Source organism: Nocardia rhizosphaerihabitans (genome assembly GCF_014646295.1).
Taxonomy (GTDB): Bacteria; Actinomycetota; Actinomycetes; order Mycobacteriales; family Mycobacteriaceae; genus Nocardia; species Nocardia rhizosphaerihabitans.
Genome location: NZ_BMNE01000004.1, coordinates 1 through 57671, shown reverse-complemented (window position 1 = coordinate 57671; position 57671 = coordinate 1). Strand labels below are relative to the sequence as shown.

Below are 57671 nucleotides of genomic sequence, written 5' to 3'. Positions count from 1 at the left end.
ACCAGTCGCGACGGCGGAGCCACGGCGAGTCCGATGCGTAGTCGCTGCGGTGCGCGTAGCTCGGCCAGATCGGACCGGCCTGCCAGCACCGACAACGCCAGCGCCGCGTCCGACACCGTCGTCGCGAGCACGCCGTTCTCGGCCATACCCGCCCAGGAATCGGCGCCGATCCCGGCGGGCACCACCTGGCGTCCCGGCTTGATCCCGAAGACACCGCAGGCAGCGGCGGGCACCCGGATCGAGCCGAGCCCGTCGTTGCCATGGGCGATCGGCACCAGCCCGGCGGCCACCGCGGCGGCCGCGCCACCCGAGGAACCACCGGCGGTCCGGCCGACATCGCGCGGATTGCGGGTGACGGTCCCGTCCTCGTCCGTCGTGGCCCACAGACCGAGTTCGGGCATCGCCGTCACCCCGACGACGATCGCGCCCGCGGCCCGCAGCCTGGCCACCACCGGATGATCGGCGGGCTCCGGCTGGGTCGAACTGCCCGCCGACCCGGCCCGCATCGGCACCCCGGCGACCGCGATGTTCTGCTTCACCGCCACCGGCACGCCTGCCAGCGGCAGTTCGTCCAGATCGTCGCGGGCGGCCAGCTCCAGCGCCTCGGCGCGGGCCTGCTCGGCGCGCACGACGGTGAACGCGTTGATCTTGCGATTTTCCGAGGAGATCCGGGTCAGGGCCTCGGTCACCACGTCGATGGGCGTGATGGTGCCCGCGCGTACACGGGCGGCCAGCGCCGCCGCCGGGCCGCCGATGGGGTACTCGTCGGCGGGTGGGTGGGAAGGGTTCATCGCCACCTCAGCGTCCGTCACGCCGTCGTCGTCGACGGACTCCCATGCTACCGCTGTGAGGTCATCGTGCATGTGCGGATTCGCCCCCGTCGCATGGTCTCGAAATTCGGGTGATCTGCTCTCGAGGCGCAAGTTATCATTCGGGTACGGCTCGGAGGCCGATGGTGTCGGGTGTGGCGGATGGAATTTCGCTCCGACCCGCGCGAACCTTAGGTCGGTTGATGATCGATAAGACCGGAAACGACGAACTGCCCGACGCGAGCGCCGGACAGTCGACGAACGGGCGCGGCGACATGGTCGAAGCGTTCACCCAGGCATGGGGTTCCACGGCCGGGCAGCCGCCCGATATCGCCGAATTCCTGCCCGACGCGCGGACCCTGCGCAGGCAGGCGCTACACGAACTGATCCGCATCGATCTGCGCAATCGCTGGCTGCACCACACCGGCACCGACGTCACCCGCAAGCGCCTCGCCCACTACTGCGCCGAGTTCCCCGAACTCGATCCGGCGACGCTGCCGCCCGGGCTGGTGTTCGAGGAGTTCGTGATCCGCAGGCACAGCGGTGAACGTGTCGACCCACGCGACTGCCTGCGCGAATATCCGAATCAGGCGCCGAGCCTGCGCGCGCTGCTCAACGCCGACGAGCTCGAGCAGAGCACCCATCGCACCGACGACCCCGATCCGACGGTGAACCAACCACCCGACCCGACTCGTACTACCCAGGTGACCACGCCCGAGCTCGACCTCACCGTGACAGCGACCGCGGCGGCGATCGCCGCCGCGACAGCCGCCGCGTCGGCGCCTGGCGCGTTCGAGCCACTGGACCGGATCGAAATCGGCCAGCGCATAGGCGATTTCGAGCTGCTGACCGGGCTCGGCACCGGCGCCTTCGCGCGGGTCTTCCTGGCCAGGCAGACCTCGATGCAGCGCCTGGTCGCGGTGAAGATCTCCGCCGACCGCGGCACCGAACCGCAGACCCTGGCCCAGCTCGACCACGACTACATCGTGCGGGTCTTCGATCAGCAGTTGCTCGACACCGACGACACCGCGCCCTCGGCCGCCCGCCGCCTGCGCCTGCTCTACATGCAGTTCCTGCCCGGCGGCACCCTGCTCGGACTCCTGCGCTGGGTGCGCGCGACCCCACCCACGGAACGCAGCGGCAAACTCCTGCTCGACGCGGTGGACGCGGCCATGGAGGAGAAGGGTGAGATCCGCCCGACCGATTCGAGCGTGCGCGCCGAACTCGCCGAGCTGACCTGGCCGGAGACCGTCGCCTGGCTGGGCAGGCGGCTCGCCGAGGCGCTCGAATACGCGGCGACCCACGGCGTGCTGCACCGCGACGTGAAACCGGCCAATGTCCTGCTGACCGCGGAGGGCGTGCCCAAGCTGGCCGACTTCAACATCAGCTTCAGCCGGACCGTCGCCGGGACCAGCCCCGTCGCGTACTTCGGCGGTTCGCTGTCGTACATGTCCCCCGAGCAGCTCGAGGCCTGCCATTCCGGTCTCGGCCGGACCGCCGCCGACCTCGACACCAGGGCCGACATCTACTCGCTCGGCGTCCTCCTGTGGGAGCTGCTGACCGGCGCGAAGCCGTTCGACGACAGCACCGCAGAGGCCGCGGGCCGCGGCGACGAGACCACTCTCGAGGCGATGCTGGAACGACGCACCAGCGGCGTCGACCCCGTCGCACTCGACCGGGTGCCCGAGAACTGCCCGTCCGCGCTGCGGCGGGTCCTGCTGACCTGCCTCGAACCCGACCGCGCGCGCCGCTGGCCCGACGGCGCGGTCCTGGCCAAACAGTTCGACCTGTGCCTGGACGAACGCGCCCGCGACCTGGTCGACCCGCCGCCGAAGAGCTGGCGGCTGCAGCTGCGCCGGTTCCCGCTGCTGATGATGGTGATCGCCATCGGCATCCCGAACGCCCTCGCGTCCTGGTACAACATCGTCCACAATCAGACGCTGGTCGTGAGCAGGCTCAGCGAGACCGCGCAGCAATCGTTCGTGGTGATCACCGCCGGGGTAAACCTCGTGTTCTTCCCGGTCGGCACGGTGCTACTCATCTACCTGGCCCGGTTCATCCTGTCGGTGCCACGCGGCATGCGCCACGGCAGGCGATACGATCCGGCGACGCTACGCCGAGCCAGACACGACACCCTGCGGATCGGCGACCAGGCGGTGATCGTCGCGTTCTCGCTGTGGACCATTTCCGGCATCACCTTCCCGATCGCCCTGCGCCTGGCCGCGGGCGACGTCCCCGCCCGCGCCGTCATCCACTTCTTCGCCTCGCTGCTGGTCTGCGGCGCGATCGCGGTCGCCTACCCGTTCTTCCTGGTCAGCTTCTACATGGTCCGCTGCATCTATCCGATCTTCCTGCGGCACGGCGAGATCAGCGCCGACGACAGCGCCTGGCTGCGCGCGCTGAGCCGCCGCTGCACCTGGTACCTCGCGGTCGCCGCCTCGGTGCCCCTGCTCGCGGTGGCGGGCGTGACCTTCCTGCCGCCCGGTGACATCCCCGAGGTGATCGTCGCCGTCCGGGTCCTGTGTGTCGGCGGCATCGTCGCCTTCGTCGGCTCCTACGTGCTGTTCCGCGCCCTCGAAGCCGACCTGGCCGCGCTGGATCGGGTCGTCAGCTGACCCGATGAACCCCGCGGCTGGGTGCAGCCGTACCACCGGTGTGAGCTCCACACGCACCGCCGAGGTGACCAGGCCTGCGCTCGACCGCACCGCCGCCGCGCATCCGACCGATCGCCGTGGGCTCGACCGGATCGAGGTCGGCACGCGAATCGGTGATTTCGAGCTGCTCACCGAGCTCGGCGCCGGCGCGTTCGCCCGGGTCTTCCTGGCCAGGCAGCGGTCGATGCAGCGACTGGTCGCGGTCAAGATCTCCGCCGACAGCGGCAGCGAGCCACAGACCCTGGCCCAGCTCGACCACGACTACATCGTGCGCGTGTTCGACCAACAGGTGCTCGACACCCCCGCCGACGGCTCGCCCCGGCTGCGGATGCTGTACATGCAGTTCCTGCCCGGCGGGACGCTGCTCGACGTGCTGCGCTGGGTCCGCGCGACGCCGCCCGAGGAGCGCACCAGCAGCCTGCTGCTCGACGCCGTCGACGCGGCCATGAAGGAGAAGGGCGAGATCCGCCCGACGGACTCGGCGATGCGCGCCCAGATCGCCGGTCTGAGCTGGCCGGAAACCGTCGCGTGGCTGGGCGCCAGGCTGGCGTCCGCCTTGCAGCACGCGGCGGGCCACGGCGTGCTGCACCGCGATGTGAAACCGGCCAACGTCCTGCTCACCGCCGAGGGCGTGCCCAAGCTCGCCGACTTCAACATCAGCTTCAACCGTTCGGCGGGCACCAGCCCGGTGTCGTATTTCGGCGGCTCGCTCGCGTACATGTCCCCGGAACAGCTCGAAGCCTGCCATCCGGGTCGCGACCGCAGCGCCGCCGAGCTCGACACCCGCGCCGACATCTACTCGCTCGGCGTCCTGCTGTGGGAACTGCTGACCGGCGCGAAACCCTTCGACGACACCACCGTGCCCGACGACGACCTGCACCCTGAACTCGCGCTGGACGCGGCCCTGGCCCGCCGCAACGCGGGCGTGGACGTCGGCCAGGTGCCCGCCGACTGCCCGGCCGCCTTGCAGCGGATCCTGCTGACGTGCCTGGCCGCCGACCGCGCCGACCGGTGGGCCGACGGCGCGATGCTGGCCGCGCAACTCGACCTGTGCCTGGACGAGCACGCCCGCGACCTCACCGACCCACCACCGGACAGCTGGCGAATCCGGTTGCAGCCGTATGTGTTCGCGCTGCTGGCGCTGTCGATCGCGATCCCGAACGTGCTGGCCGCCTATTACCAGCGTCAGCTGAACACGACGCTCATCCACAGCAGGCTCGACCCGGACACCCGCGCCACCCAGCGCGCCGTCGCCGACATCACCAACCTGATCTTCTTCTCCGCAGGCGGGGCGACGCTGATCTTCCTCGGCAGAAGACTGCTGACCATTCCCCACCAGTTACGCACCGGTCGGCACTGTGATCCCGAGACGCTCGACCGGGCCCGCCAGGACTGCCTGCGACTCGGCAACCGGGCCGTCGCGGTGGTGTTCGTGCTGTGGATGGCGGCCGGGGTGATCTACGCGGTCACCATCGGGTTGGCCGACCACGATCTGCCCGCGCGCACGGCACTGCATCTGCTGCTGGTGTCGGCGATCTGCGCCGCCATCGCCATGACGTACCCGTACTTCCTGATCACCCTGTACCTGGTGCGCTGCGTCTATCCGATGTTCCTGCACCACGGCCAGGATTTCCGCAGCGACGGCACATCGCTGACCGTGCTGGCAGGCCGGTGCCGCCGCTACCTGGTGGTCGCGGCGTCCATCCCGCTGCTCGTCGTCGCCAGCGCGACGTTTCTGCCGGTCGCGGACCTGCTGACGACGCTCACCCCGCTCCGCACGATCTGTGTGGGCGGGATGATCGGTTTCGTCATCTCCTACATCCTGTTCCGGATCATCGAATCCGATATCCGGGCGCTACTGCGCGTGACCGGATCGCGAACACCGGGTCAGGAGTAGACCTTCGGGTCGAGGGTGCCGATGTAGGGCAGGTCGCGGTAGCGCTCGGCGTAGTCGAGGCCGTAGCCGACGACGAATTCGTTCGGGATGTCGAAGCCGACGTGCGCGACCTCGACGGGGGTGCGCAGCGCGTCGGGCTTGCGCAGCAGGGTGACCACTTCCAGCGAGGCCGGGTTGCGGGTGGCCAGGTTGCGCAGCAGCCAGGACAGGGTCAGACCGGAGTCGATGATGTCCTCGACGATCAGCACATTGCGACCCGCGATGTCCTTGTCCAGGTCCTTCATGATGCGCACGACGCCCGAGGACGAGGTGGACGAGCCGTAGGACGACACGGCCATGAACTCGAGCTGGGTCGGGATCGGCAGCGCCCTGGCGAAGTCGGTCATGAAGAAGATCGCGCCCTTGAGGACACCGATCAGCAGGAGGTCGCCCTCGGGCGCATCGGATGGGTACCGCTTGGCGACGAGCTCGGCCAGCTCTTCGATCTTGGCCTTGATCTGGTCTTCGGTGATCAGCACCGATGCGATGTCGTCTCCGTACACGGAAGTGGGTGTCCCTTCGGTGGTTATGTGGCATCGTTTCGCGGCTGCACGCGTACCGTCAGCGTGCCATGCTCGCGCGTCACGACCAACCTGTGGTCCCTCCCACCGCCGGCCACCGCGACCCCACCCTGCCCGCGCCAATTGCTCACGAGCTCGTCGATCGCTTGTAAATGGGCGTTCAGCAAGCCGCTCACGCCCTGTTCGGCGAGCCAGGCCCTGATCGTTCTGCGCCGCAGCGCCGGGGCGGCAGTGGCCAGAATCTCGACCGACACTGCCGGTCGATCACTGTCGCCGGGGCCACTGGCACCCGCGCTCGCCGCCCGCAGCAGGTCGGCGGTGAGCGCGTCGAGCACCTCGCCATCGGCGCGAAGTTGATCCGCGGTCCGCGCCAGCGCCTGCGCCACACCGCCCCCGAGCACGTCCTCGAGCAGCGGCAGCACTTCGGTCCGCACCCGCACCCTGGTGTACGCGGGGTCGAGGTTGTGCGGGTCGTCCCACGGTTCGACACCGAGGTCGGCGCACATCTGCACCGTCTCCGCCCGCCGGACACCTAGCAACGGCCGCCCCCAGGGCGGATTCCACGCCGTCATCCCGTGAATAGACCGCCCACCCGACCCCCGTGCCAACCCGAGCAACACGGTCTCGGCCTGATCGTCGAGCGTGTGCCCGAGCAGCACCGGCCGACCCGCGCGCACCGATTCCAGCGCCGCGTACCTGGCCGCCCGCGCCGCCGCCTCGATCCCGCCTTCCCGCCCGACCTCGACCGGCAGCACCTGCGCTTCCACACAGCCCAGCGCGAGCGCCTGCTCAGCCGCCCGCTCGGCCACCTCCCCCGACCCGTCCTGCAACCGGTGATCCACCACGACAGCCGTCACGTCCCCGGCCTCGACGACAGCAGCGGCGACCAACGCCAGCGAATCAGCTCCCCCGGACAACCCGACCACAGCCGGCATCCGCCCACCCCGCGCCGCAACCCACTCCCGCACCCCTCGCCGCACGGCCAAAACAGCCGAGGTCTCAGGCAGCCGCGGTTTCATGCTGTTCCGCCTCTCCGCGTATTCAGGCCAGGCCGCCTGCCTGCCAGAGTTGCGTCGGCGGCTGGCAGTGATCGGGATGGGCACGTTTGCCCGTACCCGGTGAGTTACCCATGTGCGCGCGTCGATGTCCGTTGTTCAGTGCGGCTATAACACTCGCGCGATCCACCGGTCCGGGTCGTCTATCTCGTCGAGCCTCGGCAGGGTCTCCGCGTCGGTCCACACCGTGTTGAACTCCGCGACCCCGACCCGGTCGACAACAGCGTCGACGAACTTCTTCCCCCGCACATACTGCGCGACCTTCGCGTCCACCCCGAGCAGCGCCCGCAGCAACCGCTGGATCGGATTGGTCGGCTTCTTCCTGCGCTGGTCGAAGGCGGCGCGGATGTCGGCGACGGTCGGCACAACGGCGGGCCCGACGGCGTCCATGACGTGGTCGGCGTGGCCTTCGAGCAGGGTGCCGAGCATGAGCAGCCGGTCGAGGGCCTGGCGCTGCGGCGGGGCCTGGGCGGCGCGCAGCAGGCCGACGATCCCGCGGCTGTTGGGGTCGTCGGCGGTGTCGCCGTTGCGCCGGGACCGCACCTCGGCGATCAGCCTGCTGAGCATCTCGCTCATCGGCTCCTCGCCGACCTCGCTGAGGATGTCGACATTGGTGCGCATGTAATCGGTCAGCCACGGCGCCGAGGAGAACTGCACCCGGTGGGTCACCTCGTGCAGGCAAACCCACAGCCGGAAGTCGGACGAATCGACGCCGAGCGCCCGCTCGACGCTGAGGATATTGGGCGCGACCAGCAGCAACGTGCCGTCTTCGCCGGTGAACGGGTCGTACTGGCCGAGGATTGCGGTGGACAGGAACGCCAGCATGGTCCCGGCTTGTAACCCGGCGGGCTTCCCGACCAGTCCGCCGGGCACGGTGGTGGTGTCGGTGCCGGTGAGCACGGCCATCGAGTCGGCGGCGGCGGCGATCCAGCCGGGCCGGTCGACGATCCTGGCCTCGGGCACGGGCCGGTCGTCGAGCAGTCCGCTGACCTCACGCACCGGCCCTTCGGCCCGCACCGAGGCGGTGGCGAGCTCGGCTACGACTTGTTCGGCGGTCTGCCGCGAAGTGCGCGGCCCTGCGGGCGCCAGCACCGCGCCGGTGCGGGCGGCGAGCCGCCAGTCCACCGCGCCGCTGAATCCGGAGGTCGTGCGCCCGGTCTTGTCATCGGTCATCGCCACCCGCTCTCAGGAGCATCCGCAGTTGCGCAGGGTGCCCGCGACCGCGTCGAGCGCGGGCCTGCTGACCTCCGGCAGTCGGTCGTTGGACATCAGCGCGAAGGTCAGTACCCGTCCGTCACGGTCGAGCACATACCCGACCAACGCGCTCGCGACGCTCAGAGTTCCGGTCTTGGCGCGCACCCAGCCCGCGCCCGCCCGGTTCTGGGTGACGAAGCGCGGCGCCAGCGTCCCGGTGCCGCCCGCGACGGGAAGGTCGTCCAGCAGCGGTGCGAGAGCCGCTGCGCGCGGGTCGCTTTCGGGCCTGGCCTGGGTGCCCGCTGGCACCATCGCGGCATCGCCGCTTGGCTTGGCCGCGGTCGCGATGATGCTGTCGAGCAGGCGCGGCGGCACCCGGTCGTCGACCGAGAGGCCGCTGTTGTCGGCCAGCTGCAAGCCGGCGATGTCGAACCCGGCGGAGGTCAGCGCCGCCGAGGTCGCCGCGACCGCACCGGCGAAGGAGGCTTCGCGCCCGGTCGCCACGGCCAGCTCCCGCCCGATCGTCTCGGCGAGCACATTGTCGGAGTAGATCATCATGTCGTGCAGGCGAACTCGCAGCGGCGCCGATTCCACCCTGGCGAGCTCGGCGCCGTTCTTGGCGGCCTGCCCGACCCGCACCGCGGCGGGGTCGACGCCGAGTTCGGCGGCCAGCGCACGCCCTGCTTCCAGCGCGGGGGTCGAGGTGCGCGGTGAGTAGTCGGCCGACGAATCGAAGCGTCCACCGTCGAGCATGATCGGTTCGATCGGGGTGATCGAGCCCTCCGGGATGTCGATCGGGTCCCAGCCGGCGGCCATGGTCGGCCCGGTGTAGGCGGAGGTGTCGACGACGATCGCGTTCACCTGCCTGCCGGAGGCCTTGACCTGCGCGGCCAGATCCGCGATCCGGGCGCCGTCGGTGTAGTAGCCGCCGTCGGCCCTGGTGGTCAGCGTCGGATCCCCACCGGCGACGAGCACCAGCTCCCCCGGCGCACCGGCGACGATCCTGGTCGGCACCCGCTGATCGTCGGGCAGCGTGAGCAGCGCGGCGGCGACCAGCATGACCTTGGCCGTCGAGGACGGGATCATCGCCTTGGTGGAATCCTGGCTCCACAGCACCGTCCCGCTGGTCGGATCGGTCACCTGCCCTGCGAAAGCGCCGAGATCGGGACTACCGACCACCGGAGCCAGCGCGGCGGCGATCCCGGCCGCCGTCGGCGCCGGCGCGTCGGACCTGGCAGGCGTCACCTGCGCGGCGGCCGCCTGACCCCGCGGCGGCTCGGCGATGGTCAGCCCCCCGTGCCGGAATTCCGGTGACCACGGTTTCGCGATCACCGCGAACCCACCCGCGATCATCAGCACCGCGACAACCACCGCGGACAGCCAGATCCACAGCGACGATCGCCCACCCCGCGATCCCGTTTCCCCGGTGTTTCGATCGATCACGACCGTCGGTGCTTCGTTGGCATAGGGCGGATGACCCGTTCCGCGCTGATCCATCAGGCCACCCGGCCGGCCGGAATCTCGAACCTTGACATCACGCCTCACCGATCCTCGACTGTCTCGCCCGACACGCCTCGACTGCGCGCTGAGCCGCCTGCCGCACCGGTGTTCCAGCACACCACACTATCCTCGTTGCGCAACGGTTCCCCAGAACGATCTGGCGATTCGGCTACAGATGCACTCGAACGAGCAAGGAGATGGCGTGGAGTTCGACGTCACCATCGAGATCCCCAAGGGTTCTCGGAACAAGTACGAGGTCGATCACGAGAGCGGCCGGGTCAAGCTCGACCGGTACCTGTACACCTCCATGGGCTACCCGGCCGACTACGGCTTCATCGAGAACACCCTCGGCGAGGACGGCGATCCGCTGGACGCGCTGGTGCTGCTGCCCGAGTCGGTGTTCCCCGGCGTCATCGTCGAGGCCCGCCCGGTCGGCGTGTACCGCATGACCGACGAGGCAGGCGGCGACGACAAGGTGCTGTGTGTGCCTGCGGGCGACCCCCGCTGGGATCACATCCAGGACCTGGCCGACGTCTCGGAGTTCGAGCTGTCCGCGATCAAGCACTTCTTCGAGCGCTACAAGGACCTCGAGCCGGGCAAGTTCGTCCAGGGTTCGGAGTGGCTGGACCGCGCCGAGGCCGAGAAGATCATCGACGAGTCCTTCGCCCGCCTGAAGGAATCCGGCCACTGAGCTGACGGTGCACGAAAAACGGGAAGCCCGAACCAGGTTCGGGCTTCCCGTTTTCGTTGGGCTGCGGTGGCTCAGTACCAGATGTACAGGTCCCAGCCGTCCCAGGCCTCGGTGCACTCCCAGTAATAGCCGCCGGTGTAGGGCGACTCGCCGTCGGCGCGACAGGCGGTCAGCGTGGCGTAGGTGCCGTAGTACGTGCCGGCCGGACCGGCGGCGGCATTGCCCGCGGCGACCGTCGACACCCCGGCGACGGTCGCGACGGCCAGCAGTCCGGCGGCGATGGTGGATTTGATGCGCATGTCGTGTGCTCCTTTGTGCTCGATTTCTCTCGTCTTGAACGGTATTGGCGCACCGACGCCGAAACAGCCACCCCTAGGGGGACTTTCAGCCCCACCATGGGCGCTTCACCTTCCCCACCCCTGCGGCAGTAGTGCAGGCACCACCTCCGTGTACCGGCGGGCGCGACCACGGATTCGGGCGCGCGCGACATGGGCGGAACCGCTCCGAATTTCTACGCTCGAAACAGTCAGGCACGCATCGTTTCAGCAGGAGGAAAGCGCAGCTCATGACCATTTTTCGCAGTAGGTCCCGCCGCATCGTCGCCGCGGGTGCCTGCGCCGTCGCACTGCTCGCCGTACCCGCGTGCGGCGGGGAGACCGCGACCCCGCCGCAGCCGGGGCCCGAGGTACAGCAGGCCCTGGACGCCTTGGTGCGGGCGGGCTTTCCCGGCGCCCAGGCCGTGATCACCACCCCGGCGGGCGAGCGGACCGTCACCGCGGGCGTCGGCGACATCGCCTCCGGCGCACCGTTCCCCGACGGCGCCTTCGTCCGGATCGGCAGCAACACCAAGAGTTTCGTCGCGACGGTGATCCTGCAACTGGTCGCGGAGGGCAAGGTCGAGCTGGACGCTCCCGTCGAGCGCTACCTGCCCGGTGTCGTGCACGGCAACGGCAACGACGGCAACCGCGTCACCGTGCGTCAGCTGCTCCAGCACACGAGCGGCCTCCCCGACTACCTGCCGAGCGGCGATCCCAGCGCGAAAGAGGATTCCGAGGCCGCCCGCTGGCAGCGCTACACACCGGAGGACCTGGTCGCCATCGCGATGGCGATGCCGCCGCTGTACGAGCCGGGTGCGAAAGCGGTGTACACCAACACCAACTACATCCTGCTCGGCATGCTCATCGAGCGGGTCACCGGCCAGTCCGCCGCCGCCGCGATCAATGCCAGGATCATCGAGCCACTCGGCCTGCGCGACACCTACTTTCCCGCCCCCGGTGACACCGGCCTACGCTCCCCCCACCCGCGCGGGTATGAGAAAACCGATGGCACCCGTATCGATTTCACCTACTTCGACCCCTCCATGGCGGATACCGCCGGAGCGATGATCGCCACCGGCGCCGACCTGAACCGCTTCTTCACCGCCCTGCTGGCCGGGAAACTGCTGCCTGCCGCGCAACTCGACGAGATGCGCCGCACCATTTCGATCGATCGGATGCCCTCGGCCGGTTACGGATTGGGCCTGGTCCAGCACACCGCGCCCTGCGGCGAGCTGATCACCGGCCACGGCGGCAGCATCCCGGGCTTCGGCACCCACACCGGCGTCACCGCCGACGGCGTCGCGGTCACCCTCACGGTGAACGAGCTGCCCGACAGCGAGGAGCAGTCCCAACTCGTCGACCAGGCCTACGACACCATCGTGTGCGCGTCGTGAGGCCCCGACCTCACCTGCCGGGACGCGCGTTGAGATAGGCGAGCACGGCCAGGACCCTGCGGTGCCCCGACTCGTCGGCGGCCAGCCCGAGCTTGGCGAAGATGCTGCGAATGTGTTTGAGCACAGCGCCTTCGGTGACGACCAGGCGTTCGGCGATGGCGGCGTTGGCCTGGCCCTCCGCCATCAGCGCGAGCACTTCCCTTTCTCGCGCGGTGAGGGTCGCCAGCGGGTCGTCGGCGCGGCGGCGGACCAGCAGCTGCGCGATCACCTCCGGGTCCATCGCGGTGCCGCCCGCGGCGACCCGGTGCAGTGATTCGAGGAACCGGTCGACCTTGCCGACCCGCTCCTTGAGCAGATAGCCGACCCCGCCCGCGCCGTCGCCTAGCAGTTCGGCGGCGTAACTGTCCTCCACGTAGGCCGACAGGACGAGCACCGGCAGGCCGGGGTGCACGGTCCTGGCGCTGACCGCGGCGCGCAGGCCGTCATCGGTGAACGTCGGTGGGAGCCGCACATCGACGATCACCGCGTCCGGGCGGTCGGCCGTGACGACGGCGAGGAAGTCCTCGGCATTGTCGACGGCGGCGGCCACCTCGATCCCGGCGGTCTTCAGCAGCAGGACGAGACCCTCCCGCAGGAGGGCGTCGTCCTCGGCGATCACGACCCGCACGGCAACTCCACCCGCACCAGAGTAGGCCCACCGTCCGGGCTGCTCAGCGTCATCCGGCCGTCGAGCGCCTCGGCTCTGCGGCGGATACCGGCGAGCCCGCCGCCGTCGGTCACGGCCGCCCCGCCGACACCGTCGTCGCGGATCTCGACCGTGAGCAGGTCGGGCGCTCCGCCCAGTTCGATCGACAGAGTCTCGGCGGCAGAATGCTTGGTGGCATTGGTGATGGCCTCGGCGATGACGAAGTAGGCCGCCGCCTCCACCGCCATCGGCCTGCGGGTGCTGCCGTTCAGCTCGACCACGCACGGGATCGGGCTGCGCGCGGCCAGCGCGGAGACGGCACTGGCCAGGCCGCGATCGGACAGAACCGGCGGATAGACGCTGCGCACCACGTCACGCAGTTCGGCCAGCGCGGCCGATGCCGTGTCCTGCGCGGTGCGCACCATCCGGTCGGCGGCGCCGGGATCGCGCTCGCGCAGTTGTTCGGCCAGTCCGAGCTGCATGATCACCGCGGCGATCCTGGCCTGGGCGCCGTCGTGCAGGTCGCGTTCGATGCGGCGCAGTTCGGCGCCGTGCGCGTCGAGCGCGGCGGCCCTGGTCGTGGTGAGTTCGGCGACCCGGTCGGCCAGCATCGCGTGCTCGTCCGGGGCGAGCAGCGCACGGGCCACCCGGGCCTGGGCATTCGCCGCCGCGGGCGAGCGCACGACGAGCGCGCCGTAGACGAGGCCGAGCAGCGCGCTCAGTACGGCCGTCGGCCAGGAGTCGACGGTCAATCCGTTGCTCGCGGGCATCCCGTCCGGCGCCGTCCACCACAGCGCCGCGGTCAGCAGTTGCTGCACCGCACTCAGCGGCAGGGCCACCGTCAGCGCGGCCACCGGTAGCCCGATCACACCGTGCAGGACGAGCCAGGCGAGGTCGCGCCGGTTCGCCGGGTCGGCCGCCAGGGTCGCGAGCTGCTCCCGCAGGTCACCCGTCAGCGGACGGTAGGCCTGCGTGATCGGCGCGCCGAGCCGCTTGCCCGCCCTGCGGCGTTCCAGGGTGAGCAGCGGGCGAATCAGCTTCACCGCCTCCGGGAGCGCGGGTATCCCGATCCCGATCAGGCTCGCCGCCGCGACGATCGCCAGCGCGACCACGGCGAACAGCGAAGCCAGGCCGGTCAGCCCGCCGACCATCAGGTAGCCGACAGCGGCAGGTAGCCGACGCAGCCACCGACCCGCTCCGCCGTTGTCGATGGGACTCACGCGTCGATCATGCCCGGCCGCCCGCGTCCGGGTGGTTCTCGCGCCGGTCCACGTCCGGACCACTCGACTGCGCCGCGGTGTCGACCAGCGCACCGACACCGTCCGCCGCCTTCGCATCGCCCGCCGCCTGGATTCCGCCCTGCATGCGCAGCGGAACCTCCTTCCAGAACAGCACGAGGAGCAGCGCGAGCAGCGCCACCGCGGTGGCGACCAGGAACACCGTCGACATCGAGTCGGCGAAACCGACCTGGAACGGCTTGGCCAGCGTCGGATCCAGCTGCTGGATGATCGAGCTGTCCTGCAGCACCGCACCGGCGGCCGACGTGTCTTGTGCCAGCAGCCCCTTGGCCAGGGCCGCGTCGGCCGGGTTCGTGCTCTGCGCACCGGCGACAACGGCCTGCTGATAGGTGGGGTCGGCGGCCGATTGCTGCAGCTGCTCGGTGATGTTCGGGGTGAGCAGCGAGAACAGGATCGACAGGAAGACCGCGGCGCCGAGGGTGCCGCCGATCTGCCGGAAGAACGTGGCCGACGCGGTGGACACGCCCATGTCCTTGGGCGGCAGCGCGTTCTGCAAGGCCAGCGTGAGCGGCTGCATCAGGTTGCCGAGGCCGAAGCCGGTCAGCGCCATGAAGATCATCGCCAGCCACAGCGGGCTGTCGGCGTCGAGCAGGTGCAGCAGGAAAAGCCCGAGGGTCAGCGTGGCCGCGCCGATCACCGGATACACCCGGTAGCGCCCGGTTTTCGAGATCAACCGGCCCGACACGATCGAACCGATCATCAGCCCGAGCACCATCGGCAGCATCTGCAGACCGGCCTCGGTGGGGCCCGCGCCCCGCACGACCTGCAGGTACTGCGGCAGCAGCAGCATGCCGCCGAACATCGCGGCGCCGACGACGAACGAGATCACCACGCCCAGCGCGAACGTCCCGTTCGAGAAGATGCGCAGCGGGATCAGCGCGGCGTCACCCATGTACTTCTCGACCACGACGAAGCCGGCGAGGCCGAGCGCGCCGATGACATAACAGAGCACCGATCCGGTACTGCTCCAACCCCATTCACGCCCCTGCTCGGCGACGATCAGCAGCGGAACCAACCCGACCGCGAGGACGACAGCGCCCGCGAAGTCGATGCGATGGGTGGCGTGCGGCTTGCGCGGCAGGTGCAGCACCCTGGTCACCACGACCAGCGCGAGCAGGCCCAGCGGCACGTTCACCAGGAACACCCAGCGCCAGCCGGTGATGCCGAGAATGGTGTCCTGCCCGGCGAGCAGACCACCCAGCACCGGCCCGAGCACGCTCGAAATACCGAACACGGCAAGGAAATAACCCTGGTAGCGGGCGCGTTCCCGCGGGCCGATGATGTCGCCCATGATGGCCAGCGCCAGCGACATCAACCCGCCCGCGCCCAGACCCTGGAACGCGCGGAAGGCCGCGAGATGGTACATCGAGGTGGCCAGCGTGCACAGCAGCGAGCCGATGATGAACAGCCCGATCGCGGTGAGGAAGAACGGCTTCCGGCCGAACATGTCCGAGAGCTTGCCGTAGAGCGGCGTGCTGATCGTGGCGGTGATGAGGTAGGCCGTCGTCGCCCACGCCTGCAGCGAATAGCCGTGCAGGTCGTCGGCGATGGTGCGGATGGAGGTCGACACGATCGTCTGATCGAGCGAGGCCAGCAGCATGCCGAGCATGAGGCCGGACAGGATGGTCAGGATCTGGCGGTGGGTGAAACCGGCGGGTGATTCCACCGGGGCCGCGGTTGTCGTCACGAATCGTTCTCCATCGCGGTAGAGCTCAGTGCGGGCGAGCGGGACAGCAGGGTCGGGCGGGCCGCGTCGTAGTCGTCGACGAAGCGGGCCAGCAGCGCGGCGAAGGTCGCGCGGTCGGCGTCCGACCAGTCCTCGGTGACGATGGCGACGGACTCCCGGCGGCGGGTCCTGATCCGTTCGGCGGTCTCGCGGCCGTAGTCGGTCACCTGGAGGACGGTGGCGCGGCCGTCGTCGGGATCGGCGGCGCGCACCACCAGCCCCCGGTCCACCAGCTGCGCGACCTGCCTGCTCACCGTCGACGCGTCCGAGTGCACCGCATCGGCAAGGGCGCCAGAACGCATCGGCCCGTCACAGACCAGCCGGAACAGCACGACGAAGCCCGCCGGGTCGATGCCGGAGCGGTCCTTGAGCTGGGCCAGCGACCGGTCGCGCAGGCGATGCAGCCGGACGAGCTGGAGCGCGATCGTGTCGATCGCGGGCTCGTTCTCAGTCACCAGGGATTCACCTTTACTTGCATCAATCAATTAGTTGTGTGATGCAAGTATGTAGACAGAACGGTCGCCGGGGCAACCGTTTGAACTGCCTTTACTCGCCCTTGAACTCCGGGGCGCGCTTCTGGAACACCGCCGTGATCGCCTCGGTGAGGTCCTTCGACGGCAGGAACGCCGCGTTCCAGGTCGACACGTAGCGCAGGCCGTCGGCCACCGCGGGAGCGGTCCGGTGCTCGAGCACGTCCTTGATGCCCTGCACCACCAGCGGCGGGTTGTCGGCGATCTCGCGGGCCATCGCGTGCGCGGCGGCGACCACGGCCTCCTGATCGGCGAAGACCTCGTTGACCAGGCCCATCCGCTCGGCGCGGGCCGCGTCGATGTCCTTGGCGGTGAACGCCAGCTCGCGCAGGTTGCCCTCACCGATGATGCCGGGCAGGCGCTGCAGCGAACCGATGTCGGCGACGATCGCCACCTTCGCCTCACGCAGGCTGAACTTGGCGTCCTCGCTGGCCAGGCGGATATCGGCGGCGGCGATCAGATCCAGGCCACCACCGATGCACCAGCCCGAAACCGCGGCGATCACCGGCTTGGTGCACTCGGCGACCGCGGTCACCGAGTCCTGCATGCCGCGGACGACCTTGAGGAACTCGGTGCGCGGCGCGGCCTTGGCGTCGTCGGCCAGCACGGGAGCGAGCATGCCGCCCATCGCCGCCAGGTCGAGCCCGAACGAGAAATGCTTGCCCGCGCCGGTGAGCACCACCGCACGCACCTGCGGGTCGGCGTCGAGCTCGCGGAAGATCTCCGGCAACTCGCGCCAGAAATCGGGTCCCATCGCATTGCCCTTACCCGGCCCGGTCAGCGTGACCTGGGCAACGTGGTCGGCGATCTCGACGGTGAAGGCCTGCCAATCAGTCATGCGCCGATTATTGCCCGACGGCCAACAACACCAGCCCGCACCCCCGACCTCGCGGAGGGGCCGCCGCACAGCGGCGGTTCGCGGCCGTCCCGTCGGTCAGGTGCCGTTGCGTAGGCGACGAAGGAGCAAGCAACGGTGCCTGACCGGCGGGACAGGAGGGGCCGCGAACTCGAGCACGCCAGTGCTCCAGTTGCACAGTATATTTCCCGCAATCGACCTACTCTGGATCTCATGCGCAGGTCGTCTCTTCCGGCGGTCGCATGCCGCGTCGCCGATACCCTCATCGCCCGCGGGCATCACGGCGTCATCGTTTCCCCCGAGACGCCCGCCCCCACCGCGGCCGATGCCGCCCGGGCCATGGGCGCCCACCCCACCGCGATCACCACCTCCCAGGTCTTCCTCCTCGACAACGACCCCGTCCTGATCCTCGTCGCGGGCCATCACCAGGTCGACCTGACCCGCACCGGCAAACGCATGGAAGGCACCTTGATCCCCGCCCCCACCGCCCTGGTGGAACGCATCACCGGCCAGCCCATAGACGGCACCGCCCCCGTAGGCCACCCGACAAACCTCCCCACCTGGGTCGACACCGCCCTCGCCGCCCACCCCGAGGTCTGGGCCGCAGGCGGCCACCCGAACACGGTGTTCCGCACCAACTTCCGCGAACTCGTCCGCATCACCGCAGGCCTGCCGATCGAGATCGATTGATTCCGCGACGCTTTCGCCGCGGAATCGCTGATCGGTCGGCCGTTCGGGTGATTCAGCTTGCGGCGTCGCCGATTCCGTCGAGGACCTGATCGAGACCGGTTTCGAACTGCCATCGCAGGTCGTCCTTGCGGCCCGCTTCGTGGGCGTAGCGCTGGAAGGTCGGGTAGCGGCCGGTGTCGAGGAGCCACTTCATGTGCGTGGCGAGCCCGGCGCGAGTTTCCGCACCGCTGGTCCAGCCGTGGTCGTCCATGAGGTCGCGGAGACCTATTTCAGCGCTGGTCGCTCCCTGGACATAGGTAAAGACGGTGCGGCAGGCGGCCATCGCGGCATCGAGATCTAGACCCAGGTCGTCGTGGAGTGCGGTGAGTGCCAGTTCCGTCAGTGCCATCCGATGGGGAGTCAGCTCGTACACCATCTGCGGCGCCGACAGCCAGGTGAGCCACGGATGGCGCAGGATCAGGGCGTGAACGGCCAGCGCCAGCTCGCGCAGGGTCGTGCGCCACTCGGTCCCGGCGGGCAGGTCGATCTCGCCGTAGACGAGGTCCACCATCAGTTCCAGCACCTCGTCCTTGTTCGCCAGATGGCGGTAGGCGGCCATCGGGGCGACGCCCAGCTCGGTGGCGAGGCGGCGCATGGTGATGGCGTCGAGCCCGTCGGCATCAGCGACGGCCACAGCCGTCGCGGCAATGCGCTCGGCAGACAGGAATTTGCTTGTTGCGCCGGCGGCCTGCGCCAGCCGTTCCCAGAGGAATGTCACGCCTGACTCTCTCTCGTGTGTACTATGTACACACCATCGGTGTACGTTGTACGCATGAGTATACGTTGTACACACACGCTGTTGACGGCGGGTGCGGCCGGTCCAGTTCTCTTCGTCCTGACCTATCTCGTCAACGGTGCGGTGCAGCCGGACTACGACTCCACGCACGACACCATCAGCACACTCAGCCTTGCCCCGCACGGCTGGATCCAGATCGCGAACTTCGTCGTCTACGGCGTGCTGACCTTGTGCTTCGCCGAGGCACTCCGCCGTTCGTCCGCCATCCGGACCTCGGGATATGTGTCCCTGCTCGTCGCCGGCGCAGGGCTGGTCCTGATCGGGGTTTTCCCCACCGACCCGGCGCTCGGGTTCCCCGCCGGTGAGTCCGACGCCGTCACCGCGATCGGCACGGTGCACAGCATGGGTGCGCTGGTTGTGTTCCTGGCGTTCCCGGTGGCCGCGTTCGCCGCCGCGGGTCGCCCCTTCCGCGGCTGGGACGCCTTCTCGGTCGCCACCGGGGTGCTGTCGCTAGCGGCGGTCGGCGCGTTCTTCGTGGCTTTCGAAGGCGCCGCGGAGGGCGCGGATTCGCCGGCCGGCCTCTACGAACGGCTGCCCACCCTGTTCATCGGGTTGTGGCAGGTCGTGTTCGCGTTGCGCGTGCTCACCGAAGACACGGCCCGCGCGGTCGGCACGCAGCGGGCAGACCGGGCGATGGGCGCGGTTGCGCCGCGGGCGTAGTTTGGGGCGGTGAGTGAAGTGCGACGAACCCCGGCCGACCTGGTCGTCCCCGATGATCTGAGCGGGATCACCGCCGAGCAGTACCGGGAATCGATGCGGCACTATCCGGCCGGGGTCACCGTGGTGACCATCGGCGCCGAGACCGGCCCGGTGGGCTTCACCGCGACGTCGTTCGCCTCCCTGTCCCTGGAACCGCCCCTGGTGTCGTTCAACATCGCCCACACCTCGTCGAGCATCGACGCCCTGCGCGCCGCCGACTCGGTCGTCATCCACTTCCTCGGCGAACACCAGCACCACCTCGCCCACCGCTTCTCCCGCACCGCCGCCGACCGCTTCACCGACCGCTCCCTGTGGACCACCCTCGACACCGGCGAACCAGTCCTGCACGGCACCCCCCTCTGGCTCCGCACCACCCTCCACCAACTCATCGACATCGGCGACCACACCCTCGCGGTAGGCCTGGTCACCCGAGTCCACGACCAAACCCACGAAACCCCGTCCGCCGCCCCCCTCCTCTACTACAACGGCAAATACCACCGCCCCACCGCCCTCGACACCTGATCGGATGGGGCGGCAGGCGACGGCGAGAGCTCAGCCGATGAGGCAGGGAGCGGCGCCTGCGGGGGAATCGGCGGTGAGGGGGCGGGTTTCGGGGGTGGGGTTCCAGAGGCCTTCGGTGGTGGCGTAGGTCCAGGTGGGGCCGGATTCGGTGAGGGTGGCGATGGCGGTGATCAGGCGGTCTACGTCGGTGGCGGTGGTGCCGAGGCCGATGCTGGCGCGGAGGGCGGCGTCCAGGCCGAGGCGGGACAGGAGGGGGTGGGCGCAGAAGCGGCCGTCGCGGATGCCGATGGCGTGTTCGGCGGAGAGGCAGGCGGCTACCTGGCCGGGGGCGTAGCCGGCGACGGTGAAGGCGACGATGCCGACGCAGTCGGGGCTGTCGGACCAGATGCGGACGATGTCGACGCCGGGGATCGCGGACAATCCGTCGCGCAGTCGGTCGGCCAGGAAGCGTTCGTGGGCAACGAGTTCGGTGGGATCGATGGCGGCCAGCGCGTCACAGGCGGCGGCGATGGCGGCCGCGCCCAGCACATTCGGCGATCCCGCCTCGTGCCGCTGCGGCGCCGCGGCCCACTCGACCTGCCCCACACCGACATTGCGCACCGCGCCACCACCGGCCAGGTACGGCGTGCCCGCGTCGAGCCAGTCGCGCTTGCCGACCAGCACACCGGCGCCGAACGGCGCGTACAGCTTGTGCCCGGAAAAGGCGAGATAGTCGATCCCCGTCTCGCGCAGGGAGATCCGGCGATGCGGTGCCAACTGGGCCGCGTCGACGAGAATCCGCGCGCCGCACAGGTGGGCGATGGTGGCCAGCCGCTCCAGCGGCAGCACCTCACCGGTGACATTCGACGCCCCGGTCACCGCGAGCAACGCGGCCGGCTTGCTGCACAATTCGGCGACGACCCGCCGGATCGTCTCCTCGACGGTGTCGGCGGCCTCGACCACCCGACGCCCGTGCGCGGTCCACGGCAGGAAATTCGCGTGATGCTCGATATCGAGCACGACGGTTTCCCCGGGCACACAACCTGCCAGCAGGTTCAGCGAATCGGTGGTGTTGCGGGTGAACACGACGACCTGGTCGTCACACGCGTCGACGAACCGGGCGACCGAGCCACGCGAGGCCTCGTAGCACTCGGTGGAGATCCGCGAGGCGTAGCCAGCGCCGCGATGCACGCTGGCGTAGTACGGCAGCAGCTGCGAAATCCGGTCGGTGACCTGCCGCAACGCCGGCGCGCTCGCCGCGTAGTCGAAGTTGGCATAGGTGCTGCTCCCGCCCTGCACGAGCGGAACCTGCAGGTCGGCACCGGACACGGCGGCCAGGGCACAGGTGGGGTCGATTACTGCGGTCATGACGAAATCCCGTCGGCTCAGGGACTCGTTCCCGAAAAGGGTGCTGCGAGTCCGCGCTTGCCGCGTCCACTGCGGACGGCGGCCTGGTCGTCACCCGGAGCACCCCACCGCGGAGGAGGGTTGCCGACCAGCTAGCCGGGGCTTGTCGCTGGTACTCGTGACCTGTCGACGAGAGTGACAGACGATCCCGCGAGCTGTCAACCACTCCCGAGCCGGCGGGGCGCACCACGCGACAGGAAGCCCCACGCCCGCAACACCATCGGCGGCCCCCCGGTTGCCGCCGAGTTGCCCTTGACGCAAGCATCAGCCAATCATCTACCCACTCCATGGTGGATACCCCAAATGATTGAGTCCCCCCACTATTTGTTAGAGTGGCCGCCATGTCCACGAACACGAACTCCGTCCGCGGCCTGCCGCGCTACCCGGTGTACGCGCTCGGACGGCTCACCAAGGCACTGCACGCCGAGATCGACGTGCCGCTGCGCGATCACTGGGTGCTCACCTTCATCGAGGAGAACGCCGACCTGACGCAGAAGAAGGTCGGCGACGCGCTCGGGATCGACCGCAGCGAAGTCGTCCGCCTGGTCGACGCGCTCGAACGCGCAGGCCTGGTAGAGCGCACTCGCGACGGCAAGGACCGCCGCAAGTACCGGCTGCGGATCACCGATGCCGGGCGCAAACAGTGCAAGCGCACCGACCGCCTCATCGCCGACGCCACCGCGCGGGTGCTGGAGCGGCTCGACGCCGACGAGCAGCGCACGCTGCACCGGCTGGCGCTCACCGCCCTCGGCGAGATCCCGGAATCGCCGTCGTGATCTGCGCCGCGGCACGCCTCGCGCTGCCGTGGCGCCACACCTTCTCCGAGTACCGTTGGCACCTGGTGACCATCCCGTTTGCCCTCCGGTAACCCGACCGTGAAACAACAGACGACACCGATGGGGGTCAACCGATGAGAGGTGGACTGAGCGCCATGCTCGAGCCACGCACTGAGGACCCGGCGAGCCGGTTGCGCGACCCGCTGTTGCGCGCCGACCTGGCCGCGCCGCCGCGCACCCTGGTGGACATCCTGACCAGCACCGCCCTGGCTCACCCCGACGCACCCGCCATCGACGACGGCACCGTCGTGCTCAGCTATATGGAACTGATCGCCGCGATCGAGGCCAGGATGGCCGAGCTCACCGCGGCGGGGGTGCGACCGGGCGACCGGGTCGGCGTGCGGATGCCCTCGGGCAGCGCCGCGCTGTACGTGACGATCCTGGCCGTCCTCTACTGCGGCGCCGCCTACGTGCCCGTCGACGCCGACGACCCGGAGGAACGTGCCAGGCTGGTGTTCGGCGAGGCCAGGGTGAGCGCGCTGGCCACCGGCGCCGGCATCGAGTCGGCCACCGCCGCCGCAGGCCGCGCACCGGCCTCGGACTGGAACACCCTGCCGACCCCCGCCGACGACGCCTGGATCATCTTCACCTCCGGCTCCACCGGCACCCCGAAGGGTGTCGCGGTGACCCACCGCAATGCCGCCGCCTTCGTCGACGCCGAGGCCAGGCTGTTCCTGCAGCACGCGCCGATCGGCCCCGGCGACCGCGTGCTGGCCGGCCTGTCGGTGGCCTTCGACGCCTCCTGCGAGGAGATGTGGCTGGCCTGGCGGCACGGCGCCTGCCTGGTCCCCGCCCCGCGCGACCTGGTCCGCACCGGCGCCGACCTCGGCCCGTGGCTCATGCGCCGGGAGATCAGCATCGTCTCCACCGTCCCGACCCTGGCCGCGACCTGGCCCGCCGTGGCACTGGATTCGGTGCGGCTGCTCATCTTCGGCGGCGAAGCCGTCCCGCCGGAACTGGCCGAGCGACTAGCCGGCGGCGCCGACCGCGAGGTGTGGAACACCTACGGCCCCACCGAGGCCACGGTCGTCGCCTGCGCCGCGCTGCTCGACGGCGACATGCCGATCCGCATCGGCCTGCCGCTGGACGGCTGGGACCTCACCGTCGTCGACCCGCAGGGCAACCCGGTCCCGGAAGGCGAGACCGGCGAACTCGTCATCGGCGGCGTCGGCCTGGCCCGCTATCTCGACCCGGCCAAGGACGCCGAGAAGTACGCCCCGCTGCCTTCGCTCGGCTGGGAACGCGCCTACCGCAGCGGCGATCTGGTCCGCAACGACCGCGACGGCCTGATCTTCCTCGGCCGTGCCGACGACCAGATCAAGATCGGCGGCAGGCGCATCGAGCTCGGCGAGATCGACAACGCCCTGCAGCACCTGCCCGGCGTCAGCGGCGCGGCCGCCGCGATCCGGACGACCAAGGCGGGCAACAAGATCCTGGTCGGCTACCTCACCGGCGCCGGACCCGACTTCGACGTCAAGCAGGCCAGAAAGATACTGGCCGAACAACTTCCGGCCCCGCTGGTACCGCGCCTCGCGGTCGTCGCCGACCTGCCGACCCGCACCTCCGGCAAGGTCGACCGCAATGCCCTGCCCTGGCCGCTGCCGAGCACCGACGAGCCGGCCGAGTCCGGCCTCGGCGGCACCGCGGCCTGGGTGGCCGGGCTGTGGGACGCCATTCTCGGCGCCGAAGCCACCGACCTCGACGCCGACTTCTTCGATCTGGGCGGCGGCTCGCTGGCGGCCGCCCAGCTGGTCGGCGCGCTGCGTGAGCGGTATCCGCACGTCACCGTGGCCGACCTCTACGACCATCCGCGTCTCGGCTCGCTCGTCGACCTGCTCGACGGCAGCGCGCCGGTCGCCGCCGTCGACGTGCGGGTCGTCACGCCGACTCCGCTGCGTGCGCAGATCACCCAGGTGCTGGCCACGATTCCGCTGACCACCCTCACCGGCCTGCAGTGGGTCACCTGGCTGGCCGTGGTGTCGGCGATCGCGGGCTGGTCCGGTTCGCTGCCGTGGCTGCCACGGTTGTCCTGGTGGTGGATCGTGCTGGCGTTCGTCCTGTTCATCTCCCCGATCGGCCGGATGACGCTGTGCGTGGCGGGCGCGCGGGTCCTGCTGGCCGGGCTGCGTCCTGGCACGTATCCGCGCGGCTCGTGGGTCCACCTGCGACTGTGGGCGGCCGTGCGGCTGTCCGAGGCCAGTGGCGCCGAAAGCCTGTCCGGCGCACCGCTGATGGTGCCGTTCGCCCGTGCGCTCGGCGCGCGGATCGGCAAGGGCGTCGACCTGCACACCCTGCCGCCGGTCACCGGCATGCTCGATCTCGGTGACGGCGCCAGCGTCGAACCCGAGGTGGATCTGTCCGGCTACTGGGTCGACGGCGACGTCGTGCACATCGGCGGCATCACCATCGGCGACGGCGCGGTGATCGGTGCCCGCTCGATCCTGCTGCCCGGCACCAAGATCGGCAAGAAGGCCGAGATCGCCCCCGGCTCTGCGGTATCGGGCAAGGTCAAGGCCGAACAGGAATGGGCGGGCTCGCCCGCGACGAAGACCGGCAAGGCGCCGCGCCGCTGGCCCGATCACGCACCGGAACGGGCCAGGCACTGGCTGCTGGTGTTCGGCCTGTCGTCGATGGCGCTGGCCGCCATGCCCGTCCTCGGCCTGGCCGTCGGCGGCACCTTCATCGCCTGGTGGGTCCGCGAGGAGACCACCATCGGCGCCGCCGCGCTGCGCGGCTTCGCCATCCTGCCGGTCGCGACCCTGCTCAGCCTCGGCGTGTACGCCGCGGCCACCGTGATCGCCGTGCGCCTGCTCGGCATCGGCCTGCGCGAGGGCTACCACCCGGTGCGCAGCCGGACCGGCTGGCAGGTGTGGGCCACCGAACGCCTGCTCGACTCGGCGCGTACTTTCCTGTTCCCGCTCTACGCCAGCCTGCTGACCCCGCTGTGGCTGCGCCTGCTCGGCGCGCGGATCGGCAAGAACGTCGAGGCCTCGACGGTGCTGCTGCTGCCCAAGTTCACCGTGGTCGCCGACGGCGCCTTCCTGGCCGACGACACCATGATCGCCAGCTACGAACTCGGCGGCGGCTGGCTGCGAATCGGCGAGGCGAAGGTCGGCAAGCGCGCCTTCCTCGGCAACTCCGGCATGACCGCGGTCGGGCGCCGGGTGCCCAAGAACGGCCTGGTCGCGGTGCTCTCGGCCGCGCCGAGCAAGGCCAAGGCGGGCTCGTCCTGGCTGGGCAGCCCGCCGGTGCGCCTGCGCCGCGCGGCCGAATCCAGCGACACCTCACGCACTTTCGATCCGCCGCTGCGGCTGAAGCTGGCCCGCGCCTTCGTGGAGACCTGCCGGTTGATCCCGGTGATGGTGACCTTCGCCATCGGCCTCGGCGTGCTGTTCGTCCTTGCCCTGATCGCCCGGCATTCCGACTACCTCGTCGCGGCCATGCTCTCCGGCCTGGTCCTGATGGCGGCGGGTGCGGTGGCAGGGGCTCTCGCGGTCGGCGCGAAGTGGTTGCTGGTCGGGCGGATTCGCGCCGTCGAGCACCCGCTGTGGAGTTCGTTCGTGTGGCGCAACGAGGTCTCCGACGCCTTCGTCGAGACCGTGGCCGCGCCCTGGTTCGCCCGTGCCGCGACGGGTACACCCGTGATGAATCTGTGGCTTCGCGGACTCGGTGCCAAGATCGGCCGCGGGGTATGGTGCGAGTCCTATTGGCTACCGGAGGCGGACCTCGTGACACTCGGTGACGGCGCGACCGTGGAACGCGGCTGCGTGGTGCAGACCCATCTGTTCCACGACCGCATCATGTCCATGGACACGGTGACGCTGGACGCCGGCGCCACCCTCGGCCCGCACTGTGTCGCCCTGCCCGCCGCCCACATCGGCGCGGGCGCCACCATCGGACCGGCGTCGCTGGTGATGCGCGGCGACGTGGTTCCGCCGTCGACCCGCTGGTGGGGCAATCCCATCTCGCCGTGGACCGGCACCGCCTCGATGTCGGAGTCGAGGCAGCGCGGAGCCGCCTGATGCGGAGCAAGTTCTACGAGGAACCGATCGATACCTACCTGCCGCAGAACGGCAATCGCGGCTACCGCGTGTCCAGGTACGAGCTGGAGCTGAGCTACAAGCCCGCCAGCAACCGGTTGGCCGGGCGCGCGGTGGTCATCGCGGTCACCACGACGGTGCGGGGCTGGTTCACGCTCGATCTGTCGCAGTCGCTGACGGTGTCGAAGGTGTTCGTCAACGGGGCCAAGGCCGCGAAGTTCAGTCATCAGCAGGGCAAGCTCGCGGTCACCCCGCAGCAGAAGATCCCGGCCGGCGGCGTTTTGGAGATCACCGTCCACTACTCGGGCACCCCCAAACCGGTGCGCGGGCCGTGGGGCGAGGTCGGCTGGGAGGAGCTCACCGAGGGCGCGCTCGTCGCCAGTCAGCCCAACGGCGCGGCCTCCTGGTTCCCGTGCGACGACCACCCGAGTTCCAAAGCGTCCTACCGGATCTCGATCACCACCGACAGCCCGTTCTACGCCGTCGCCAACGGCACCCTGATGCGCAAGCAGGCCAAGGCCAGCCAGACCACCTGGGTGTACGAGGCGCCGGAGCCGATGGCCAGCTACCTGGCGACGATCCAGATCGGCAACTACCGCAAGCACCGGATCGGCGCGCCCGGCGAGCCGGTGCCGATGCAGGCCGTCGTGCCGCCGCGGCTGCGAGCGAACTTCGACCACGACTTCGCCCGCCAGCCCGAGATGATGGCGCTGTTCACCGAGAAGTTCGGCCCCTACCCGTTCGAGAACTACACCGTCGTCGTCACCGACGACGAACTCGACATCCCGATCGAGGCGCAGGGCATCTCGGTGTTCGGCGCCAATCACTGTGACGGCAAACGCGGTTCGGAACGGCTGGTCGCGCACGAGCTGGCCCACCAGTGGTTCGGCAACAGCCTGACCCTGAAGCAGTGGCGCGACATCTGGCTGCACGAGGGCTTCGCCTGCTACGCCGAATGGATCTGGTCGGAGGCCTCCGGCGGCCCGACCGCCGACCAGCTGGCCAGGGCGGCGCGAGCCAATCTGGCCCGCCAGCCGCAGGACATCATCGTCGGCGACCCCGGCCCAAAGGACATGTTCGACGACCGGGTCTACAAGCGCGGCGCCCTCACCCTGCACACCCTGCGCCTGGAACTGCGCGACCACCTGTTCTTCGAACTGATCCGGGAATGGACCGCGCGCTATCGGCACGCCTCGGTCACCACCGAGGAATTCGTGGATCTGGCAGGCCATTACAGCGTGGCGCCGCTGCGCGGGCTGTTCGCGGTCTGGCTCGGCACCAAGCCACTGCCGCAGCTACCGCCGCTGGGCGGACAGGGACATCAGAACACCAGGTAGCGCTGCGCGAGTTCCTCGACGAGTGGATCGTCGGACGGCACCATCTCGAGCGCCTCGAGGTCGCCGGCCACGGAGATGCTGCGTGCGTCGTCACGCTCGGGGTCGGGGCCGTCCTCGGCGAGCTGGCGCATCAACTTCTGTCGGACTCGATCCTTCAGTGAATCGCGCATGCCTCCACATTGCCCGCTCAACGGCGCGGATTCCAGTATCAGACGGGCGTGAGCCAGGTTCCCCACGGCGTGTTGCGCAAAACGGTATAGACGGCGAGCAGGCCGAAGAACGACCACACGATCACCGGGTTCAGCCCCGGCAGTCGCCAGCGTTGACCACGCCGGGCACGCACCAGCCAGTCGACGACGAACACCGCGAACGCGAGGACCAACGGCACGACAAGCACATTGCTCTGCAGCGAATCGAGGATCCGGCCGTCGGTGAGATTGTGGATCGCCCGCATGCCGCCGCAGCCGGGGCAGTACACCCCGAACAGCGCGTAGACCGGGCACAGTCCATAGGAACCCTCGACGTGCGGGTCGCGGAAGTGCAGCAGCGCCAGCGTGCCGACACCGAGCCCGGCGGCGATCAGCGGCGGGCCCATCCGCTGCCAGACCGGACGCGTCGGTTCCCGGTGCGGTGCGCCGGAGAATTCGGCCATGACGGGCGTGCTGTCCACGCTCCTACGGTAGCCGGGGCCGGTCGAGGCCGCCAGCACGCTCGGATCGCGGAGACTCGCTGTAATTTTCCGGCGATTTCGTGCGATTTCACAGTGTCTGCGCGTCCCGTGACCCAGTTCACAACAAATGGGACACTGTGACCCGCTAACACTAGCTAGCACCCGAGCTCGCACTGTACGGTGGCCTACGACACAAAGGAGTGCCGACATGCTTGCAAAGTCGATGATGACGGTAGGCGTACGGACCGCACAGTTCCGTGCCGGGCTGCGTACCCGCAGTTTCGCGACAGCGAAACTCAACGCCCCCGCCGCCGAGCATCGGGTCGCCCCGGTGACCACCGCCGACGGCGCCGACCTCAGGGTCCACGTCTACGGTCCCGACACCGCCCCCACCCTGGTTCTCATCCATGGCTGGGCGTGCAGCATCGAATACTGGAACCCGCAGATCAGCGCCTTCGCCGGCGAGTACCGTGTGGTCAGCTACGACCAGCGCGGACACGGCGAATCCACCCTCGGCACCGTCGCACCCAGCGAGCACACCCTGGCCGACGACCTCGCCACCGTCCTGGACGCGACGCTGCGCCCGGGTGAGAAGGCGGTCCTGGCCGGGCACAGCATGGGTGGTCTGACCATCCAGGCCTGGGCCAAGCACCACCCCGAGCAGGTCTCCGAGCGCGCCGCCGCCGTGCTGCTCGCCAATACCGCCAACGGTGGCATCCGCGAGGAAACCGATCTGCTGCCGCTGCTGAACAAGCAGCTCACCCTCGCCGAGTACCCGGTTACCTTCCTCGGCGCTCCGATCCGGATGCCGCAGCCGGTCAGCGAGTCGCTGCTGTTCGCGCCGCTGCCGATCCCCGGCGGCTGGTTCACCGAGCAGGTGTTCCGCAACCGCATCATGACCGCGGATGCCTCGGACGACGAGGTCGACTTCGCGGTCGGCATCATCCGCTCCTGCCGTCCGCTCGCGCGCGGCCGCCACGCCGCCGCGATGGCCGACATGGATCTGTCGGAGGGCACCGCCAACCTGACCGTGCCGACGACCGTGATCGCGGGCGCCCGGGACCGGCTGCTCCCGCAGCGCATGTCCCGCCCGATCGTCGACATCCTGCGCCGCACCGGCCACCTGGCCGATGTGCACGTGCTGCCGCACGGTCACCTCGGCAATATCGAGGACAGCGTCGCCTTCGACGCCATCCTGCACCAGATCCTGCGTTCCGCCACCAACTCTCGGGCCACCCGCCGCAACGTCGCCGCCCGCTGACCCGAGTCGGTTCTCCTGAGCCCGGTCAACGGCGATCGGCTCAGGAGCAACTCGAGACCAGGCCCCCGACTACCCAGGTCGGGGGCCTTTCTCGTGCCTTGGAGGACCCCCAGATCGAGTAGTCGACTACTCGGGACCTCGTCGTTTTCTTCGTGCGAAAGTCGCATCCACGTTGATACCCGATGAGGAGGATCCCCATGCCGACGCAACCCGACCACGAGCACAACGGCCTCTACGATTTCGCCGCGACAGCTTCCCCGCCCGAGGACCCGGGCTGCGTTATTCCGACGCTGCCGTCCCGGCTCCTGGAGCGCGCGGCAGAAATCGCCGCGCAGATCAATCCGGTGAATGCGCCGCTCACCCAGGGCGCGACAGCGGAAGGCGGCCTGCCGCAAGTGGCCGAGCTGGCTGTGCTGAGTTCGAAGTACTGGGGCTTTCAGCGGCGCACCCTGTCGGTCAGCTTTATGGAGACGACCGGCGCCGACCTCAAACAGCGCATCCTCAGCCATATGAACGCCTGGGGCATCGGCGTCAATTTCGCCCTGACGAACGGCACCGGCCAGGTGCGCATTTCCCGTACCGGACAAGGCTATTGGTCCTATCTCGGCACCGACGTCCTGTTGATCCCGCAGAGCCGCCCGACGATGAACCTGCAGGGATTCACGATGAACACGTCGGAGGCCGAGTACAAGCGCGTCGTGCGCCACGAGACCGGCCACACACTCGGCTTCCCGCACGAGCATCTGCGCCGCGCGCTGATCAATCGGCTCGATGTCGCCAAGACGATCGCCTATTTCCGTGACACCTTCGGGTGGAGCGAGCAGCAGACGCGGTCGAACGTGCTGACCCCGCTGGACGAACGCTCGATCATGGCTACGCCGCAGGCCGATCAGGATTCGATCATGTGCTATCAGTTGCCCGGCCAGATCACCACGGACGGGCAGCCGATTCGCGGCGGCTCGGACATCAACGCCATCGACTTCGCCTTCGCGCGGTCCATCTATCCGAGGGGCGGGCCCATCTTCGCCCAGGCCGCGGACTGGGACGAGGCCGAGGACGTGAGCGTGGAATCCGCGCTCGCGCAGGCCTATGCCACGGCTGGTTGACCTCCGCGCAGGTCCGGTCGGGGAGAAGTTGGAACTGGCGCCCGGTGACATCGTGTTGCTGCCCGCCGCGGGAGCGCGGGTGACATCGGGCTCCGCTGTCGAGGTGCTGGACGTCTACCAGAACGCGACCCCGCTACCGAACGGACGCGTACTCGCGCCCGAAGGCCCGCCGGACGTGGTGTTGCTTTCCTCGCTGACGCCCGGCAACTCGACGGTGCTGCTGATGACCGGCGACCCCTTTCATGGAGCGACGCCGCAGAACTTATCGGTGATGGTGAGAGGTGAAATTCATGAGTACTGATCCACAAGAGGGACAGGTTTCTCCGGCGGAGGCCCCTGCCGTCCGCGAAATGGCCGCACATACTTCGGAAGATCATCGGGCGGCCAGTCCGGAACCCCCTTCCGATACCGGCGCGACGGTGAGCGCGCCTTTCCAGGAGGCCGCGAGCCTGCCGGCCCCTCCACTCGAGCAGGAAGGGTAGTCCGATGCCTTGGCTAGCGTTCCACAACGATTACGGCCTGGTGGTTTCCGTCGCGGTCATGCAGGTCGACCCCGGCGCCTGCGGCGGGTACGGCGGCTGGGCAACACACGGCTGGTGGAATCTGAATCCGGGTGAGACGAAAACCGCGATATGGACGAAGTACGACGCCGCGTATTACTACGCCAAAGCGAGCAACGGTGCGTGGTGGGGTGACTCCACCGGGCCCCGGGTCTATGTCAATCCCTATGCCGCGTTCCATTCCTGTGTACTGATCGGAACATCCACCTGGGATGTCGTGAACATGAAACGGGTGGGCGTCGGCTCGAATCTGCACAACACGCACACGGTGAACTTGATTCCCTGAACCAGTTGACCGGCCCAGTCCGCGCGGCCTCGATATAGTCGACGGCACCGGAGCAGCTCGAAGACCAGGCCCCCGACTACCAGGTCAGGGGCCTTCTCATGACTCATGGCAGCAGTAGACCCCAGTACAGCGCCCACAGCGTGAACCCGATGCCGCCGCACACCACCAGCGCCCAGCGGGTTCGCGCGCCTGCGCCGGCCCCGTCGAGCATCCGTCTCCGACGGGCGATGACGAAGCCGAGCGCGATCGCCGCGCACACCGCGATCAGCTGTAACGCGACCCAGGACAGAGTGCGTCCGAACAGCAACGGGCCGAACGAGGTCGCCCGTGTCGAGGCGACGAAGAACAGCTGCACGACCGTGCCGACGATGCCGATTCCCGCTGCCGCCACCAGAATTCGCGCGGGCAGGGCGTGCGGCAGCCGCCATGTCTCGGCGAGGCCGGTCAGCGCGTACCCGGCGAGGGCGAGCAAGGTACCCGCCAACAGTGCCAGCTGCGCGGCAGTCGACTCCCACCACGCCAGCCGGACCAGCGGTGATACCGAATGCCCTTGCATCGCAGGCTTGTCCACCTGTCCCGTCGCGGACCCGGGCAGCCCGTTCACCCAGTTACCCATCAGCTGGGCGTAGCCGGGAGCCAGCTGCTCGCCCTTGTCGAATCCGTCGGTCGTCGTGAAGCCGCCGTGCTGGGCGTTCGGCAGGGTGCGCAGGGTGTAGTTCGTCTTGCCCGCGCGCTCGAAGGTCTCCTGGAAGCCGCGCAGGCTGTCGCCCGGCGGGGTCAGCCGGTCCTTGTCGCCCCAGATCGCGAGGACCGGCTGCTCGATCCGTGCCAGCACCGGCAGTGGATCGTAGTCGGCCTGCGCGAACTGACCCGCGCCCACGATCTGCCGGATTCCATTGCGCGCCAGCACATCGATCATCGATCCGCGGACGCCCGCCGCCGCGAATCTGGTCTCGTTGGCCCAGGTCTGCTGCGCCGCCGGCGCGCCGGAGTTGGCGCCGATGGTGATCAGGAAGGCGACGTCGGCCGACCGCGAGGTGGCGAGCGGGGCGACCCAGCCGCCTTCCGAGAGTCCCCAGAGACCGACCTGCGCGGGGTTCACCTCGGGCCGATTCCGCAGTGCGGCAATGCCTGCCAGCGCGTCGTCGGCGAGCAGGGAGAAGTCGCGATGGGCGGGGGTGTAGTCCTCGGTGCGCTTGTCGTAGTACAGCGCGACGATGCCCTGCCGAGCCAGCGCTTCCGCGACCTGGGCGTATTGGGGGCTGCGGGCGGTGCCCGAGCCGTGGACGAGCACGACGCCGGGCCTGCCGGTGGCGCCCGCGGGTGCGTGGATCGTGCCGGTTGTCGTCGTCCCGTCGGAGCGGGTGAAGGTGATGTCGGTGGTAGTCAGGTCGTTCGCGTGCGCGAGTGGGGCGCCGAACAGCACTGCGGCGAACACGGTGGCGGCCAGGGCAATTCGAAGAAGCATGATCTACTCGCTGTCGTTCATCCCCGGCGCCGGGAAGGCGATGAATCGGGTGAGTACCCGGCGCGCCCCCGGCCTGCCCTCGGCGTGCGTGGCCTGGAAGCGTTTGAGCAGGGCGAGATAGTCCTCGCAGAAAGCATCGAGTTCCTCGCGGGTCGCGTAGATCGCGCCGCGCGAGAACGGCATCACGTCGGCCCATTCACCCAGCTCGGCGCGTTCGGCCCGGAATCGCTGGAACATCTCGACGTCGTCGGTGATGTGCTGTGCGACAAGACCTTCCAGCAGCTCCCGCATCTCCGGCGACTGATCCTTGTCCATCCGGTACCGCAGATCCTTCGGCGGCGACCGCCACCACCGCTCCTTCCCCTTGGCCAGCTCGGGCGCCTCCTCGATGAAGCCGTGCTCGGCGAGCTGACGCAGGTGGTAGCTGGTCGCGCCGGTGTTCTGGCCCAGCTGGGCACCCAGCGCCGTCGCGGTCGCCGGGCCCTTCTCGGCGAGCGCGCGCAGGATGCGCTGCCGGAGGGGATGCGCGAGCGCGCGGAGAGCGGCGGGATCGGTGATCTCCCTGGGCGGTACCTCGTCGGCCATGCTTGCACAGTACTCTTTGCACAGATATCTATGCAAAGCGAATTTTGCACCTACTCCCCTGCTCGCCCGACCCTCCGCGGCGGCCCCAGGGAAAGCAAAAGGCCCTCCCCGGAATCCCGGAAAGGGCCTGTGACCTCGGAGCCGCCAGGTCTTATTGCCCCGGTTCGCAGTCGATCCATTCCAGGTAACCGCTCCCCGTGACGGGACGCCGGCCCTGCCAGGTTCCCCGGTAGGTGTAGGCACCGACGTAGCCGCGGCCGTGCCCGTAACGGAGCGGGCTGTCGACTTCGGCATCGAATGCCAGGATCTCCGCACCAGCCGCATCACGCACCAGCCAGCGAAGTTGTCGCGGCACACGCATCGTGCGGCCGCGCGGATCGACCAGTGGTTGCGCCTGATAGGACAGGACCGTCATGGCGACATCGTCGTAGACACGCGTTGTCCCGTCGAGGCACCGCACGTACGCGAGCCGGCACGCGACCGCCCCGGCGGCGCGAACTTCGGTCAGCAGCACCTGCGTCGAGCTGTCGAGGTTGACGATCTGGTAGGTGAAGAAGTCGACGGGGAGCTTGCGTCGCGTCGAGAGCGCCTGTGCCGCCAACGCTTGCGGCGACATGCAACGGGCGTATTCGAAGGTGCACAACGTCTGGTCGATGGCAACGGAGCCGGTCTTGTCGGTCAGGGTCCCGGTGGCGGTCGCGAACAGGCTGAGGTGGTCGTAGACCGGAGTGCGGACGAACCACGAAACCTGTTCCGTCGCTTGGACATCGAGGCTCACGTCGAAATTGTCGTAGTGACCGCGGACGTGGAAGTGCGGATACGCTCCGGTGATGCTGAGGTCGCGGCCCCAGTCGAGGCGGGAGCCGTCGTCGGCGAAAGAGCAGTCGCGTCCCGTGTCGTAGGCCCGGTAGTGGTGGTGCCCGTCGGCGGCAGTGGACGACAGCACGGTGGCCGTATCGCGGGCGTCATCGGCCGCGAGGTAGTCGTTGTCGAAAGCCAGTGCGCCAGTCGCGCCGATCAAGGTCATCGTGTTCAGGTACCGGTGGGGGCCGGGCAACTCGGGGAGGAACACCCCGTAGTGCGTCCATGCCCATCGCCGAGACCCGGCGTGCGGTCGCATCATCTCCGGGGCCCCGAAAGGCCTGGTCGACTCGGGGATGCGCGAGTCGATGCGTGGCAGGACGGCGTCCACGATCGGACGTGCGAGGCGATCGAGTATGCGCGATCGACGGTTGGCGGCGGGAGTCTGTGAGAGTGCCGTGGGGTGTTCCATGAGCGCCATTGCTCCTTTGCGGGCCGCCGGGCTCGCGCCTGCCGGTCCGGATCACGTGTGTATGTGACTGATGGTCACGGATAGTTTTGACTGATTGGTAAATTACGCGCGTGATATCGGACCGTCAAGAGTCGCCAGGAACGACACAGGCCCTTCCCGGATTCCCGGAAAGGGCCTGTGACCTTGGAGCCGCCTGGGGGAATCGAACCCCCGACCTTTTCATTACGAGTGAAGCGCTCTACCGACTGAGCTAAGGCGGCGTGCCGTTAGGCGACGCGAGTCTATCGCGGGAAGGGGCAGAACGCGAAAACGGGTGGTCAGGTGGAGCGGGCGGCGATCAGGGTGGCGACCATGGCGGCGACGGCGAAGCGGGGTTTCACGTTGAGGTCCAGTGCTTCCCGGCATTCCAGGACGGCGTCGATGCTGCGGAGCAGGCCTTCGGGACGGACGTTGGCGGCGAGCTCGGTGATCTCGTCGGTCATGTCGGGGTGGGTGAGGGTGATGGCGGCGCCGCGGCCCGCGAACCGCATCGCGAGGGCGTCGCGGTACATCCCGGCGACGTCGATGAGGGCGCGGTCGAGTGCGTCGCGGCCGGTGCGGGTGGCGCGGGACTTCTGGCGGCGTTCGAGGTCCTTGAGGACGCCTGCCGAGCCGCGGGTGGCCGAGGCCGCGCCCTTGCCGGTGCCACCGGCACCGAGGGCGGTGGCGAGTTCGTCGCGTTCGCGGTCGTCGCGTTCGGCGCTCATCAGCTTGGCTTCGTCGTCGGCGGACTTCACCAGCTCGTCGGCGGCGGCGTAGGCGGCCCCAGGCCGTTCCGTCGCGCTGACCAGGGCGAGTGCGCGCTGACGTCGCTTGCGCGCGTCCTCGTCGGTGGCCAGGCGACGCGCCCGGCCGACGTGGCCGCCGCTCACCGCGGCCGCCCAGTCGGCGGTTTTCGGGTCGAGTTGGTCGCGCTCGCGCAGCACCTGCGCGATGGCGGGGACGGTGGGTGTCACCAGGTGCACGTGCCTGCATCGGGAGCGCAGGGTGACGGAGATGTCCTCGGGGTCGACCGTCGGCGCGCACAGCAGGAACACCGTGCGGTCCGGAGGCTCCTCGACCACCTTGAGCAGGGCGTTGGCCGCGCCCTCGGTGAGCCGGTCGGCGTCCTCGACCACCACGATCTGCCAGCGGCCGGTACTCGGCCGACGGGAGGCGATCTGCACGATCGCGCGCATCTCCTTGGTGCTGATGCTCAGGCCCTCGGGGATGATCCGGCGCACGTCGCCGTGCGTACCGGCCATCGTGGTCGTGCAGGCATGGCATCGCCCGCAGCCGACGATGTCGGGGTCGGTGCATTGCAGGGCCGCGGCGAAGCACAGCGCGGCGACCGACCGACCGGAGCCGGGTGGACCCGTGAACAGCCACGAATGCGTCATCGCCCCGGTGACGACGCCGGCCCGCGCCGCCGTGGCGGCAGCGGTCAGCTCGGTCTCGACCACGTCCTGGCCGACCAGTCGATCGAAGACACCTGCCACGGGAGACACCCTAGCCGCGCACTACGACAGCCTCGCGGGTTGGGCCAATCTGGACCATCGGAGCCGTCAGCGAATGCTCAGCGAATACCGACGAGGTCGGCCGTCAGTCCTCTTCTCCGCCAACGCTTTTCGCTGCGGCCTTCTTCGCAGGAGCTTTCTTGGCCGCCGTCTTCTTCGCGGTGGTCTTCTTCGCGGCTGCCTTCGTGGCCGTCTTGGTCGCCGTCGACTTGGCCGCCGTCTTCTTCGCAGACGCCTTCTTGGCAGCCTTCTTCGCGGGCGTCTTCTTCGCCGCCTTCTTCACCGGACCACGCGCCCGGCGATCGGCCAGCAGCTCGGAGGCGCGCTCGTCGGTGATCGACTCGACCTCGTCGCCCTTGCGCAGGCTCGCGTTGGTCTCACCGTCGGTGACATACGGACCGAACCGGCCGTCCTTGATCACCATCGGCTTGTTCGTGGCCGAGTCGTTGCCCAGCTCGCGCAGCGGAGCCGCGCTGGCCGCCTGCCGACCGCGCCGCTTCGGCTCGGCATAGAGCTTGAGCGCCTCGTCGAGGGTGACGGTGAACAGCTGATCCTCGGTCGCCAGCGACCGCGAATCGGTGCCCTTCTTCAGGTACGGGCCGTAGCGGCCGTTCTGCGCGGTGATCTCCTCACCCGAGGCCGGGTCGTTGCCGACCACGCGCGGCAGCGACAGCAGCTTGAGCGCGTCGTCGAGGGTGATCGTCGCCAGATCCATCGACTTGAACAGCGAGCCGGTACGCGGCTTGACCTCGGCCGCCTTCTTGGTCGTCTTCTTCGCGGGCGGCGCGGCCGGGTCGGGCGCGGGCGGCTCGGGGAGCACCTCGGTGACGTACGGGCCGAAACGTCCTTCCTTGGCGACGATTTCGTGCCCCGACACCGGATCGACGCCGAGCGAACGACCCTCCTGCGGCGTCGAGAACAGCTTCTCGGCCACCTCCGGCGTCAGCTCGTCCGGCGGCAGATCGTCGGGCAGGTTCGCCCGCTGCGACACCGGATCACCGTCCGGGTCATCGGGATTGACGATCATCCGCTCCAGGTACGGACCGAACCGGCCGACGCGAACCACGACATCGCGGCCCTCTTCGTCGACGAACATCTTGATCGAGTTCACTTCGCGGGCGTCGATGTCGTCGAGCTGCTCGCCGACCATCTTCTTCAGGCCGCCCGAGCGTGCCACCGAGCCCTCGGCGCCGTGATCGCCACCGAAATAGAAGCTGGACAACCAGTTTCCGCGCTGCTCGCGGCCGCCGGCGATCGCGTCGAGGTCGTCCTCCATCGCGGCGGTGAAGTCGAAGTCGACCAGCCGGCCGAAGTACGCCTCGAGCAGACCGACCACCGCGAACGCCACCCACGACGGCACCAGCGCACTACCGCGCTTGTAGACGTACCCGCGATCGAGAATGGTTTTGATGATCGAGGAGTACGTCGACGGGCGGCCGATGCCGAGCTCTTCGAGCGTCTTGATCAGCGAGGCTTCGGTATAGCGCGCAGGCGGATTCGTGCTGTGCCCGTCCGGAGTCAGCTCGACGGCGGTGACGCCCTGACCCTCTTCCAGTGCGGGCAAACGGGATTCGGCGTCGTCGGACTGACCGCCCGCCTCCTCGTCGACACTCTCGACGTAGGCCTTGAGGAAGCCGGGGAAGGTGATCGTGCGACCCGAGGAGGAGAACACGCACTCCTCGCCGGTCCGGGCGGTGCCGGTGATGCGCAGGGTCAGCGTGGTGCCGCGCGCGTCGGCCATCTGCGAGGCGACGGTGCGCTGCCAGATCAGCTCGTAGAGCCGGAACTCGTCCTGGTCGACCTTGGAGGCCAGCTGACCGGGGGTCATGAACGTGTCGCCCGACGGGCGGATCGCCTCGTGTGCTTCCTGGGCGTTCTTGACCTTGCGGGTGTACTGCCGCGGCGTCGGGGAGACGTACTCCGCGCCGTAGAGCTGTGTGGCCTGCGAACGCGCGGCGGCGATGGCCGACTCCGACAGCGTGGTCGAGTCGGTTCGCATGTAGGTGATGTAGCCGTTTTCGTACAGCCGCTGGGCCACCCGCATCGTGCGCTCGGAGGTGAAGCGCAGCTTGCGGCCCGCCTCCTGCTGCAACGTCGAGGTCATGAACGGCGGATACGGCTTGCGCGAGTACGGCTTGGCCTCAGCGGAGGAGACCACCAGGTCGGCGCCGTCGAGCGCCTCGGCCAGCCTGCGCGCATAGGCCTCGTCCAGCACGACGACACCGGAGGCCGACTTGAGCTGCCCGTCGGAGCCGAAGTCACGGCCGGACGCGACCCGGTCGCCCTGGACCTGGACCAGCCGCGCGCCGAACGTGCGCGGGTTGGTCGAGTCGGAGTTCTCGTCGACGCCGGCGTCGAGCTTGGCGGCGATGTCCCAGTACTCGGCGGAACGGAACGCCATGCGCTCGCGCTCGCGCTGCACGATGACGCGGGTGGCGACGGACTGCACGCGGCCCGCCGACAGTCGCGGCATGACCTTCTTCCACAGCACCGGGCTGACTTCGTAGCCGTAGAGGCGGTCCAGGATGCGCCGGGTTTCCTGGGCGTCGACCAGATCGTTGTCGAGTTCGCGCGTGTCGGCGGCGGCCGCGAGGATGGCGGGCTCGGTGATCTCGTGGAAGACCATCCGGCGGACCGGAACCTTCGGCTTGAGCGTCTCGAGCAGATGCCAGGCGATCGCCTCGCCCTCGCGGTCGGGGTCGGTGGCGAGATAGAGCTCGTCGGCGTCGGCCAGCAGGCTCTTGAGCTCGGAGACCTTGGCCTTCTTGTCCGGGCTGACCACATAGATCGGCTCGAAGTCGTGATCGACGTCGACACCGAGGCGAGCCCAGGACTGCCCCTTGTACTTGGCGGGCACGTCGGCGGCGCCGCGTGGCAAGTCACGGATATGACCCACCGACGCTTCGACCGTGTAGTTACGGCCCAGGTACGGCGCGATCTTGCGGGCCTTCGTCGGGGACTCGACGATCACGAGACGACGCAGGGGACGCCCCTGGTCGGCTGAACTGCGGTCTCGTGTTGCCACCGGCGAACACCTTCCTTCTAGATCCGCGCGTCGGGAGGTCCGCTCGGTGCGCGGCTGGGGCAGACGGCGCGACGTTCGGACATCGCCACCAGTGACGTTTATACCCTGCGCACTTGGGTAGCTGCGTTCATGGCAGCTGGCGACGCGGGTTCGCAGCCCTCTCGAGCTGCGAAGTTCCGGGCGACTCTACCCGGAAATGGCTCGTCCCCCACCTCCGCATAGGAGATGGGGGACGGGCGTTGATTCGATTCGCAGCTCAGGAGAGCGCGCGAACGCCGGTGGCCTGCGGGCCCTTGGTGCCCTGGCCGACCTCGAACTCGACCTTCTGGTTCTCCTCGAGGGTACGGAAGCCCGTGCCCTGGATCTCCGAGTAGTGGACGAAGACGTCAGCGGAGCCGTCCTCGGGCGCGATGAAGCCGAACCCCTTCTCCGCGTTGAACCACTTCACAGTTCCCTGTGCCATTCTGTTCCTTCTCTTTCTTACCGGAACGGCGGACAACTGGGTTCGTCCACCGGGTCCGTTCCGACCGCTGTACTGTGGGTCCCCCTGCAAGGAAAGCCTGAGCACGGCGTTCGCAACATCGATCCTGCTGATGGTTGGACTTTCGATCCGTCCCTCGAACACAGAAGCTTGCGACCAGGACCCAGTGAACCATGTCTCCGAGCAATTCAACAGTCGAGTTACCGACAATTTGCAAAATTCTTGATCTTGCGAATGTGCAGGTGAGGGACAGATTGGGTGAATCCGTACTTTCAGTCTGTTTGCTTAGCGATAACCGGGTGAGCTTCCAGCAAACATGGTGTGACCCAGGTCGCTATTGGGTTACGAAATCGCAGGTAGTGCTTGTCGCACACACACGTTTCACACTTCCGGCGTGGCGCGAGAGGGCTATGGGATGAATCCGACCGAGCGGACCGGGGTCCGACCGCCGGTAGCGAGCGAGAGCTACGGGCGATCGTTGCTGAATCGTGTCCTGGCGGAGGCGGCTGCCGGCGGCGACCCGTTGACCCATGTCGCCGAGCTTCCCGCCCAGCGAGCACGCACCACCGATTGGCCGAGCTGGGTGCCATCGGAGCTGGTCACAGCCCTGGGCGCGATCGGGATCGAGCGGCCGTGGGAGCACCAGACCTCGACGGCGGGTCTTGCGGTCGACGGGAAGCACGTCGTCGTGAGCACCGGGACCGCGTCCGGCAAATCCCTGGGCTACCAACTGCCAGTGCTCACCGCGCTGCACGAGGACCAGCGCGCGACCGCGCTGTACCTGTCCCCCACCAAGGCGCTCGGCGCCGATCAGCTGCGCGCCGTCGGCGGGCTGATCCACGACAATCCCCTGCGTGAGGCCCATCCGGCTGCCTATGACGGCGACACCCCCGCCGAGGTCAGGCAATGGGTGCGGGCAAATGCTCGTTGGATATTCACCAATCCCGACATGCTGCACGTCGGGATGCTGCGGTCGCATCAGCGCTGGGCACGGGTGCTGCGCAACCTTCGCTATGTGGTGGTCGACGAATGCCACTCCTACCGGGGCGTGTTCGGATCGCACGTCGCCCTCGTGCTGCGCAGGCTGCGCAGACTCGCCGCGTTCTACGGCGCCGAACCGGTGTTCATCCTCTGCTCGGCCACCAGCGCCGACCCCGCCGCCTCGGCGAGCAGGCTGATCGGCGCACCGGTCACCGCCGTCACCGCGGATGCCTCACCCCGCGGCGCCAGGACCGTGGCGCTGTGGGAGCCGCCGCTGAGTACGGCGCTGACCGGGGAGAACGGCGCGCCCGTCCGGCGCACCGCGACCGGGGAGGCGGCCAAGATCATGGCGAGCCTGGTGGCCGAGGGCGCGCGGACACTGACCTTCGTCCGCTCCCGGCGCGGGGCCGAGCTGATCGCGCTCGATGCCCGCCGCGTGCTCGCCGAAAGAGCACCTGAGCTGCGGGAACGGGTCGCCGCCTACCGCGCGGGATACCTGGCGGAGGACCGGCGCGAGCTCGAGCAGTCGCTGTCGGAGGGCACGCTGCTCGGCGCGGCAAGTACCAATGCCCTCGAACTCGGCGTCGATATCGCCGGTCTCGATGCCGTGGTGATCGCCGGATTCCCGGGCACCGTCGCCTCGTTCTGGCAGCAGGCCGGGCGCGCGGGCAGACGGCTGCAGGGCGCGCTCGTCGTGCTGGTGGCGACCGACGATCCGCTCGACACCTACCTGGTGCATCACCCCGCGGCACTGCTCGACCGGCCGATCGAGGCCACCATCACCGACCCCTACAACCCCTATGTACTGGGGCCGCAGCTGCTCTGTGCCGCCATGGAGCTGCCGCTCACCGACGACGAGGTGACCGAGCTCCGGGCCGGCGAAGTGCTCGCCGACCTGGCCGGACAGGGGCTGATCCGGCGCAGGCCCGGCACGCGCGGTGCCCCGGCACGCTGGCACGTCACCGCACACACCCATCCCCACGACGCCGTCGACGTGCGTGGCGGGCTCGGCACGCCGGTCGCCATCGTCGACGCCGAATCCGGACGGCTGCTCGGCACCGCCGACGCGGGCAGGGCGCCGGCCACCCTGCACGAAGGGGCCGTGCACCTGCATCAGGGCGAGACCTATCTGGTCGACGAACTCGACCTCGACGACGGTGTCGCCTTCGTCAACGAGGTGGACCCCGGCTTCACCACCAGCGCCCGTCAGGTCACCTCGATCACCATCGAAGCGGTGACCGAGGAACGCGTCTTCGGGGCCGTCACCACCGCATCCGCGCAGGTCGCGGTCACCAATCAGGTCGTCGGCTATCTGCGCACGCTGGTCACCGGCGAGGTGCTGGACCAGGTCGAACTCGACCTGCCCGCCCAGACCCTGCACACCAAGGCCGTTCTCTACACCGTCACGCCCCGGCTGCTCGCCGCCGCGGGAATATCCGAGGACGAACTTCCCGGCGCTCTGCATGCCGCCGAACATGCCGCAATCGGCATGCTGCCCCTGGTCGCCGGATGCGACCGCTGGGACATCGGCGGCGTCTCCATCGCCGAGCATCCCGACACCGGCGCGCCGACCGTGTTCGTCTACGACGGCCAGCCCGGGGGCGCGGGCTTCGCCGAGCGCGGCTTCGCCCAGCTCGCGGAATGGCTGGCCGCCACGCTCAGCGTCATCCGCAGCTGTGGCTGCCAGGACGGCTGCCCCTCGTGCGTGCAGTCACCCAAGTGCGGAAACGGGAACAACCCCCTGGACAAGGACGCCGCCGGCCGGCTTCTGGTCGCCGTTCTGGGCGAGTTGGGTGCCCAGCCGAGCCCGGCGCCTGTTCCGTGATGCCGCTGCGGCGGTGACGTGACCGGCGCTACACCTCACTGCGAGAATGCTGGTCGATCGACCATATTTGCGTTGACCAGCACCGACGGGTCGGCGATCGACCGCCTCGCGAATAAAAAGGACGACTCTTCTGTTAACTGGCCCATTGCCAACGGGAGCGGGCGAGTTGGCCACATCATTCTTTTCATTTAGTTCTCTCCTCCTAAAACAATGTGCAGGAGAATTCGGAGAATGAGTTCCGGTGAATTCCGTATTAGTTCGGTGCGGAACATCCACCGACCAGTGATAACACTTCTGCGTCACTCACTCTCGTCCACCGGACCAGCGCGAGCGGCGCCGGAGACCGTGCGCACACCGAACACTCCGAATGACGCATTCGCCTCTACCGCGACCACGACGTCCCACTGCGCTACCGCGCACCGTCGCATGCGCACGCCCATCCACCGCGCGACCTCTCCGGCCTCGGTGCACGCCGCCTCGGCCCCTTCGGCCAACACGCTCGCGGCGCCGAGCGCGCCGAGGTCGGCCGCGGCCTGCGCCCGATGCCGGGCGACCACCACCACGCCCACCTGACCGATCACCATGGTCAGTGCGATCAGCCCGGCCAACGCCAAGCACGCGAACGCCGTCGCACCGCCTCCGTCCCCGGCGAGGCGCCGCGCCACCGAGCCGGTCATCGACCGACCCCGGGCTCGGCGATCGCGACCGCCTCGGCGCGCAACCTGAGTCCGGGAAGCAGCGGTGTGCCCGCGGCGACCGCGGCGACCACCCGATCACCCTCACCGCGGACATCGATCACCGCACCGGGTGGCGCGACGGTCTTGGCTGCGGCCACAGCGTGCGCCGTGTCGCCCCGCGCGGCCAGCCGGGCCGCCTCGCGAGCCGCGTCGACACAGCGCACCTGGGTCGACGCGGCCAGCAGCGCACCGATGCACAGCACCACCGCACACACCAGTGCGGCGAGGGCGATGGCGGCCTCGACCGTCACCGCGCCTGCGTCGTCAGCAAGACAGCTTGTGCCGCACTGCTTTACACACTCGTGTTGAGCGCCTTGTCGATGATCTGGGTCAGGGCGTTGACGATGCTGTCCCCGGTCACCACCCCGTAGAGCACCGCACCGAACGCCGCGGCCGCGATGGTGCCGATCGCGTACTCCGCGGTGGACATGCCGTCGTCGTCGATCAGCAGGCGCGTGATCCGCGTCTTCGCCCCTATATATACGGCGCGTACGAACGTCATCATGATCCCCTCTCCTTCCACACCACGCGGCCGATCCGCGCGGTGACGATTCGCCGACCTCGCCGAGGCCGGTCACAGCAGTCCGCCGTCGCCGAGGACCCGATCGGCCAGGCCGATCACGACCGGGACGATGCCGAGGCACACGAAGGCGGGCAGGAAGCACAGGCCGAGCGGTCCGCCGATCAGCACGCCCGCCCGTTCGGCACGCGCGACGGCCGCGTCTTCCACGGCTTCCCGGCGCTGGTCCGCCAGTTCGCCGACGGCCGCGGCCAACGAGGAGCCCGAACGGGCCGAGCGCCGCGCCATCCTGGCCAGCGACTCGACCTCCTCCGCGCCCGCCGACCCGACCGCATCCACCGCGGCGCGCTCCCACGCCGTCGCCGCGTCAGCGCCGAGCGCCAGCAGATCGGCGGCCCGCAGCAGCGAGGCCCGCAGCACCGGCGGCGCCGTCCCCGCACTGGCCCGCGCGGCCGCAGCCATCGGCAGCCCCGCCCGCAGACAAGCGGCCAGCAGATCGAACGCCGACGCCGACCCGAGCGGATCCGCCTTCGCCGACCCACTCCCTACCTCCGGTGTGGCCGTCGGCGACCGGCCCAGCGCCCGCATCCGCCGGCTCACCGCCACGCGCCCGGGCACCACCACGACCGCTATGGCCGCGACCAGCAGCGCGAAAGGTGACGGCGTACCCACCATGTCCTGCACAGCAACCCCTCCCCACGACGTTTCAACCGATCCAGACCTTCGACTCCGGCGCCAATCTCGCTGGCCTGCAGTGCATTGCGGTCTCCACCGCCGATCTGATGCGTTCTCACAGACCCGAAGGCGCGAACATTTCGTCACCAACCCATACGGCCCCTATGAACGCGCATGCACCGCAGCGCAATCGGACGCCCATCGTTCAGGCTGTTCCGCGGCGGGTGATCACATCTGTCCACAGCAATCCACAGCAGGCGAGGGCCGCGCCGAGCGGTAGGAGAAGTTCACCTGCGGGTGAGCCGAAGAGCACTGTCAGCGGAGCTGCGCCCATCAGCTGGCCGAGGCCGATGCCTACCAGTGGGAGGCCGGCCAGGACGGTGGCCGAGGCGCGGGCTCCCGCCAGGGCCGCTTCGGTTCGGTCGCGGAAGCGGATGCGGCCGAGGAGGTCGGTTCGCGCCGCGGCCAGCAGCTCGGCGAGGGCGAGGCCGTGTTCTTCGGCCACCCGCCAGGCGACGGCGATCCGCGACAGTTCTTCGGCGACAATCGAATCCGGGTGCAGCCAGCCGTCGGCGCCGGAGCCGCCGAGTCTGCTGCGGCCAGCGCTGATGCCGAGGACCCGCGCCGCCTCTCCCCGCGACTCGGCTGCCGCGGCCTCCGCCGCCGCGCTCGGATGCGCGCCAACCCGCAGTTCGCCGACGACTGCCTCGAGCCCGGCCAACAGGTGACCGCACTCCGCTCGCCGGGCCCGCTCACCATGACCGCGCCGATTCCGCACCGCGACGGTGACGCCCACCATGAGCGCCGCCAGTCCCGTCCCGATCCCGAACGCGAAGGCCGTGCACGCCAGCCCGATTCCTGCACACCACTCCACCGGCATCCGTCTCGCCGCACGCGCACTGCCCGCATCGAACAGCCGCCGAAAGCGCCGCCGATCGCCCGCAGCGGGAAGCATCAGCACCGCCACCGCGCAGCAGAGCAGTCCGATCTCCATCGCCACCCCCGTGCCGTCTAGTAGTGGTGTATCCCAGATCGTTTCGCGTTGATTCCGGAGCGGCTGTCGATGCGGGAGTTCGCACCACTGCCCGTGGAAGGGAAACCGCCGGCGCCGCCGTCAGGACCGAGTCCGCGACGAGCGCAAGGTCGCTGGGCAGCACCGCATCCACAGCAGCGAACGCCACGTCGAAACCGGAACCGCACAGGCGATCCCGCCCGTCGCCCGCCGTGCCGAAGAACGACACCGGCACCGCGCTGCTGAACGGCGGCGCCCCGACTCGCGAGGTCCCCTCAGCGGGCACCACCGTGCAAGAGCACTCGCTCGATCCCACCCATGACGATTGCCTTCGCTTGCCGCCCGACCGTCGACCATCGCTCGCAAACCGATCCCGCAGTTGCACCCCGATCGCCACCCGAACCACTCGCGTCAACCAGCTGCGCCGCCGAGCCGATCGAATCCCGCCAGCGCCCGAACCGGGCGATCCTGCCGCCGTGCGCCTCTGGGCCGAGCGCCTATCACCGGCCTGTGCCGAAGCACCATCTCCGCGGCCCGGCCTTACACCAGTCCCGGTCGACCCCGCCGATCCACAGCTCCGTGCCGAGCACCGGCCTCGGGCCTGCAGGGACGAACCCTCTCCGCCGACCGACGACGCACCGGTCCGCACGTCAGGCGACCCTGCCGATGCGCGGCTCCGGCTCCGCGCTGAGTGCCGACTACCGGCCCTCGGAAGCCCGCCGTTTTCGCGGATCGGCCACACACCGGCACCCGCACCAGGGGACGACCCGACCATCTCGCGGCTCCGAGCCGAGCGCAGGTCGCTGACCTGCGGGGACGCACTGTTGCCGCGGATCGGCCATGCGCCTGCACCTGTGGTCCTCATCCGAGTCGCACCTCGATCAGTCGCTTCAGTTCGGCGGCGCCGGGAGCGGGCAGGTCGTCGGAGCGCCAGGCGGGGGTGATTCGGATGCCTGCGCCGTCTCGTTCGAGGACGCCGATCTCGCGGAGGCCGCGGGTGCCGTCGGCTCGGCGGTGGATATGGAGGACCACTTGGACCGCGGCGGCGAGTTGGCTGTGCAGAGCGGCGCGGTCCATGCCGCCGAGGGCGGCCAGGGCTTCGAGGCGGGCGGGGACTTCTTGGGGAGAGTTGGCGTGGACGGTGCCCGCGCCGCCGTCGTGGCCGGTGTTGAGGGCGGTGAGGAGGTCGACGACCTCGGCGCCGCGGACCTCGCCGACGACGATGCGGTCGGGGCGCATGCGCAGCGCCTGGCGGACCAGGTCGCGCACGGTGACCGCGCCGACGCCTTCGACGTTGGCGGTGCGTGCGACCAGCCGCACCACATGGGGATGAACGGGGGCGAGTTCGGCCGCGTCCTCGACGCAGATGATCCGCTCGGCCGGGTCTACGGCGGCGAGGAGCGCGGAAAGCAGGGTGGTCTTACCTGCGCCGGTACCACCGACGACGAGGAACGCGAGCCGGGCGCGGACGATGTCGGTCAGCAGCCGGAGTGCAGTGGACGGCACCGAGCCGGCGGCGGCCAGGGCGGTGAGGCCCTGGGTGGCCGGGCGGAGCACACGCAGAGATAGACAGGTCCCATCGTGGGCGACAGGCGCGAGGACCGCGTGCAGGCGGACACCGAACGCGTCGCCGAGCGTGGCCTCGGCGCCGGTGAGCTTGCCGTCGACCCAGGGTTGGGCGTCGTCGAGCCTGCGTCCGGCGGCGAGAGCGAGCCGCTGAGCGAGCCTGCGGACCGCGGCCTCGTCGGCGAAGCGGACGCCGGTCTTTTCGAGACCGTGGCCACGGTCGATCCATACCGAGTCGGGGCCGGTGACGAGCACATCGGCGACCTGGGGATCGTGCAGCAGCGGCTCGAGCAGACCCGCACCGGTCATCTCGGTCTGCAGCAGACGCAGCGCCCGCAGCAGGTCGGTGTCGGCGAGCACGCCACCGGCTTCGGCTCGGATCGCGGCGGCCAGCTGTGCCGCGTCGGGCACGCCCGCGTGCTCGGCGAGCCGTTCGCGGACCCGTTCGAGCAGGTCGACGGTGACGAACGTGGTCATCGCGCACCCACCATCGACAGCACCGCGTCGGCTGCATCACGCAGCGGCCCGCGCCTGCGCACGCTCAGCCCGCCGCGTTCGAGTCGCGCCGCCAGCCCCGACTGCCCGCGCATCGCGGCCAGCAGCGGCAGCCCGAGCACCTCGGCCACTTCCGCACCACGCAACCCACCCGGCGCCGGACCACGAACGACCAAGCCGCGGTTGGGGTTTCGCTCGCCGAGATAGGAGGCCACCACCTCGGCCGCGGCAACAGCGCGCAGCCGGGCGGGCACGACCAGGACCACCAGATCAGCGGCATCGACCATCGTATCCGCCGCCGGGCCGCGCTCGGCGGACACATCGCAGACGACCAGATCGCCTGCCGCCCTGCCGGATTCGATGACAGCACGGACCGCGGCAGGCGTCAGCTCGGCGGGTGATCGCCCCGCGCCGTGCCGCCCGCAGGACAACACCGCGAGCCCGGCCGCCGCAGCGGGCAGTGCGTTGTGCAGCGCCGTCGCGGAGACCCGGCCGTCCTCGATGACCAGGTCCGGCCAGCGCAGCCCGGGGACATTCTCCATCCCGAGCACCAGGTCGATTCCACCGTCGAGCGGCGCACCGTCGATGAGCACGGTGTCGCGTCTCGACCGTCGCGCGGCGGCACGTAAGGCGATGGCAGCGGCGAGTGTCGACGCACCCGCGCCGCCGCCCGCACCGGCGACCGCCACGACCACGCCCTCCCCCGTCCGGGATTCGGCATGCTCGGCGAACTGCTCCACCAGTTCGACCGCGCAGGCAGGCAACGCGACGACCCGCTCGGCACCGACCGCGGTGGCCGCCTGCCAGTCGGACACCGCGGGCTCCCCCTCGGTGACGAGCACGATCCCCGGACGCCGCGGACAGCCCTCGGCGGCAGCCGCGGTAGCGGCCGCAGTGTCGAGGATCACCATGCCCGCCCCCGACCACGCGTGCCTGCCGACCGGCATGGCGCGCTCGTCGGTGGCGCGTTCGGCGGCCGCCGCGACCCGGCGCACTTCGGCGCGTAGGCGATGGTCACGCACGAGCACCAGCGCGGGAGCCAGTCCGACAGCGGGCGGTTTGGCGAGGAGGTTCATGCAGCTCAGCGTGGAGGAATCGCGAGCGAGCGGAAAGGCGGCGAAAGCCGATTGTGGATAACTCGGGGGTGTGGAGAACTTTCTCGACCTACCCGGAAATAGAGGACGGCCCCAGCCGGGGGGGAGGAGGCTGGGGCCGTCGGGTTCAGCCCCGGGGGGTCGGGCTGAACGCGCCTGGACCATGTCCAGGTGTCAGCAATACTACACCCATCCCCCGGCGCAGGCGCAAGTAGCGTTCGCCACCATCTTTCGGCGATTCGCGGCCTCCGGCGTCCCCAGGGCAAACCCTTCGGAGGGGCCAGGACGGCCGCCTACTGCACTCCACGCGAGGCGTGCCTATCCTGTTGACGTGACGGCCGAACGTGACCAGACTCCGCTTCCGGACACAAGACTCGCCCATTCGGGCCGAGCGCCGGTGCCCGGCGGACGCGTCGCGGCGTTCTTCGATCTCGACAAAACGGTGATCGCGAAGTCGAGCGCTTTCGTGTTCAGCAAACCGTTCTACGCACAGGGTCTGCTCAACCGTCGCGCCGTGCTGGAGAGCAGCTACGCGCACTTTTTGTTCCTGCTTTCCGGGGCCGATCACGACCAGATGGAACGAATGCGGGCAAACCTCGCCAACATGTGCGCCGGCTGGGATGTCGAGCAGGTGAAATCCATTGTGGCCGAGACGCTTCACGATCTGGTCGACCCGCTGATCTACGCCGAGGCCGCCGATCTGATCGCCGATCACAAGATCCGCGGACACGACGTGGTGATCGTCTCGGCGTCCGGCGAGGAGATCGTCACGCCGATAGCCGACGTGCTCGACGCCTCGCACACCGAGGCCACCCGGATGGTCGTCGAGGACGGCAGGTACACCGGCGACATCGAGTTCTACTGCTATGGCGACGGCAAGGTCGCCGCGATCGAAAAGCTGGCCGCGGCAGAGGGTTACGACCTGTCCAGGTGCTACGCGTACTCCGATTCGATCACCGACCTGCCGATGCTGAGCGCGGTCGGCCACCCGACGGTGGTCAATCCCGACCGGGCGCTGCGCAAGGAGGCCGTCGCGCGCGGCTGGCCGGTGCTCACCTTCTCCAATCCGGTGTCGCTGTGGTCGCGATTCCAGGCGCCGTCGAGCACCACCGTGGCGGCAACGGCGGCGGTCGGATTGAGCGTGATCATCGCGGGCGCGATCAGCTATCGATTGCTGCGGAAACGTCGCTGACCTGCGACGGACAAGCACGAATCGCCAGGCGACACGCCGAAAACAGCCGTATCCGGTGATGCCCTCGAAACCCTTGATGTGAGTGCGCTCACAGTGTAAGAATGGAGTCACGGAAGGACGGAAGGCCAAGACGGAGCCGGAAGAGAAGGCTTCGCCTCCCATCCCACCCTTCCCAGCACGGACGCCAGGTACCCACGCGGAGCGCGCCGCGACAAGGGCAGCAGAGTTGTGGGCCTGCGAAATTCGGGCAGTCGTCGGCGAACGCCTCGCACAGGTTGCGGGGATGAACCGGCGGGGTTCGGATGATCGCCGAGGCCACCGAACACAACCCACCGAGCACGCTTGGTAACCAGGTGTTCCGTGCTAGCGGGCGGCGAGACCGAGTAATCGGCACGCCGCCCGTTTCGATGTGTGGGGGGAGTCTCAGCCCGCGGCCGCGTCGGCGATCGAGTTCGCCTCGCGGGCACCGTCTTCGAGCGCACCAGCGCAGAACAGCACCCAGCCGCCGACACCCTCCGCGGTGCCCATCCCGAATCCGGCGGCCGCGTCGAGGTAGGCCTGCCTGCGCCGCAACCAGAACACCTCCGGCACACCGAGGCACCGGGGATCCAGGCCGCTCGAGACAGTGACGAGGCGCGATGCCGCCCGCGCGACGACACCGTCGGCGGTGCCGAACGGCCGCAGCGACAGCAGCTCACCGTGCACGACCGCCGCGATGACGGGCGCGGGCGCCTTGCTCGTCTGGACGGTTTGCACCAGCAGATCCAGCCGCTCGGCGACCCCGGGGGTCGAGCGCGGTCGGCCGAGTTCCTGTTCGTCGGAGACCAGGTCGGCGGCGGCAAGCAGATGCAGCCGGGCCAGTGCCTGCAGCGGCGCGCGCTGCCAGGTGCCGACGAGGTTGGTCAGCGCGTCACCGTCGAGCGCCTGACCCACCCGCAGCGCGCCGGCCAGCACCGGATCGCTGACCTGCCCGTCGGCGGGCAGGTCGGTGCTCGCGCCTTCGATGGCGGCCGAGGATCGCGCGGCGCGGACCGCCGCTTCGGCGGCGGTGGTCGCCCAGCCGCGCCGGTTCGACCGGTGCCGATGCACCGCGGCGAGCGCGTCGCGGGCCTTGTCGGCGGCTTCACGCACGCCGGGCAGGTCGACCAGGGGCTGCAGCGGATCAGTCACGGCATACGAGGCTACCGTTCGAACACCGTCTCCTCGACGGCCACGTCCAGCCCACGGATCCGCGGCCAGGTGCGGTCCGGCCACGGCACCTCGGCGAGTCGCTTCGCCGCCGGGGTCAGCGCCCGGCGCCTGCGCGATTCCAGCTCGGCCTGTCGTTCGGCATCGATCCGATCCATCGGCGTCTCCTGCCCTTGCGATCCGCACCACCTCGGACGCACCAACGGTACGCCGGTGAGCTGCGCCTTCGCGGTGGATTCGGCCCGGTCACCCCGTGAGCAACTCCCGCCCGGGGATCGCCTCGAGGAGGGCTCGCGTGTACTCCTCTCGCGGCGCGGCGAACACCTCGTCGGTGGTGGCCGATTCGACCACCTTGCCCTCCCGCATGACCAGCACGTTGTCCGCGATCTGCCGGACGACGGCCAGGTCATGGGTGATGAACAGATACGTCAGCCCCAGCTCGGCTTGCAGATCGTTGAGCAGGGTGAGGATCTGCGCCTGCACCAGCACGTCCAGCGCCGAGACCGCCTCGTCGCAGACCACCAGCTCGGGCGAGAGCGCCAGCGCCCGCGCGATCGCGACCCGCTGACGCTGCCCGCCGGACAACTCGTTGGGATAGCGCCGCAACACCGACGACGGCAGCGACACCTTGTCGAGCAGGTCACGCACCACCGCCTCCCGCTCCTTCGCGGTGCCGATCTTGTGCACCCGCAGCGGCTCCTCGATCGTGCGGAAGATCGAGTACATCGGGTCGAGCGAGCCGTACGGGTTCTGGAAGATCGGCTGCACCCGGCGACGGAAGGCGAACGCGCCCTTGCTGTCCAGCTTCGCGACATCCTTGCCGTCGAAGACGACCGTGCCCGAGGTGGGTTCCAGCAGACCGAGCACCATCTGCGCGATGGTCGACTTGCCAGAGCCGGACTCGCCGACGATCGCGGTGGTCGTGCCACGCTCGACGGTGAAGCTCACGTCGTCGACGGCAACGAAGTCCGTGGACTGCCACGGCCGCTTGCCGCGAATCTTGAACGCCTTGGACAGGTCCCGCACTTCCAGCACGGTGTCGCCGATCGAGTCTTCGGCCTCGGCCACCTCGACAGCCTGTGCGCGCACGGCGGCGCGCTCATGCGAGGACGACATCCGCTGCGCGGCCAGCGAGGGCGCCGAGTTGACCAGCTTCTTGGTGTAGGCGTGCTGCGGATCGCGCAGGATCTGCAGTGCCGGTCCGGATTCCACGACCCGGCCGCGATACATCACCACCAGATGCTCGGCGCGTTCCGCGGCCAGGCCCAGGTCATGGGTGATCAGCAGGACCGCGGTGCCCAGCTCGCTGGTCAGCTGGTCGAGGTGGCCCAGGATCTGCCGCTGCACGGTGACGTCCAGCGCCGAGGTCGGTTCGTCGGCGATCAGCAGTTTCGGCCTGCACGAGAGTCCGATCGCGATGAGCGCGCGCTGGCGCATGCCGCCGGAGAACTCGTGCGGGTACTGGTTCACCCTTCGCTGCGCATCCGACATCCCCGCCTCGGCCAGCAGCTCCACCGAACGCTCGCGGGCCGCGTCACCGGTGGCGATGCCGTTGGCGACCAGCGTCTCCCTGATCTGGTAGCCGATCTTCCACACCGGGTTCAGATTCGACATCGGGTCCTGCGGCACCAGGCCGATTCCGCTGCCGCGGATCGCGACGATCTCCTTGGCCGAGGCCTTGGTGAGGTCCTTGCCGTCGAAGAGAATCTGCCCGCCGGTCACTGCGCCGGTGCCGGGCAGCAGGCCGATGATCGCGTGCGCGGTCGTCGACTTGCCCGACCCGGACTCGCCGACGATGGCGACGGTCTGACCGGGGAAGACGGTGAGATTCACCCCGCGTACCGCGGGCACCGGCTTGCCGTCGGTGGTGAAGCCGACATCCAGATCGCGGATCTCCAGCAGCGGTTGGTCGCTCATCGGGTGCGCTCCTTCGGATCGAGCGCGTCGCGCACCGCGTCACCGAGCAGGATGAAGCTCAGCACGGTGACAGCCAGCGCGGCCGCCGGGTAGAACAGGATCGGCGAGGTACGGATCTCGTACTTCGCGCGGGCGATGTCGGCGCCCCAGGACACGATGTCGGGCGGCAGGCCGACGCCGAGGAAGGACAGCGTCGCCTCGGTGACGATGAAGACGCCGAGCCACAGCGTGGCGACCACGATCAACGGGCCCGCCGCGTTCGGGAGCACGTGCCGCACCAAGGTGCCAAGCCGCGACACACCCAAAGCCTTGGCGGCGGTGACGTATTCGCTGTTCTTGGCCTCGATCACCGCACCACGGGCGATGCGCGCGGCCTGCGGCCAGGTGAACGCGACGAGGATCAGGATCACCGTCAGCACCGTCGTCGGTCGCAGCAGCTGCAACAGCACGATCGCCGCCAGCACCATCGGGATGGCGAAGAAGATCTCGGCGATCCGCGAGACCACCGTGTCGAGGAAGCCGCCGTAGAACCCCGACAACGCGCCGAGAATCCCGCCGACCAGCAGGAACAGCATCGCCGCTCCGATGCCGACACTGACCGAGGCCCGCGCACCGTAGATCGTGCGCGCGTAGACATCGCAGCCCTGCTTGTCGAACCCGAACGGATGGCCGGGACGTGGACTGTCCATGCCGAACTCACCGAGGCACAGCTTCGGGTCCTGGCTGGTGAACAGCGACGGCCATACCACGACCAGCAGCACCAGCACGATCAGCACGACCGCGACTCCGAACACCGGATTGCGGCGCAACCGCCGCCACGCGTCGCCCCAGATGCTGGTCGGGGTGCCCGCGTCGACCACCCGGTCGGTGGCCAGCACCTCCACCTCGTCGGCGGGGGCCACGAAATGCTGTTGGCTCTCATGCATAGCGGATCCTCGGGTCGAGCGCGGCGTAGAGCAGGTCGATGAACAGGTTCATCAGCAGGAACACCACCACGAGCACCGTCACGAACGACACCACCGTCGGCGGCTCGCCGCGGATGATCGCCTGGTACACGGTGCCGCCGACGCCGGGAATGTTGAAGATGCCCTCGGTGACGATGGCGCCCGCCATCAGCGCGCCGAGATCCGCGCCGAGAAAGGTGACCACCGGGATCATCGAATTCCGCAGGATATGCACGGTCACCACCCGGCGGCGGCCGAGTCCCTTCGCGGTCGCCGTGCGCACGTAGTCGGCGGATTTGTTCTCCGCCACGGAGTTACGGGTCAGCCGCAGCACATACGCGAACGACAGCGACCCGAGCACGAAGGCGGGCACGAGCAACTCGCCCAGGCTCGCCTTGCCCGTGACGGTGACCGGGGCGATCCCCCATTTCACACCGAGGAAGTACTGCGCCAGATAGCCGACGACGAACACCGGCAGCGCGATGATCACCAGGCTGGCGATCAGCATCGTCGAATCGAACAACTTCCCCTTGCGCAGGCCCGCGATCAGGCCGAGCACGATGCCGAAGAAGCCCTCGATGAGCACCGCGAGAAACGCCAGTTTGATGGTGATCGGAAAGGCGCGGGCGAGTTCGTCGCGCACCGGCCTGCCGGAGAACGAGGTGCCGAAATCGAGGGTGAGAATCCCCTTCAGATAGTGCAGATATTGCATGATGAACGGCTGATCGAGGTGATATCGGGCGCGCAATGCGGCCTCGGCGGCGGGGGTCAGTGGTTTCTCACCGGCCAGCGCCTGGATCGGGTCGCCGGGGATCAGGAAAACCATCGCGTAGATCAGCAGCGTCGCGCCCAGGAAGACCGGGATCATCTGGAGCAGGCGCCGAAGTATGTACCAAGCCATCATTCCTCCGAAAACGACTGGGGCCGAGCCACATCACGTGGCCCGGCCCAGCTCCGAGTGCCTATTTCTCGATGTTCTCGAAGTCGAACAGACCGTTCCAGGCCAGTTCGGCCTTGGTCACCCGGTCGGACCGGCCCGCGGCGGCGACATAGTCGAACACCGGGATGTCGGCCATGTCCCTGATCATGATCGTCTGCGCCTGCGCGATCAGCTGGTAGGACTCCTCCTTGGTGGCCGCGGCCATGGCGGCGTCGAAGAGACGGTCGACCTCGGGGTTGTCGTAGTCGACATTGTTGGTCTCGGAGTAGCTGTAGTACTGCGAGGACAGGAACTGCATCATCGTCGGGTAGTCGCCCTGCCAGCCGTAGCGGAAGGCCGTACCGATGGTCTTGGCGTTCACCGCGTCACGGACGTTCTTGAACGTCGGCACCGGGTTGGCGACCGCGTCGATCCCGAGGGTGTTCTTGACGCTGTTGGCCACGGCCTCGATCCAGGCCTGGTGACCGCCGTCGGAGTTGTAGGTGATCGTGTACTTGCCCGACCACGGCGAGATCGCGTCGGCCTGCGCCCACAGCTTCTTGGCCTGGTCCGGGTTGTAGTCGAACGCCTCCGAGCCCGGCAGGTTGCCGTTGAAACCGGGCAGCGTCGAGGCGGTGAAATCGCGGGCGGGAACGCGCAATCCGTTGAAGATCTTCTCGATGATCTGCGGGCGGTTGATCGCCATGGAGATCGCCTTGCGGCGCAGCACGCCTTCCTCACCGCCGAAGTGCGGCACGGTGGTCTGGATGCCGATGTGCTGGTTCTGCGCGGTCGGCTTGGTGATCGCGCGGTCGCCGAGATCGCTCTTATAGGAGGTCAGCGCGCTGTCGGGAATGGTGTCGAGGGTGTCGAGATTGCCCGCCTGGAGATCGGCGTAGGCGGTCTCGTAGGACTGGTACATGACGAACCGCAGGCCCTTGTTCTTGGCCGGACGGCCACCGGGGTAATCCGGGTTGGGCTTCAAGTCGATCTTGACGTTGTGTTCCCACGATTCGAAGGCGTAGGGACCGTTGCCGACCGGGTTCTCGCCGAAGGCCTTCATGTCCTTGAAGGCGGAATCGGGCAGCGGATAGAACGGGGCGTAGCCGAGCGCGCTCTCGAAATCGATCGACGGGGATTTCAGCTCGACGGTGAAGGTGCGGTCGTCGACCACCTTCAGGCCCGACATCGTCTGCGCCTTGGGCTGTTCGGCATTCACCTCGTCGAATCCGACGATGGGGGTGAACACGTAACTCTGCAACTGCGCGTTGGTGGCGAGCGCGCCGTAGTTCCACGCGTCGACGAACGACTTCGCGGTCACCGTGGTGCCGTCGGTGAATTTCCAGTTCGGCTTGATCGTGATGCGGTACGACTTGCGGTCGGCGGTCTCGATCTTCTCCGCCATCTCGTCGTGGGCCTCACCGGTGGCGTCGTAGTACTTCAGCCCGGCGAACAAACGGTCGACGACGCGACCACCCATGTTCTCGTTGGTGTTGGTCGGCACCAACGGATTCTGCGGTTCTCCCGCGTTGGTGGTGACAATGCTCGCGTCGGCACTGTCGTCGGACGAGCACGCGGTCAGGCTGAGGCTGGTGGCCGCCAGGCCCGCTGCGATCAGCGCAGTCGCTCTGATGAATCTCAACGCTCTCTCCCGGTTCGATTCCCGTGGCATAACGCTCGGAGGTTAGCCACTTCGGCCCGGCTTTTCAGTGAACCGAGCCATTTTCGCTTCACATGTATCAGTACGGTTACCCGTCGGAAACGCAGGAAAAATTGCCGAGCCCCTCATGCTCGACAGAAAAAAATGAACAATTCTCGGAACCATCAGCTGAACGGTTGAGTTAAAACGATAGCCCGCGACCGCCCGGTCTGTCCGCGAAGTCATCGGATGAACTTGCCTCGATTGACGCCGCCGAAACCTCGCCGATACAACGCACCCGACGAGCCACCCCCGTTGACTACTGTCGAGGTAGCAGGGGCTCGCCCCTCGCGACCGACCCGACCGCACCAGGCATGTGAGGCTGATTCGACATGACCGAAACCGCTGCAGGACATCAGGACTCGTATCCCCCGAGCACGGAGTTCGCCGCCTCCGCCAACGCGGGCGCCGCCCTCTACGACCGCGGCGAGACCGACCGCGACGGCTTCTGGACCGAACAGGCGAACCGGCTGCACTGGCACAAGCCGTTCACCCAGGTGCTGGACTGGAGCGACGCCCCGGTGGCGCGCTGGTTCGCCGACGGCGAGATCAATGTCGCCTACAACTGCGTCGACCGGCATGTCATCGACGGGCACGGCGACCAGGTCGCCATCCACTGGGAGGGCGAGCCCGGCGACTCCCGCGACATCACCTACCGCGAACTGCTGGAGGAAGTCTCACGCGCCGCGAACTACCTGACCGAACTCGGCCTCGAGGCCGCTGATCGCGTCGCGATCTACATGCCGATGGTGCCCGAGGCGATCGTGTCGATGCTGGCCTGCGCGCGCCTCGGCCTCACCCACTCGGTGGTGTTCGCCGGCTTCTCGCCGAGCGCGCTGCGGCAGCGGGTCGACGACGCCGAGGCTCGGCTGATCATCACCACCGACGGGCAGTGGCGGCGCGGCAAGCCGGCACCGCTCAAGGAGGCCGTCGACGAGGCGCTCGCGGCCAAGGGCGGCGTGCCGTCGTCGGTCGAACACGTGCTGGTGGTGCGCCGGGTCGGCACGGAGGTGCCGTGGACCGACGATCGTGACCTGTGGTGGCACGAAACCGTCTCTCTCGCTTCGCCTTCGCACGAGGCGCGGCCCTTCCCCGCCGAACACCCCCTGTTCATCCTCTACACCTCCGGCACCACCGGAAAACCCA

Annotated in this window: 51 protein-coding genes, 1 tRNA gene and 1 riboswitch (1 of these 53 running past the window's edge); of the genes, 17 read left to right on the top strand and 35 right to left on the bottom strand. The window is 69.0% G+C overall.

Features of this window, described 5'->3' with window-relative positions; translation table 11 throughout:
* A protein-coding gene (locus tag IEY60_RS17760; RefSeq protein ID WP_189029629.1) for an amidase crosses the window boundary here: on the bottom strand, positions 1-791 show its 5' portion. The gene continues 559 nt to the left of window position 1, outside the view; 791 of the gene's 1350 nt are visible here — the first part of the coding sequence; the start codon lies at positions 789-791; the stop codon falls past the left edge of the window.
* 221 nt (positions 792-1012) lie between these two features.
* On the opposite strand from IEY60_RS17760, the gene IEY60_RS17755 reads away from it, so the two are divergent.
* Positions 1013-3424: a protein kinase domain-containing protein gene (locus IEY60_RS17755; RefSeq protein WP_189029627.1), complete on the top strand. Its 2412-nt coding sequence runs from the start codon at positions 1013-1015 to the stop codon at positions 3422-3424.
* A 40-nt stretch (positions 3425-3464) separates the two neighbouring features.
* Entirely contained in the window at positions 3465-5360 is a 1896-nt protein-coding gene (locus IEY60_RS17750) for a serine/threonine-protein kinase (RefSeq protein ID WP_229739920.1), read from the top strand.
* On the opposite strand, the gene hpt is transcribed toward IEY60_RS17750, so the two are convergent.
* The 4 genes from hpt to IEY60_RS17730 form a co-directional block, all read right to left on the bottom strand.
* Positions 5351-5902 carry a hypoxanthine phosphoribosyltransferase gene (gene hpt / locus IEY60_RS17745; RefSeq protein WP_189029625.1) on the bottom strand — a complete coding sequence of 184 codons (552 nt, stop codon included), beginning with the start codon at positions 5900-5902 and terminating at the stop codon, positions 5351-5353. The two genes, IEY60_RS17750 and hpt, sit on opposite strands and share 10 nt — an antisense overlap.
* A 23-nt stretch (positions 5903-5925) precedes the next feature.
* Positions 5926-6939: a tRNA lysidine(34) synthetase TilS gene (gene tilS / locus IEY60_RS17740; protein ID WP_189029623.1), complete on the bottom strand. Its 1014-nt coding sequence runs from the start codon at positions 6937-6939 to the stop codon at positions 5926-5928.
* Between the two features lie 144 nt (positions 6940-7083).
* Positions 7084-8148 carry an Rv3626c family coenzyme F420 biosynthesis-associated protein gene (locus IEY60_RS17735; RefSeq protein ID WP_189029613.1) on the bottom strand — a complete coding sequence of 355 codons (1065 nt, stop codon included), beginning with the start codon at positions 8146-8148 and terminating at the stop codon, positions 7084-7086.
* Between the two features lie 12 nt (positions 8149-8160).
* The gene (locus IEY60_RS17730) at positions 8161-9522 is read right to left on the bottom strand and encodes a D-alanyl-D-alanine carboxypeptidase/D-alanyl-D-alanine-endopeptidase (RefSeq protein ID WP_189031166.1); all 1362 of its coding nucleotides are present in this window, start codon (positions 9520-9522) and stop codon (positions 8161-8163) included.
* A 349-nt stretch (positions 9523-9871) separates the two neighbouring features.
* Here IEY60_RS17730 and IEY60_RS17725 point away from each other — a divergent pair, with 349 nt between their 5' ends.
* Positions 9872-10360: an inorganic diphosphatase gene (locus tag IEY60_RS17725; RefSeq protein WP_189029611.1), complete on the top strand. Its 489-nt coding sequence runs from the start codon at positions 9872-9874 to the stop codon at positions 10358-10360.
* Positions 10361-10431: 71 nt separating this feature from the next.
* On the opposite strand, the gene IEY60_RS17720 is transcribed toward IEY60_RS17725, so the two are convergent.
* Positions 10432-10659: a hypothetical protein gene (locus IEY60_RS17720; protein ID WP_189029609.1), complete on the bottom strand. Its 228-nt coding sequence runs from the start codon at positions 10657-10659 to the stop codon at positions 10432-10434.
* Positions 10660-10925: 266 nt separating this feature from the next.
* Here IEY60_RS17720 and IEY60_RS17715 point away from each other — a divergent pair, with 266 nt between their 5' ends.
* A complete protein-coding gene (locus IEY60_RS17715) occupies positions 10926-12071 on the top strand; it encodes a serine hydrolase domain-containing protein (protein WP_189029607.1) in 1146 nt (381 codons plus the stop codon).
* 10 nt (positions 12072-12081) lie between these two features.
* Here IEY60_RS17715 and IEY60_RS17710 read toward each other — a convergent pair whose 3' ends face one another.
* The 5 genes from IEY60_RS17710 to IEY60_RS17690 all read right to left on the bottom strand — a co-directional run bounded on the left by IEY60_RS17710 (position 12082) and on the right by IEY60_RS17690 (position 17148).
* A complete protein-coding gene (locus IEY60_RS17710; RefSeq protein WP_189029605.1) occupies positions 12082-12738 on the bottom strand; it encodes a response regulator transcription factor in 657 nt (218 codons plus the stop codon).
* Entirely contained in the window at positions 12726-13976 is a 1251-nt protein-coding gene (locus IEY60_RS17705) for a sensor histidine kinase (protein ID WP_229739919.1), read from the bottom strand. Before IEY60_RS17705 ends, IEY60_RS17710 begins: the two co-directional genes overlap by 13 nt.
* A 7-nt stretch (positions 13977-13983) precedes the next feature.
* Positions 13984-15741: an MDR family MFS transporter gene (locus IEY60_RS17700; RefSeq protein ID WP_189029603.1), complete on the bottom strand. Its 1758-nt coding sequence runs from the start codon at positions 15739-15741 to the stop codon at positions 13984-13986.
* A complete protein-coding gene (locus IEY60_RS17695; protein ID WP_189029601.1) occupies positions 15738-16235 on the bottom strand; it encodes a MarR family winged helix-turn-helix transcriptional regulator in 498 nt (165 codons plus the stop codon). Before IEY60_RS17695 ends, IEY60_RS17700 begins: the two co-directional genes overlap by 4 nt.
* Positions 16236-16326: 91 nt before the next feature.
* A complete protein-coding gene (locus tag IEY60_RS17690; RefSeq protein ID WP_189029599.1) occupies positions 16327-17148 on the bottom strand; it encodes a crotonase/enoyl-CoA hydratase family protein in 822 nt (273 codons plus the stop codon).
* A gap of 231 nt (positions 17149-17379) precedes the next feature.
* Between IEY60_RS17690 and IEY60_RS17685 the strand changes: the two genes are divergently transcribed.
* Entirely contained in the window at positions 17380-17856 is a 477-nt protein-coding gene (locus tag IEY60_RS17685; protein ID WP_189029597.1) for a YbaK/EbsC family protein, read from the top strand.
* Positions 17857-17908: 52 nt separating this feature from the next.
* Here the strand turns inward: IEY60_RS17685 and IEY60_RS17680 are convergent, their stop codons facing one another.
* Positions 17909-18613 (bottom strand): TetR/AcrR family transcriptional regulator, encoded by a 705-nt coding sequence (locus IEY60_RS17680; protein ID WP_189029595.1) that lies wholly within the window; start codon positions 18611-18613, stop codon positions 17909-17911.
* A gap of 54 nt (positions 18614-18667) precedes the next feature.
* On the opposite strand from IEY60_RS17680, the gene IEY60_RS17675 reads away from it, so the two are divergent.
* Positions 18668-19351, top strand: coding sequence for a DUF998 domain-containing protein (locus tag IEY60_RS17675; protein ID WP_189029593.1), 684 nt, complete (start codon positions 18668-18670; stop codon positions 19349-19351).
* 93 nt (positions 19352-19444) lie between these two features.
* Positions 19445-19912, top strand: a complete 468-nt coding sequence (locus IEY60_RS17670; protein WP_229740012.1) for a flavin reductase family protein — start codon at positions 19445-19447, stop codon at positions 19910-19912.
* Positions 19913-19942: 30 nt separating this feature from the next.
* Here IEY60_RS17670 and IEY60_RS17665 read toward each other — a convergent pair whose 3' ends face one another.
* Positions 19943-21259 (bottom strand): aminotransferase class V-fold PLP-dependent enzyme, encoded by a 1317-nt coding sequence (locus IEY60_RS17665; RefSeq protein ID WP_189029589.1) that lies wholly within the window; start codon positions 21257-21259, stop codon positions 19943-19945.
* Between the two features lie 48 nt (positions 21260-21307).
* Positions 21308-21422, bottom strand: a riboswitch (SAM riboswitch).
* Between the two features lie 217 nt (positions 21423-21639).
* Between IEY60_RS17665 and IEY60_RS17660 the strand changes: the two genes are divergently transcribed.
* The 3 genes from IEY60_RS17660 to IEY60_RS17650 all read left to right on the top strand — a co-directional run bounded on the left by IEY60_RS17660 (position 21640) and on the right by IEY60_RS17650 (position 27511).
* A complete protein-coding gene (locus tag IEY60_RS17660; RefSeq protein WP_189029587.1) occupies positions 21640-22074 on the top strand; it encodes a MarR family winged helix-turn-helix transcriptional regulator in 435 nt (144 codons plus the stop codon).
* 155 nt (positions 22075-22229) lie between these two features.
* Positions 22230-26156 (top strand): Pls/PosA family non-ribosomal peptide synthetase, encoded by a 3927-nt coding sequence (locus IEY60_RS17655; protein WP_189031162.1) that lies wholly within the window; start codon positions 22230-22232, stop codon positions 26154-26156.
* Positions 26156-27511: a M1 family metallopeptidase gene (locus IEY60_RS17650; protein ID WP_189029585.1), complete on the top strand. Its 1356-nt coding sequence runs from the start codon at positions 26156-26158 to the stop codon at positions 27509-27511. The genes IEY60_RS17655 and IEY60_RS17650 overlap by 1 nt, the downstream gene beginning before the upstream one ends.
* On the opposite strand, the gene IEY60_RS17645 is transcribed toward IEY60_RS17650, so the two are convergent.
* Both IEY60_RS17645 and IEY60_RS17640 read right to left on the bottom strand, forming a co-directional pair.
* On the bottom strand, positions 27496-27681 hold the full coding sequence (locus tag IEY60_RS17645; RefSeq protein WP_189029583.1) for a hypothetical protein: 186 nt from the start codon (positions 27679-27681) through the stop codon (positions 27496-27498). The genes IEY60_RS17650 and IEY60_RS17645 overlap by 16 nt on opposite strands.
* 38 nt (positions 27682-27719) lie before the next feature.
* Positions 27720-28181: a DUF2752 domain-containing protein gene (locus tag IEY60_RS17640; RefSeq protein WP_229739918.1), complete on the bottom strand. Its 462-nt coding sequence runs from the start codon at positions 28179-28181 to the stop codon at positions 27720-27722.
* Positions 28182-28389: 208 nt separating this feature from the next.
* On the opposite strand from IEY60_RS17640, the gene IEY60_RS17635 reads away from it, so the two are divergent.
* From IEY60_RS17635 to IEY60_RS17620, 4 genes are all read left to right on the top strand, one after another.
* A complete protein-coding gene (locus IEY60_RS17635) occupies positions 28390-29442 on the top strand; it encodes an alpha/beta fold hydrolase (RefSeq protein ID WP_189029581.1) in 1053 nt (350 codons plus the stop codon).
* Positions 29443-29639: 197 nt separating this feature from the next.
* The gene (locus IEY60_RS17630; RefSeq protein ID WP_189029579.1) at positions 29640-30548 is read left to right on the top strand and encodes a M12 family metallopeptidase; all 909 of its coding nucleotides are present in this window, start codon (positions 29640-29642) and stop codon (positions 30546-30548) included.
* 28 nt (positions 30549-30576) lie between these two features.
* Positions 30577-30849, top strand: coding sequence for a hypothetical protein (locus IEY60_RS17625; RefSeq protein WP_189029577.1), 273 nt, complete (start codon positions 30577-30579; stop codon positions 30847-30849).
* A gap of 185 nt (positions 30850-31034) precedes the next feature.
* Positions 31035-31394, top strand: a complete 360-nt coding sequence (locus IEY60_RS17620) for a DUF1036 domain-containing protein (protein WP_189029575.1) — start codon at positions 31035-31037, stop codon at positions 31392-31394.
* A gap of 103 nt (positions 31395-31497) precedes the next feature.
* On the opposite strand, the gene IEY60_RS17615 is transcribed toward IEY60_RS17620, so the two are convergent.
* The 7 genes from IEY60_RS17615 to IEY60_RS17585 form a co-directional block, all read right to left on the bottom strand.
* Entirely contained in the window at positions 31498-32862 is a 1365-nt protein-coding gene (locus IEY60_RS17615) for an alpha/beta hydrolase family protein (RefSeq protein WP_189029573.1), read from the bottom strand.
* A gap of 3 nt (positions 32863-32865) precedes the next feature.
* Positions 32866-33447 carry a winged helix-turn-helix domain-containing protein gene (locus tag IEY60_RS17610; RefSeq protein WP_189029571.1) on the bottom strand — a complete coding sequence of 194 codons (582 nt, stop codon included), beginning with the start codon at positions 33445-33447 and terminating at the stop codon, positions 32866-32868.
* Positions 33448-33598: 151 nt separating this feature from the next.
* Positions 33599-34720: a DUF6670 family protein gene (locus tag IEY60_RS17605; RefSeq protein WP_189029569.1), complete on the bottom strand. Its 1122-nt coding sequence runs from the start codon at positions 34718-34720 to the stop codon at positions 33599-33601.
* Positions 34721-34904: 184 nt separating this feature from the next.
* Positions 34905-34980: transfer RNA gene (locus IEY60_RS17600), tRNA-Thr, on the bottom strand.
* 57 nt (positions 34981-35037) lie between these two features.
* Entirely contained in the window at positions 35038-36237 is a 1200-nt protein-coding gene (locus IEY60_RS17595; RefSeq protein WP_189029567.1) for a DNA polymerase III subunit delta', read from the bottom strand.
* A 103-nt stretch (positions 36238-36340) separates the two neighbouring features.
* The gene (gene topA, locus IEY60_RS17590) at positions 36341-39280 is read right to left on the bottom strand and encodes a type I DNA topoisomerase (protein WP_189029564.1); all 2940 of its coding nucleotides are present in this window, start codon (positions 39278-39280) and stop codon (positions 36341-36343) included.
* Between the two features lie 256 nt (positions 39281-39536).
* Positions 39537-39743, bottom strand: a complete 207-nt coding sequence (locus IEY60_RS17585) for a cold-shock protein (RefSeq protein ID WP_019044597.1) — start codon at positions 39741-39743, stop codon at positions 39537-39539.
* A 433-nt stretch (positions 39744-40176) separates the two neighbouring features.
* Here IEY60_RS17585 and sftH point away from each other — a divergent pair, with 433 nt between their 5' ends.
* Positions 40177-42567 (top strand): DEAD/DEAH box helicase, encoded by a 2391-nt coding sequence (gene sftH / locus IEY60_RS17580; protein ID WP_189031158.1) that lies wholly within the window; start codon positions 40177-40179, stop codon positions 42565-42567.
* Between the two features lie 299 nt (positions 42568-42866).
* Here the strand turns inward: sftH and IEY60_RS17575 are convergent, their stop codons facing one another.
* The 7 genes from IEY60_RS17575 to ssd all read right to left on the bottom strand — a co-directional run bounded on the left by IEY60_RS17575 (position 42867) and on the right by ssd (position 48648).
* A complete protein-coding gene (locus IEY60_RS17575) occupies positions 42867-43244 on the bottom strand; it encodes an Rv3654c family TadE-like protein (protein ID WP_189029562.1) in 378 nt (125 codons plus the stop codon).
* Positions 43241-43555 carry a TadE family type IV pilus minor pilin gene (locus IEY60_RS17570; RefSeq protein ID WP_189029560.1) on the bottom strand — a complete coding sequence of 105 codons (315 nt, stop codon included), beginning with the start codon at positions 43553-43555 and terminating at the stop codon, positions 43241-43243. The genes IEY60_RS17575 and IEY60_RS17570 overlap by 4 nt, the downstream gene beginning before the upstream one ends.
* Before the next feature lie 41 nt (positions 43556-43596).
* A complete protein-coding gene (locus IEY60_RS17565; protein ID WP_189031156.1) occupies positions 43597-43806 on the bottom strand; it encodes a DUF4244 domain-containing protein in 210 nt (69 codons plus the stop codon).
* Between the two features lie 72 nt (positions 43807-43878).
* Positions 43879-44499 carry a type II secretion system F family protein gene (locus tag IEY60_RS17560; RefSeq protein ID WP_189031154.1) on the bottom strand — a complete coding sequence of 207 codons (621 nt, stop codon included), beginning with the start codon at positions 44497-44499 and terminating at the stop codon, positions 43879-43881.
* A 205-nt stretch (positions 44500-44704) separates the two neighbouring features.
* Entirely contained in the window at positions 44705-45493 is a 789-nt protein-coding gene (locus IEY60_RS17555) for a type II secretion system F family protein (protein ID WP_189029558.1), read from the bottom strand.
* Between the two features lie 879 nt (positions 45494-46372).
* Entirely contained in the window at positions 46373-47554 is a 1182-nt protein-coding gene (locus tag IEY60_RS17550; RefSeq protein ID WP_189029549.1) for a TadA family conjugal transfer-associated ATPase, read from the bottom strand.
* Positions 47551-48648 (bottom strand): septum site-determining protein Ssd, encoded by a 1098-nt coding sequence (gene ssd / locus IEY60_RS17545; RefSeq protein ID WP_189029540.1) that lies wholly within the window; start codon positions 48646-48648, stop codon positions 47551-47553. Before ssd ends, IEY60_RS17550 begins: the two co-directional genes overlap by 4 nt.
* A 415-nt stretch (positions 48649-49063) precedes the next feature.
* Between ssd and IEY60_RS17540 the strand changes: the two genes are divergently transcribed.
* Positions 49064-49858, top strand: coding sequence for an HAD-IB family hydrolase (locus IEY60_RS17540; protein ID WP_189031144.1), 795 nt, complete (start codon positions 49064-49066; stop codon positions 49856-49858).
* 423 nt (positions 49859-50281) lie between these two features.
* Here IEY60_RS17540 and IEY60_RS17535 read toward each other — a convergent pair whose 3' ends face one another.
* From IEY60_RS17535 to IEY60_RS17510, 6 genes are all read right to left on the bottom strand, one after another.
* A complete protein-coding gene (locus IEY60_RS17535; protein ID WP_189029538.1) occupies positions 50282-51028 on the bottom strand; it encodes a Fic family protein in 747 nt (248 codons plus the stop codon).
* Positions 51029-51039: 11 nt separating this feature from the next.
* Positions 51040-51204, bottom strand: coding sequence for a hypothetical protein (locus IEY60_RS17530; protein WP_189029536.1), 165 nt, complete (start codon positions 51202-51204; stop codon positions 51040-51042).
* Between the two features lie 88 nt (positions 51205-51292).
* Positions 51293-52963 (bottom strand): ABC transporter ATP-binding protein, encoded by a 1671-nt coding sequence (locus IEY60_RS17525; protein WP_189029534.1) that lies wholly within the window; start codon positions 52961-52963, stop codon positions 51293-51295.
* Positions 52960-53889: an ABC transporter permease gene (locus tag IEY60_RS17520; RefSeq protein WP_189029531.1), complete on the bottom strand. Its 930-nt coding sequence runs from the start codon at positions 53887-53889 to the stop codon at positions 52960-52962. The genes IEY60_RS17525 and IEY60_RS17520 overlap by 4 nt, the downstream gene beginning before the upstream one ends.
* The gene (locus IEY60_RS17515) at positions 53882-54808 is read right to left on the bottom strand and encodes an ABC transporter permease (RefSeq protein WP_189029529.1); all 927 of its coding nucleotides are present in this window, start codon (positions 54806-54808) and stop codon (positions 53882-53884) included. The genes IEY60_RS17520 and IEY60_RS17515 overlap by 8 nt, the downstream gene beginning before the upstream one ends.
* A gap of 61 nt (positions 54809-54869) precedes the next feature.
* A complete protein-coding gene (locus tag IEY60_RS17510) occupies positions 54870-56498 on the bottom strand; it encodes a peptide ABC transporter substrate-binding protein (protein ID WP_189029527.1) in 1629 nt (542 codons plus the stop codon).
* 359 nt (positions 56499-56857) lie between these two features.
* On the opposite strand from IEY60_RS17510, the gene IEY60_RS17505 reads away from it, so the two are divergent.
* Positions 56858-57671 (top strand): AMP-binding protein (locus tag IEY60_RS17505; protein ID WP_189029525.1); only part of this gene is annotated, 814 nt, incomplete at its 3' end.

Excerpts from the sequence above, each read along its gene's own strand:
- IEY60_RS17525 (WP_189029534.1), bottom strand. The coding sequence starts at position 52,963 with ATGAGCGACCAACCGCTGCTGGAGATCCGCGATCTGGATGTCGGCTTC.
- IEY60_RS17675 (WP_189029593.1), top strand. The coding sequence starts at position 18,668 with ATGAGTATACGTTGTACACACACGCTGTTGACGGCGGGTGCGGCCGGT.
- IEY60_RS17550 (WP_189029549.1), bottom strand. The coding sequence starts at position 47,554 with ATGACCACGTTCGTCACCGTCGACCTGCTCGAACGGGTCCGCGAACGG.
- IEY60_RS17585 (WP_019044597.1), bottom strand. The coding sequence starts at position 39,743 with ATGGCACAGGGAACTGTGAAGTGGTTCAACGCGGAGAAGGGGTTCGGC.
- IEY60_RS17665 (WP_189029589.1), bottom strand. The coding sequence starts at position 21,259 with ATGACCGCAGTAATCGACCCCACCTGTGCCCTGGCCGCCGTGTCCGGT.
- IEY60_RS17560 (WP_189031154.1), bottom strand. The coding sequence starts at position 44,499 with ATGGTGGGTACGCCGTCACCTTTCGCGCTGCTGGTCGCGGCCATAGCG.
- sftH (WP_189031158.1), top strand. The coding sequence starts at position 40,177 with ATGAATCCGACCGAGCGGACCGGGGTCCGACCGCCGGTAGCGAGCGAG.
- IEY60_RS17610 (WP_189029571.1), bottom strand. The coding sequence starts at position 33,447 with ATGGCCGACGAGGTACCGCCCAGGGAGATCACCGATCCCGCCGCTCTC.
- IEY60_RS17520 (WP_189029531.1), bottom strand. The coding sequence starts at position 53,889 with ATGCATGAGAGCCAACAGCATTTCGTGGCCCCCGCCGACGAGGTGGAG.
- IEY60_RS17660 (WP_189029587.1), top strand. The coding sequence starts at position 21,640 with ATGTCCACGAACACGAACTCCGTCCGCGGCCTGCCGCGCTACCCGGTG.
- IEY60_RS17685 (WP_189029597.1), top strand. The coding sequence starts at position 17,380 with ATGCGCAGGTCGTCTCTTCCGGCGGTCGCATGCCGCGTCGCCGATACC.
- tilS (WP_189029623.1), bottom strand. The coding sequence starts at position 6,939 with ATGAAACCGCGGCTGCCTGAGACCTCGGCTGTTTTGGCCGTGCGGCGA.
- IEY60_RS17735 (WP_189029613.1), bottom strand. The coding sequence starts at position 8,148 with ATGACCGATGACAAGACCGGGCGCACGACCTCCGGATTCAGCGGCGCG.
- IEY60_RS17575 (WP_189029562.1), bottom strand. The coding sequence starts at position 43,244 with ATGACCGGCTCGGTGGCGCGGCGCCTCGCCGGGGACGGAGGCGGTGCG.
- IEY60_RS17555 (WP_189029558.1), bottom strand. The coding sequence starts at position 45,493 with ATGGAGATCGGACTGCTCTGCTGCGCGGTGGCGGTGCTGATGCTTCCC.
- IEY60_RS17670 (WP_229740012.1), top strand. The coding sequence starts at position 19,445 with ATGCGGCACTATCCGGCCGGGGTCACCGTGGTGACCATCGGCGCCGAG.
- IEY60_RS17510 (WP_189029527.1), bottom strand. The coding sequence starts at position 56,498 with ATGCCACGGGAATCGAACCGGGAGAGAGCGTTGAGATTCATCAGAGCG.
- IEY60_RS17630 (WP_189029579.1), top strand. The coding sequence starts at position 29,640 with ATGCCGACGCAACCCGACCACGAGCACAACGGCCTCTACGATTTCGCC.
- IEY60_RS17620 (WP_189029575.1), top strand. The coding sequence starts at position 31,035 with ATGCCTTGGCTAGCGTTCCACAACGATTACGGCCTGGTGGTTTCCGTC.
- IEY60_RS17515 (WP_189029529.1), bottom strand. The coding sequence starts at position 54,808 with ATGGCTTGGTACATACTTCGGCGCCTGCTCCAGATGATCCCGGTCTTC.
- ssd (WP_189029540.1), bottom strand. The coding sequence starts at position 48,648 with ATGAACCTCCTCGCCAAACCGCCCGCTGTCGGACTGGCTCCCGCGCTG.
- IEY60_RS17530 (WP_189029536.1), bottom strand. The coding sequence starts at position 51,204 with ATGGATCGGATCGATGCCGAACGACAGGCCGAGCTGGAATCGCGCAGG.
- IEY60_RS17565 (WP_189031156.1), bottom strand. The coding sequence starts at position 43,806 with ATGACGTTCGTACGCGCCGTATATATAGGGGCGAAGACGCGGATCACG.
- IEY60_RS17715 (WP_189029607.1), top strand. The coding sequence starts at position 10,926 with ATGACCATTTTTCGCAGTAGGTCCCGCCGCATCGTCGCCGCGGGTGCC.
- IEY60_RS17635 (WP_189029581.1), top strand. The coding sequence starts at position 28,390 with ATGCTTGCAAAGTCGATGATGACGGTAGGCGTACGGACCGCACAGTTC.
- IEY60_RS17755 (WP_189029627.1), top strand. The coding sequence starts at position 1,013 with ATGATCGATAAGACCGGAAACGACGAACTGCCCGACGCGAGCGCCGGA.
- IEY60_RS17690 (WP_189029599.1), bottom strand. The coding sequence starts at position 17,148 with ATGACTGATTGGCAGGCCTTCACCGTCGAGATCGCCGACCACGTTGCC.
- IEY60_RS17645 (WP_189029583.1), bottom strand. The coding sequence starts at position 27,681 with ATGCGCGATTCACTGAAGGATCGAGTCCGACAGAAGTTGATGCGCCAG.
- IEY60_RS17615 (WP_189029573.1), bottom strand. The coding sequence starts at position 32,862 with ATGCTTCTTCGAATTGCCCTGGCCGCCACCGTGTTCGCCGCAGTGCTG.
- IEY60_RS17720 (WP_189029609.1), bottom strand. The coding sequence starts at position 10,659 with ATGCGCATCAAATCCACCATCGCCGCCGGACTGCTGGCCGTCGCGACC.
- IEY60_RS17650 (WP_189029585.1), top strand. The coding sequence starts at position 26,156 with ATGCGGAGCAAGTTCTACGAGGAACCGATCGATACCTACCTGCCGCAG.
- IEY60_RS17655 (WP_189031162.1), top strand. The coding sequence starts at position 22,230 with ATGCTCGAGCCACGCACTGAGGACCCGGCGAGCCGGTTGCGCGACCCG.
- IEY60_RS17730 (WP_189031166.1), bottom strand. The coding sequence starts at position 9,522 with ATGATCGCGGGTGGGTTCGCGGTGATCGCGAAACCGTGGTCACCGGAA.
- IEY60_RS17605 (WP_189029569.1), bottom strand. The coding sequence starts at position 34,720 with ATGGAACACCCCACGGCACTCTCACAGACTCCCGCCGCCAACCGTCGA.